Origin of the sequence: Geminocystis sp. CENA526 (assembly GCF_050753365.1) — a bacterium.
GTDB lineage: Bacteria > Cyanobacteriota > Cyanobacteriia > Cyanobacteriales > Cyanobacteriaceae > Geminocystis.
Genome location: NZ_JBLZFY010000017.1, coordinates 1 through 57,671, shown reverse-complemented (window position 1 = coordinate 57,671; position 57,671 = coordinate 1). Strand labels below are relative to the sequence as shown.

Annotated in this window: 48 protein-coding genes and 1 tRNA gene (1 of these 49 running past the window's edge); 25 read left to right on the top strand and 24 right to left on the bottom strand. The window is 34.0% G+C overall.

Annotated elements, in window-relative coordinates; translation table 11 throughout:
- On the top strand, window positions 1-2,237 hold the 3' portion of the coding sequence (locus ACN4EE_RS07220; protein ID WP_431705743.1) for an ATP-binding protein. Its footprint begins 1,054 nt before the window's first position; only the last 2,237 of its 3,291 coding nucleotides appear in the window; the start codon falls outside the window, past its left edge; the stop codon is at window positions 2,235-2,237.
- A gap of 106 nt (window positions 2,238-2,343) precedes the next feature.
- On the opposite strand, the gene ACN4EE_RS07215 is transcribed toward ACN4EE_RS07220, so the two are convergent.
- The 3 genes from ACN4EE_RS07215 to ACN4EE_RS07205 all read right to left on the bottom strand — a co-directional run bounded on the left by ACN4EE_RS07215 (window position 2,344) and on the right by ACN4EE_RS07205 (window position 6,702).
- Window positions 2,344-2,604 carry a hypothetical protein gene (locus ACN4EE_RS07215; protein ID WP_431705742.1) on the bottom strand — a complete coding sequence of 87 codons (261 nt, stop codon included), beginning with the start codon at window positions 2,602-2,604 and terminating at the stop codon, window positions 2,344-2,346.
- Window positions 2,597-3,106 carry a hypothetical protein gene (locus ACN4EE_RS07210; protein ID WP_431705741.1) on the bottom strand — a complete coding sequence of 170 codons (510 nt, stop codon included), beginning with the start codon at window positions 3,104-3,106 and terminating at the stop codon, window positions 2,597-2,599. Before ACN4EE_RS07210 ends, ACN4EE_RS07215 begins: the two co-directional genes overlap by 8 nt.
- A 524-nt stretch (window positions 3,107-3,630) precedes the next feature.
- Window positions 3,631-6,702 (bottom strand): DUF1156 domain-containing protein, encoded by a 3,072-nt coding sequence (locus ACN4EE_RS07205; RefSeq protein ID WP_431705740.1) that lies wholly within the window; start codon window positions 6,700-6,702, stop codon window positions 3,631-3,633.
- A gap of 353 nt (window positions 6,703-7,055) precedes the next feature.
- Between ACN4EE_RS07205 and ACN4EE_RS07200 the strand changes: the two genes are divergently transcribed.
- Window positions 7,056-7,238 carry a hypothetical protein gene (locus tag ACN4EE_RS07200; protein WP_431705739.1) on the top strand — a complete coding sequence of 61 codons (183 nt, stop codon included), beginning with the start codon at window positions 7,056-7,058 and terminating at the stop codon, window positions 7,236-7,238.
- A 19-nt stretch (window positions 7,239-7,257) separates the two neighbouring features.
- Window positions 7,258-7,656 carry a type II toxin-antitoxin system VapC family toxin gene (locus ACN4EE_RS07195; protein WP_431705738.1) on the top strand — a complete coding sequence of 133 codons (399 nt, stop codon included), beginning with the start codon at window positions 7,258-7,260 and terminating at the stop codon, window positions 7,654-7,656.
- Window positions 7,657-7,659: 3 nt separating this feature from the next.
- On the opposite strand, the gene ACN4EE_RS07190 is transcribed toward ACN4EE_RS07195, so the two are convergent.
- The gene (locus ACN4EE_RS07190; RefSeq protein ID WP_431705737.1) at window positions 7,660-8,094 is read right to left on the bottom strand and encodes a DUF7680 family protein; all 435 of its coding nucleotides are present in this window, start codon (window positions 8,092-8,094) and stop codon (window positions 7,660-7,662) included.
- Window positions 8,095-8,186: 92 nt separating this feature from the next.
- Here ACN4EE_RS07190 and ACN4EE_RS07185 point away from each other — a divergent pair, with 92 nt between their 5' ends.
- A complete protein-coding gene (locus tag ACN4EE_RS07185; RefSeq protein WP_431705736.1) occupies window positions 8,187-8,552 on the top strand; it encodes a four helix bundle protein in 366 nt (121 codons plus the stop codon).
- A 44-nt stretch (window positions 8,553-8,596) separates the two neighbouring features.
- Complete coding sequence (locus ACN4EE_RS07180) at window positions 8,597-11,956, top strand: SNF2-related protein (protein WP_431705735.1); 3,360 nt, start codon at window positions 8,597-8,599, stop codon at window positions 11,954-11,956.
- 94 nt (window positions 11,957-12,050) lie between these two features.
- Here the strand turns inward: ACN4EE_RS07180 and ACN4EE_RS07175 are convergent, their stop codons facing one another.
- On the bottom strand, window positions 12,051-13,520 hold the full coding sequence (locus ACN4EE_RS07175; protein WP_431705734.1) for a ring-infected erythrocyte surface antigen domain-containing protein: 1,470 nt from the start codon (window positions 13,518-13,520) through the stop codon (window positions 12,051-12,053).
- Between the two features lie 148 nt (window positions 13,521-13,668).
- Between ACN4EE_RS07175 and ACN4EE_RS07170 the strand changes: the two genes are divergently transcribed.
- The 4 genes from ACN4EE_RS07170 (at window position 13,669) to ACN4EE_RS07155 (ending at window position 17,965) form a co-directional block, all read left to right on the top strand.
- Window positions 13,669-13,929, top strand: coding sequence for a hypothetical protein (locus tag ACN4EE_RS07170; protein ID WP_431705733.1), 261 nt, complete (start codon window positions 13,669-13,671; stop codon window positions 13,927-13,929).
- Between the two features lie 338 nt (window positions 13,930-14,267).
- Entirely contained in the window at window positions 14,268-16,091 is a 1,824-nt protein-coding gene (locus ACN4EE_RS07165; RefSeq protein WP_431705732.1) for a hypothetical protein, read from the top strand.
- A gap of 261 nt (window positions 16,092-16,352) precedes the next feature.
- Window positions 16,353-16,619 carry an HNH endonuclease gene (locus ACN4EE_RS07160; RefSeq protein WP_431705731.1) on the top strand — a complete coding sequence of 89 codons (267 nt, stop codon included), beginning with the start codon at window positions 16,353-16,355 and terminating at the stop codon, window positions 16,617-16,619.
- 170 nt (window positions 16,620-16,789) lie between these two features.
- Entirely contained in the window at window positions 16,790-17,965 is a 1,176-nt protein-coding gene (locus tag ACN4EE_RS07155) for an MmcB family DNA repair protein (protein WP_431705730.1), read from the top strand.
- Window positions 17,966-18,120: 155 nt separating this feature from the next.
- On the opposite strand, the gene ACN4EE_RS07150 is transcribed toward ACN4EE_RS07155, so the two are convergent.
- On the bottom strand, window positions 18,121-18,831 hold the full coding sequence (locus ACN4EE_RS07150; RefSeq protein ID WP_431705729.1) for a hypothetical protein: 711 nt from the start codon (window positions 18,829-18,831) through the stop codon (window positions 18,121-18,123).
- A gap of 263 nt (window positions 18,832-19,094) precedes the next feature.
- Here ACN4EE_RS07150 and ACN4EE_RS07145 point away from each other — a divergent pair, with 263 nt between their 5' ends.
- Together ACN4EE_RS07145 and ACN4EE_RS07140 are read left to right on the top strand one after the other, a co-directional pair.
- Window positions 19,095-19,568, top strand: coding sequence for a hypothetical protein (locus tag ACN4EE_RS07145; RefSeq protein ID WP_431705728.1), 474 nt, complete (start codon window positions 19,095-19,097; stop codon window positions 19,566-19,568).
- A 45-nt stretch (window positions 19,569-19,613) separates the two neighbouring features.
- The gene (locus ACN4EE_RS07140; RefSeq protein ID WP_431705727.1) at window positions 19,614-20,069 is read left to right on the top strand and encodes a hypothetical protein; all 456 of its coding nucleotides are present in this window, start codon (window positions 19,614-19,616) and stop codon (window positions 20,067-20,069) included.
- Window positions 20,070-20,153: 84 nt separating this feature from the next.
- Here ACN4EE_RS07140 and ACN4EE_RS07135 read toward each other — a convergent pair whose 3' ends face one another.
- Entirely contained in the window at window positions 20,154-25,019 is a 4,866-nt protein-coding gene (locus ACN4EE_RS07135; RefSeq protein ID WP_431705726.1) for a plasmid replication protein, CyRepA1 family, read from the bottom strand.
- A 471-nt stretch (window positions 25,020-25,490) separates the two neighbouring features.
- On the opposite strand from ACN4EE_RS07135, the gene ACN4EE_RS07130 reads away from it, so the two are divergent.
- Both ACN4EE_RS07130 and ACN4EE_RS07125 read left to right on the top strand, forming a co-directional pair.
- On the top strand, window positions 25,491-25,721 hold the full coding sequence (locus ACN4EE_RS07130) for a hypothetical protein (protein ID WP_431705725.1): 231 nt from the start codon (window positions 25,491-25,493) through the stop codon (window positions 25,719-25,721).
- A gap of 286 nt (window positions 25,722-26,007) precedes the next feature.
- Window positions 26,008-26,274, top strand: a complete 267-nt coding sequence (locus ACN4EE_RS07125) for a hypothetical protein (protein ID WP_431705724.1) — start codon at window positions 26,008-26,010, stop codon at window positions 26,272-26,274.
- A 220-nt stretch (window positions 26,275-26,494) separates the two neighbouring features.
- Here ACN4EE_RS07125 and ACN4EE_RS07120 read toward each other — a convergent pair whose 3' ends face one another.
- Window positions 26,495-27,883 (bottom strand): SH3 domain-containing protein, encoded by a 1,389-nt coding sequence (locus tag ACN4EE_RS07120; protein ID WP_431705723.1) that lies wholly within the window; start codon window positions 27,881-27,883, stop codon window positions 26,495-26,497.
- 723 nt (window positions 27,884-28,606) lie between these two features.
- Between ACN4EE_RS07120 and ACN4EE_RS07115 the strand changes: the two genes are divergently transcribed.
- Window positions 28,607-29,446 (top strand): tyrosine-type recombinase/integrase, encoded by an 840-nt coding sequence (locus ACN4EE_RS07115; RefSeq protein ID WP_431705722.1) that lies wholly within the window; start codon window positions 28,607-28,609, stop codon window positions 29,444-29,446.
- Window positions 29,447-29,717: 271 nt separating this feature from the next.
- The gene (locus ACN4EE_RS07110) at window positions 29,718-30,179 is read left to right on the top strand and encodes an SH3 domain-containing protein (protein WP_431705721.1); all 462 of its coding nucleotides are present in this window, start codon (window positions 29,718-29,720) and stop codon (window positions 30,177-30,179) included.
- Between the two features lie 17 nt (window positions 30,180-30,196).
- Here ACN4EE_RS07110 and ACN4EE_RS07105 read toward each other — a convergent pair whose 3' ends face one another.
- The 7 genes from ACN4EE_RS07105 to ACN4EE_RS07075 form a co-directional block, all read right to left on the bottom strand.
- Complete coding sequence (locus tag ACN4EE_RS07105; RefSeq protein ID WP_431705720.1) at window positions 30,197-30,895, bottom strand: M48 family metallopeptidase; 699 nt, start codon at window positions 30,893-30,895, stop codon at window positions 30,197-30,199.
- A gap of 50 nt (window positions 30,896-30,945) precedes the next feature.
- Window positions 30,946-34,128 carry a type I restriction endonuclease subunit R gene (locus ACN4EE_RS07100; protein ID WP_431705719.1) on the bottom strand — a complete coding sequence of 1,061 codons (3,183 nt, stop codon included), beginning with the start codon at window positions 34,126-34,128 and terminating at the stop codon, window positions 30,946-30,948.
- An 87-nt stretch (window positions 34,129-34,215) separates the two neighbouring features.
- Window positions 34,216-35,205: a DUF262 domain-containing protein gene (locus ACN4EE_RS07095; protein ID WP_431705718.1), complete on the bottom strand. Its 990-nt coding sequence runs from the start codon at window positions 35,203-35,205 to the stop codon at window positions 34,216-34,218.
- Window positions 35,186-35,818 (bottom strand): hypothetical protein, encoded by a 633-nt coding sequence (locus ACN4EE_RS07090; protein WP_431705717.1) that lies wholly within the window; start codon window positions 35,816-35,818, stop codon window positions 35,186-35,188. The genes ACN4EE_RS07095 and ACN4EE_RS07090 overlap by 20 nt, the downstream gene beginning before the upstream one ends.
- 34 nt (window positions 35,819-35,852) lie before the next feature.
- Window positions 35,853-36,092 carry a hypothetical protein gene (locus tag ACN4EE_RS07085; protein WP_431705716.1) on the bottom strand — a complete coding sequence of 80 codons (240 nt, stop codon included), beginning with the start codon at window positions 36,090-36,092 and terminating at the stop codon, window positions 35,853-35,855.
- Between the two features lie 14 nt (window positions 36,093-36,106).
- Complete coding sequence (locus tag ACN4EE_RS07080) at window positions 36,107-37,432, bottom strand: restriction endonuclease subunit S (RefSeq protein WP_431705715.1); 1,326 nt, start codon at window positions 37,430-37,432, stop codon at window positions 36,107-36,109.
- A complete protein-coding gene (locus ACN4EE_RS07075) occupies window positions 37,425-38,684 on the bottom strand; it encodes a hypothetical protein (RefSeq protein WP_431705714.1) in 1,260 nt (419 codons plus the stop codon). Before ACN4EE_RS07075 ends, ACN4EE_RS07080 begins: the two co-directional genes overlap by 8 nt.
- Window positions 38,685-38,932: 248 nt before the next feature.
- Here ACN4EE_RS07075 and ACN4EE_RS07070 point away from each other — a divergent pair, with 248 nt between their 5' ends.
- Window positions 38,933-39,229: a type II toxin-antitoxin system Phd/YefM family antitoxin gene (locus ACN4EE_RS07070; protein WP_431705713.1), complete on the top strand. Its 297-nt coding sequence runs from the start codon at window positions 38,933-38,935 to the stop codon at window positions 39,227-39,229.
- Window positions 39,219-39,536, top strand: a complete 318-nt coding sequence (locus ACN4EE_RS07065) for a Txe/YoeB family addiction module toxin (RefSeq protein WP_431705712.1) — start codon at window positions 39,219-39,221, stop codon at window positions 39,534-39,536. Before ACN4EE_RS07070 ends, ACN4EE_RS07065 begins: the two co-directional genes overlap by 11 nt.
- 225 nt (window positions 39,537-39,761) lie before the next feature.
- Here ACN4EE_RS07065 and ACN4EE_RS07060 read toward each other — a convergent pair whose 3' ends face one another.
- The 3 genes from ACN4EE_RS07060 to ACN4EE_RS07050 form a co-directional block, all read right to left on the bottom strand.
- A complete protein-coding gene (locus tag ACN4EE_RS07060) occupies window positions 39,762-41,306 on the bottom strand; it encodes a type I restriction-modification system subunit M (RefSeq protein ID WP_431705711.1) in 1,545 nt (514 codons plus the stop codon).
- A 74-nt stretch (window positions 41,307-41,380) separates the two neighbouring features.
- Window positions 41,381-43,243, bottom strand: a complete 1,863-nt coding sequence (locus ACN4EE_RS07055; protein ID WP_431705710.1) for a hypothetical protein — start codon at window positions 43,241-43,243, stop codon at window positions 41,381-41,383.
- Between the two features lie 54 nt (window positions 43,244-43,297).
- The gene (locus ACN4EE_RS07050; protein ID WP_431705709.1) at window positions 43,298-44,899 is read right to left on the bottom strand and encodes an AbiJ-related protein; all 1,602 of its coding nucleotides are present in this window, start codon (window positions 44,897-44,899) and stop codon (window positions 43,298-43,300) included.
- Window positions 44,900-45,263: 364 nt separating this feature from the next.
- Between ACN4EE_RS07050 and ACN4EE_RS07045 the strand changes: the two genes are divergently transcribed.
- A complete protein-coding gene (locus tag ACN4EE_RS07045; protein WP_431705708.1) occupies window positions 45,264-45,812 on the top strand; it encodes a hypothetical protein in 549 nt (182 codons plus the stop codon).
- A 329-nt stretch (window positions 45,813-46,141) separates the two neighbouring features.
- Here the strand turns inward: ACN4EE_RS07045 and glmS are convergent, their stop codons facing one another.
- Window positions 46,142-48,019, bottom strand: coding sequence for a glutamine--fructose-6-phosphate transaminase (isomerizing) (glmS, locus tag ACN4EE_RS07040; protein WP_431705707.1), 1,878 nt, complete (start codon window positions 48,017-48,019; stop codon window positions 46,142-46,144).
- A 191-nt stretch (window positions 48,020-48,210) separates the two neighbouring features.
- On the opposite strand from glmS, the gene rpmH reads away from it, so the two are divergent.
- From rpmH to ACN4EE_RS07010, 6 genes are all read left to right on the top strand, one after another.
- Entirely contained in the window at window positions 48,211-48,348 is a 138-nt protein-coding gene (gene rpmH, locus ACN4EE_RS07035) for a 50S ribosomal protein L34 (protein ID WP_431705706.1), read from the top strand.
- A 90-nt stretch (window positions 48,349-48,438) separates the two neighbouring features.
- Entirely contained in the window at window positions 48,439-48,807 is a 369-nt protein-coding gene (gene rnpA / locus ACN4EE_RS07030; RefSeq protein ID WP_431705705.1) for a ribonuclease P protein component, read from the top strand.
- Window positions 48,797-49,189 carry a PH domain-containing protein gene (locus ACN4EE_RS07025; RefSeq protein WP_431705704.1) on the top strand — a complete coding sequence of 131 codons (393 nt, stop codon included), beginning with the start codon at window positions 48,797-48,799 and terminating at the stop codon, window positions 49,187-49,189. Before rnpA ends, ACN4EE_RS07025 begins: the two co-directional genes overlap by 11 nt.
- 96 nt (window positions 49,190-49,285) lie before the next feature.
- Window positions 49,286-50,431 carry a membrane protein insertase YidC gene (gene yidC, locus ACN4EE_RS07020; RefSeq protein WP_431705703.1) on the top strand — a complete coding sequence of 382 codons (1,146 nt, stop codon included), beginning with the start codon at window positions 49,286-49,288 and terminating at the stop codon, window positions 50,429-50,431.
- A gap of 24 nt (window positions 50,432-50,455) precedes the next feature.
- Window positions 50,456-50,953 carry a Jag family protein gene (locus ACN4EE_RS07015; protein ID WP_431705702.1) on the top strand — a complete coding sequence of 166 codons (498 nt, stop codon included), beginning with the start codon at window positions 50,456-50,458 and terminating at the stop codon, window positions 50,951-50,953.
- Window positions 50,954-51,128: 175 nt separating this feature from the next.
- The gene (locus ACN4EE_RS07010) at window positions 51,129-52,334 is read left to right on the top strand and encodes an ATP-grasp domain-containing protein (protein ID WP_431705701.1); all 1,206 of its coding nucleotides are present in this window, start codon (window positions 51,129-51,131) and stop codon (window positions 52,332-52,334) included.
- Window positions 52,335-52,374: 40 nt separating this feature from the next.
- Here the strand turns inward: ACN4EE_RS07010 and ACN4EE_RS07005 are convergent, their stop codons facing one another.
- A complete protein-coding gene (locus ACN4EE_RS07005; protein ID WP_431705700.1) occupies window positions 52,375-52,998 on the bottom strand; it encodes an exopolysaccharide biosynthesis protein in 624 nt (207 codons plus the stop codon).
- Between the two features lie 74 nt (window positions 52,999-53,072).
- Window positions 53,073-54,284: an ATP phosphoribosyltransferase regulatory subunit gene (locus ACN4EE_RS07000; protein ID WP_431705699.1), complete on the bottom strand. Its 1,212-nt coding sequence runs from the start codon at window positions 54,282-54,284 to the stop codon at window positions 53,073-53,075.
- A gap of 206 nt (window positions 54,285-54,490) precedes the next feature.
- On the opposite strand from ACN4EE_RS07000, the gene ACN4EE_RS06995 reads away from it, so the two are divergent.
- Entirely contained in the window at window positions 54,491-56,281 is a 1,791-nt protein-coding gene (locus tag ACN4EE_RS06995) for a sodium:solute symporter family protein (RefSeq protein ID WP_431705698.1), read from the top strand.
- A gap of 121 nt (window positions 56,282-56,402) precedes the next feature.
- Here ACN4EE_RS06995 and ACN4EE_RS06990 read toward each other — a convergent pair whose 3' ends face one another.
- The 3 genes from ACN4EE_RS06990 to ACN4EE_RS06980 all read right to left on the bottom strand — a co-directional run bounded on the left by ACN4EE_RS06990 (window position 56,403) and on the right by ACN4EE_RS06980 (window position 57,548).
- Window positions 56,403-56,810, bottom strand: a complete 408-nt coding sequence (locus tag ACN4EE_RS06990) for a type II toxin-antitoxin system VapC family toxin (RefSeq protein ID WP_431705697.1) — start codon at window positions 56,808-56,810, stop codon at window positions 56,403-56,405.
- Window positions 56,807-57,157, bottom strand: coding sequence for a hypothetical protein (locus tag ACN4EE_RS06985; protein WP_431705696.1), 351 nt, complete (start codon window positions 57,155-57,157; stop codon window positions 56,807-56,809). Before ACN4EE_RS06985 ends, ACN4EE_RS06990 begins: the two co-directional genes overlap by 4 nt.
- A 317-nt stretch (window positions 57,158-57,474) precedes the next feature.
- Window positions 57,475-57,548, bottom strand: a tRNA-Pro gene (locus ACN4EE_RS06980).
- Window positions 57,549-57,671 lie beyond the last annotated feature (123 nt).

Sequence of the window (57,671 nt, the reverse complement as noted above, 5' to 3'; positions counted from 1 at the left end):
GCACAAGGGGGGCATTAAGATTATTAGCTCAATTAGTACGTTATGTCTGGCAAAATTATAATAATCCCGAAAATCATCTCTCTTTGATTCATACCCACCATTTACCTATTGGCAAAGAAGAAGATATTACTAATGAATTAACATCGAAGATTCAACGCTCCACCATGCGCCCTGCTATTAATGCAGACATTTATAATCCTACTGGTAGAAGGGCTTATGCCCAACAACAGGATGAAGAATGGTTAATCGCTGGTAAACCCCCTTTGACATCCTATTTAGCAAGGACAATTTTTTTACATTCCCTTACTTATGGTATTAGTGCGGGGATTCGTCAAGCAGAGTTAAATTTATCTTTATTAACCCCTAATATCGATATTAATTTTATCGATCGAGCTTTAAATAATTTACAGACAGTAGCATGGTATTTAGATATTGATCCGATTACCACTATAGCCCGATTTAAAGAAGAACCCTCCATTAATAAAATTATCACCGAAGAAAAGGAACAAATTGGACGAGGGGAAGCCAAAGAAGAATTACGCACCCGTCGAGATAGTATTTTTGCCAAAAAGTTTTTTACCGTCATCAGCGCCCCTGATAGCCCTGGGGATGTGGACGATCGAGGGGATGATATTGTACTGTGTTTAATGGATTTTGATGAAGTTACCATCACTCAATCCACTGAATTTGCACCCTCGTTGCTGGTTAGTATCCTTAATAATACGGGGGAGTCTGGACGTTTTCGCCTTTATCGCAACCGTTTATTATTCCTAGTGGCAAATAAAACCGAGATGGAAAGGGCGATCTCAGTTACAAGGGAATATAAAGCCATCCAAAATATTCTCAAATCCCAAACAAGGTTAGAAGACTTATCCGAAACCCAACGGAAACAATTAAAAGAGCGAGGTGGAAAAAGGGAGTTAGATGTCAGAATCGCCCTGACTAATGCTTATCGTCATCTATTTTACCCAGATTTTGACCAAGTAAAAGCCCCAGAAGGATTAAAACATTATGTTTTACCAGCACAGGATTCTAGTGTAGTCAAGGGTAATAGTAATCAACAGGATATTATTTTAAAAGCCCTTAAAGATTGTCAAAAAATCCGTACAGATGAACCATTAAAACCCTACGCCCCTGCCTATATTCAGCAAAAAGTATGGGCGGCAGGATTAGATTCTATTACCACTAAAGCCTTAAAGGAAACCTTTGCCAAGGATTTGAGTTTGAAATTTTTATTAGATCAGGAGGTATCATTATTTAGAGATACCATTCGTCAAGGTTTAATTGATGGTGTCTGGGATTTAGAAGTGTTATCCCCCTCTCCTGTGGGAGAGGGGTTAGGGGTGAGGGCAAATTCTGAAAGAGTAGGAGTAAAAGCAACCTACATTAAAACTGACACCCCTTTAACGAATCTTCCCCAAATTATCGAGTTTTCTGATAAATATATCCTTTACCGTCGGGGTATTTTACAGCCTCCTCAACCAAAAGTTATTCAACTTAGCGCCCAAATTATCAACTCAGACACAAAGGAAGTCAGGGTGCGTTGGAAAGCCAAGGGAGCTTTAACCGTTAGTTTATACCAAGATAATGGTTTAATCAGGGATGATTTTCGCCCTAGTGATGAATATGCCACCACTATTGAGGGGTTAACGGTATTTAAAGTTATGGTTGACTATGGTAGGGGTGAAACTGCTACCCAAGAGACAAAAATTGATTTACTTAGTCAAACTGTTAAGGAAAAATCAGGTAATTATACCGTTAATAATGACGATATTTTTGAAACTATTAAACCTAGTGAAATTATTAAAGACGGCAGTGTTAATATCACTTTTAATTATCTTAAAGACCAATGTTTAGACTATAAAATCACAGCTATTTCTAGTCTTATTTTAACTGTTAATACAGCCATGGATTATCGGAAATTTGGCACGACTTTATCTTTATTAAATCGTCCTCAATTATGGTCAATAAATATTGATCAAACCGTTACTATTCAAACTCAAGGGCAGTTTGTTCGTTTAGAGTCTCAGGGTGATACTAAGAGTTTTCAAAGTTTTTTTAATACCCTTAATAGTTTACTAAATGCTCCTAATACTGAAGCAAATATTTCTTTAACTTTAACGATCGATTTTGTTAATCCTATTAATCCCGATGGAGCAGAATTTAATATGATTTTTGATGCTTTTAAACGCAATCCCGTGGAGCGACTTAATTTAAAAGCGACTTTAATCAATTAACAATGTATAATGTACAATTAACAATTCAAGAGTTCAATTTATTGAACGTGATCTGTTAGCCGTGTAATTCATTACACGGTGATATTATCAATGATAATTTTTCTATTCATAATTGTCCAAATCCTTGAAAATAATCTGGATTAGTGCTTAAATCTGATGGTAAATCTTTTGCGACACCAATAATCCCAGATTCAAGGGCTAAATCATAACAAGTTGGGGTTTTATTTATTTGAGACAAATAGATTTCTAAGGCTTCTCTAATTAAATCTTCTTCTGTTTTATTCGTTAATTTAACAGCATCTTTTAATTGTTTTTCCAATAGTAAATTAACTGATACATTTAAGGTTATTTGTTCTGTGTTATTCATTTTGATTTTCTGTTAATGTTTCTTCTATAACTGTTGATATTTCCTCTGTAGGTTTTATCCATACTGATACTTTTTTACCGTCAATAGTTCTCTTTCCTTTACGATACCCTAAATATCTCAAAGCATTACTTACACTTCCCTCAACTTTCCCATTTATCTGGTTTTCAGTCAATTCAAGAATGTTTTTGGTAACATCTTTCATAGTTGTTATCTCAACACCTTCTAACTTATTTTTAAGGATAGTAAGCCAATCAGGATTAAAACCTAATTTTAGTGCTAATTTCTTTTGTGCTTTGTTGATTGGTGGATATTTATTAAAGCGCTCATTTAGTTCAGCAATGGTTTTAACTGCTATTAAATGCGCTAACAAGTCCAGCTTCTGTTGTGCCGTCATCTTTTGCAGATTATCTACCTCATACCGTTGAAACGCCAAAATGTCTAACAATTGTGGTGCAAGTTCTAATAGTTTGGAATAATGAGCAATAGCATCATCTATAGTCAAAATCTGTTTTGCGGGCAATGATTCCTTTGAGTTACTGGTTATCGATCGTTGTGGAGGTTTTATTATTATTGGTGCATTCATAGTAAGTGAGTAGGCAAAATTAATTGTATGTTTACTTTATGAAAGGCAAAAGGTAAGAGGCAAGAGGCAATAATTAACAGTTGTAGCCATTTTTAAAATTAGTAAAAAATGCAAATTAAATGCGTTTTAGCTTATCGATCTCCGAACTGATATAATTAGGGGTTGCTGAAAAAGTATTTTGATGAGGATAGGTGTTAGGTTTTAGGTGTTAGGTATTAGGTTAAAGAATGAAAAATCAAAGTTTTTAAATTATGAGCAACACATAAAATTGCAAAAAAAAACTTAAAAATCAAGTTAAAAGTGTTGATTTTTTGACTAAAAATACTCAAAACTGCGCACTTTTTTGTTAATGTAGTATGATTAATCCCTTAATTTTTATAGTTTTCTGACTTATTCAGCAAACCCTAATTATTCATTATTCATTGTTAATTATTCATTGTTAATTATTCATTGTTAATTGTTAACTGGAAATACTGCACCTTAGACTTAATCTCATCAATACCCAACCATAGATTAATTAACGTCTGTTTCTCCTTCATACTATCGGGAATCACCTTAAAAGCAATTTCCATCGCCTTAGTGAGTAAATCATTATCGTTTAACCCCGTTTTCTTCAGGAATTGGCGCACCGCCTCCAAGCTACCCTCCTCCTCATAAATGGCGATTAAGGCGTGTAAACCATCGATTAGGTAATCCATCTTAAACTCTTGAGGATTGACGGTGAAAGCCCGTTTTTTCAATCGTTGTTGAGGGGTTAACAGTTTACAAGTGCCACTAGCGGAGTCAATGAGTTTATATTCTCTCCCTAAATCGTTGACGTTAAAACCACCAATAGCTAAGGCTAATTGTCGCGCCTCATCAAAGGGAAATTCACGGGCGGTAAAAGCATCCCACGCTAATAAATACCATTGGGTTAAGGCATCAAAACCAACGGTATCCGTTTGTAATAGTTTACGGAAACGATAACTAGCAATGGCTTTTCTGGCTTCGGCAAAGGCAACCTCTGGGCGCACTTCATTTCCCGTATTGTCGAGGATGGGGTAAGACTTGGAAAAGACGTTTAAGGCTACTCCAAAGGCACTTAAATATAAATCAATGCCCGTTATATCATTATCCTCGAAATAACCCGCCCTTGCTTCCACTTGGTTGGCAACTTCGGGGCGCAAGTCATCCCACCACGCTTGAGGGGCGTTTATATCCCTTTTTCTACACACTAAAATAACGGTGCTAGAAACGCTGTTTTTCTTTGCCTGATGTAAGTTTTGGGGGTTTTCGGTGGAAACTGCCCAACTGGCGGTAATTTCAAATCCTGCATCGATTAAGGCTTTTGCCAATACATCCCAAGCACCCGATTCTTTATGGTTAAATTGTACGGTTAAAACCCCGTCATCTCTCAAAACTCGATAGGCTTCATTCCATGCCGATGCCATCTTTCCTTCATAGTCTCGACTGGCTAAAACATCAGCACTCTCTCCCATATTACGGAAACGGGAAGGATTTGCCACTGCTTCTCTATCTTTATCGGTTAATTCTTGATAGAAAAGATTGGGAAATATATCTCCTAATGTGCGTTTTAACCACACATAAAAAAAATCTGATAATTCGGCATATTGAATTGTACCGTAATAGGGTGGATCTGTGATTATTGCTTCTAAACTTTTGTCGGGAATATGATATAAACTATCGGCGGATTCCATGTTTATCTGTCTAATGTCTATGGAATTATTACTTTTAAATAGGGGTAAATCTATTTTATTTTCTTCTTTTATATAGTCGCAAAGTTTGGAATAATCATCGGCAGCCTCTTTTTGACAAGATTGCCATAAATTTTTAGAGCCATTAAACTCTGGGTAATTCCAAAATAAATTTAATGAGTGTTGTCCTGAACAACCTGCAACTGATATTCTAGCAGGAATCCAATGAGCTAATCGACAATTTTTATCTACACATCGATCGAACACTAAAGCTAAATAAGTTATAATTGCTTCGGCTTTTTCTGGTTCGTATGCTTCTTGAATTTTGCTTTTTGCATCGTTAATTATTTCTACATAAGTCACAAGGGTTAATAATTGACGAGGATTAAAATAATCAGAATTTTTCAACAATCCATAAGCGATACATCTATCAGAATAACCATCAAATCTTTCTTCTTCTGGTATTAATTGATTAGTTCGATATTCGTCATATTTACTTTCTAAAAATTCCTCTGCTTTTTTGACTCCATCTAAGTCAAATTGATTAGGGATTCTAAACTTTAAACTTCCATTTCCTTGTTTAAAAGCAACGGCGTATAATTGATGTCCTAATCCCGTTGTTTGTGCCTGTTGTTTTATATAATCATCTTCAATAACATTGCCACAATTACAACATTTTCCTACCCCTCGCCCAATGGTATTATAATCATTAGGATCAAATTCTATAACTTGAGATTGCTTCGTTTTCCTCGCAATGACATTATCAGAATTATTACTTTTTACTTCTGAATTTTCATTATTAATTATTAATTCTTCATTGTTAATTGTACATTGTTCACTGTTAATTGAACTTTCATTGTTAATTGTACATTGTTCACTGTTAATTGAACTTTCATTGTTAATTGTACATTGTTCACTGTTAATTGTAGTCCCCTTGCCTTTTTTGCCTTTTATTAGTTGAAAATCAACCCGTTTTTCTTGAGGATTAGGAATAGGTTTAACGGCACACCATTTATGTAAATTTTGCTTTTCAGGACGTTTATAAAGCCACCAATTAGGAGAGAGGGGGATGGTAGAATGACAATGAGGGCAGGTGACGGTGTGCGCCCAGAGGTAGTTTTGTACCGTTTCCGTTTCGTTTAAATTGTCATTACGAGAGGTTTTTTTGCGGTTTAAATCTTGTGTTTGATGATTTAATTCCCCCGAAGTAATCTCATCAACATCGGGGATTGCTTCGTGCCTCGCAATGACAGAGGAGGGGAAAAATTCTGCTAGTCTGGTTTCGGCTTCTTTTGCCACATAATTAACCCATTTGTCAATATCTTGTTGCAAATCTTTACCAAATTTGAGGGGATATTCCATCCCTGCTTTCATGGTAATAACAGCCACTGGATTAAGATCAGATGCGAAGACATTTAAGCCATATCTGACACCTTCAAAGGGGATGCTTCCTCCTCCTGCAAAGGCATCCATGATGTTAGGGGTATCATTTCCCCAGATGGTTTGACAATGTTGTTTTAGTCTTGCGATTTGCTTTTGGGTGGGAGGTTGTTTGTAGAGACGAATTTCTTTGATGTTGCGTAGTTTATCTTTTTCTTCTTCGGTTTTGTTGGATTTTTCCCAAAATTCGATTTCTTCTTGGCTATATATCCCCATGATGTATAAAAATTCTTCCATGGTAATATCGGCAGGAAGGAGGGATGCCAATACGGAGGCACGGGAAAAGGATAAGGGTTTGCGAGAATACCATCGATGTAAGCCTTTGAAGGGGTTGCCACCATGTTCATAATATACCTGCTCGTTGAGGAGTTTAACGGGCATTATTTTTTCGATGAACAGTTGAGGGCGCATGATGCAATTAGCAATTAACAATTAACAATGTACAATTAGTGTTTTTATTATTGTAGGGGAGGTTCGATCGAATAATCATTAAGATTATTGTAGGGGAGGTTCGATCGAGTTTAATTAATAATTATTCATTATTATAGGTGAGGTTCGATCGAGTTTAATTAATAATTATTCATTATTATAGGTGAGGTTCGATCGAGTTTAATTAATAATTATTCATTATTATAGGTGAGGTTCGATCGTTCAATGAATTGAACTAAGATAATTATTGATTATCAATAATGGTGTTAAGATGAGATTCACATAGACAAATGCAGGAGTTGAGGATGATAATAAGTCAAAATAACTCAAAATCGATAAAAGATAGTGGCAATGATACACTATTCTCTTTACTCAAAGCCAAAGGCTATAACACACAACTTAAAGAAGGTTTACAGATAACCTCAGCTAGTCAAGGAAGCGGTAGAAATGACATTTCCGTTAACCATGATCAAATTTTAGCGGAATAATCTTAATAATTGTCATTATATGAGAGCTATTATTGCAGATACTGGTCCACTATATGCGGCGGTGGACAAAGATGATCAATATCATCAACAATCTCAACAACAATTAAGCCAAATCAATCAACAAAAATTAGTCGTATTTATTCCTTATCCTATTTATTTGGAAACTCATAAACTGATTTTACAATCTATAGGAATTACTGCGGCTATAAAGTTTAGTCAAGAAATTCAGCTACAAGCCAATTTAATTAATCCTACCCCTGAAGATTATCAATCTGCTACTTCTATAATTGCTAAGTTTCCAGATCAAAAAATAACTCTATTTGATGCGATAATTGCAGTCTTGGCTAATCAATTTAAAGTTGCAGTGTGGACTTATGACTATCATTTTGACATAATGAAAATTCCTGTTTGGCGTTAATAATTAATTTCCCTCTCCTAAAAGAATCCTTAAAGCGCGTAAAGCAACATTACGTTTACCATGATTAATTTTTGCAAACCAATAATGGGCTTCTTCATAACTCATTGCCATGACGGCATCCCGAATATTAACAATTTTATCTTCTTTTTTTAAGGGTTGAATTGTCTGAAATAAAATTGCTAAATTAATGCCTGATTCTTCCGTTAAAATATAAGGAGTGCGTCTTTTATAATTTAAGGTTTGAGGATCATATTTATTCGCTTTTAATACTTGATAAATAGTCTGTCTAATTAAGATTAAACTATTACCTTTAATTCTTCCCATTTTTTGAGGGGAAGGACGTTTTTTCTCTCCTGCTTTTTTATAAGCACATTGATATAATTCAACAGCAAAGTTATTATCTTTTAAAGAACTAATTTTTAACTGAAATTCTTGCACTTTACAATTAACAATGTACAATTAACAATGTACAATTAATAATTAACAACTAATAATGTACAATTAACAGTTTTTATTTTATCATACTTATAATGACAAAAAATATAATTAAAGAAAAATCTTTTAATTTTGCGTTAAGGGTAATAAAATTACATAAGTATTTAATTAATGAAAAAAAAGAGTTTGTTTTATCGAAACAACTTTTAAGAAGTGGTACTGCTATTGGTGCTTTAGTGAGAGAATCAGAATATGCAGAAAGTAAAGCTGATTTTGTTCATAAATTAGCTATTGCTCTTAAAGAAGCCAATGAGTCAGAATACTGGTTAGAGTTACTATATTATGAAGAATATATTGATCAAAAAGGTTATAATTCGATCGTAGCTGATTTAAAAGAAATTTTAAAATTATTAATTTCTATTATTAACTCAACAAAGAATAACCTAAAAACTGAAAAATAATAATATATTAATTGTTAATTGTACATTGTTAATTGTTAATTGAAATGTTGTTAACAGAAAAAGATTGGCTTATTAGTTATTCTAGTAATGAAAATAATCCCATTGCAGATTTTTATATCCCCGCCCTAGAATGTGCCGTAAAATACGATCGTAAATCAGGGTTTTTTAATAGTGCAATCCTTTCTAAAGTTGCCCAAGGATTAGAGGTAATGATTTATAATGAAGGGCAAATGCGTTTAATTATGGGTTGTGAATTTAGTGAGGATGATTTACTAGCCATTAGTAAGGGATATGAATTAAAAGAGCGGTTAAATAATCGTTTAGACATAGAATTAAAAGCCCCAGAAAATCTAATTCAATTAAAACATTTTGAGATATTAAGTTGGCTAATAGCGAACAATTTTTTAGAGATAAAGATAGCTATTCCTTTACAAAAAAATGGCTTACCAGAACAGTTAAATAAACATAAATTATTCCATGAAAAAACAGGTATTTTTATCGATCGAGAAGGGAATAAAATCGCTTTTAGTGGTTCAAATAATGAGTCTTTAGGGGGATGGGAAAATAATGTAGAATCATTCCATGTTTACTGTAGTTGGGAAGGAGAAAGGGATTTACAAAGAGTAAATGAAGAAGAATATCGTTTTGAACAGTTATGGCATAATTTAGCCCCTAATGTCAAAATTTTTGATATTCCTACCGCCGTTAAAAATAAGTTACTTCGATATACTCCTAAATCAATTAACAATGTACAATGTACAATTAACAATGAAGGAGCAATTAACAATGAACAGTTAACAATTAACAATGAAGGAGCAATTAACAGTGTACAATGTACAATTAACAATAAAGAATTAATTAATAATTTACAAGATAAAAGACAAGAAATTAAGGGAAATAATATCTCTAATATTGAGAATAATATAGAAGATAAATTTAATTTAACGGCGGAGGAAATAGAAGCAGAAAAAGCCAAGTTTACATCTTTATTAAATATCCATAATCATGAAGGGTGTTTGGCTTATTGTTTAGAGTCTATCCCCGTTAAGCCTTGGATACATCAACGGAAAATACTGTTAAAGTTTATTGCTGATTTTCCTAATTCTGCTCTGATTTGTGATGAGGTAGGATTAGGTAAAACTATTAGCACGGGTATTATTGTCCGCTATTTACTGATTTCCCGTCAAGTGCAACGGGTATTAATTCTCTCTCCTGCTAGTGTGCAATCTCAATGGCATGAGGAGTTAAAAGAGAAATTTAATCTTCATTTTTGGAGTTATAGCGGTGGTGTCTTTACTAATCCCGATAAGGAAACCATTACCCCCATTGATAATGTTTGGAATGAGGTGGATTTAGTTTTAGCATCCTCCCATTTAGTGCGTCAGGGAAGTCGTAGCCAAGAGTTATTAGAGGCTAAAGATTGGGATTTGATTGTGGTGGATGAGGCACACCATGCCCGTCGCCGTAATCCCCAAAGAAGGGAAAACACCCCTAATCGTCTTCTGGATTTACTGCAACAACTGAGAGAAAAAACTAAGAGTTTATTATTATTAACAGCTACTCCTATGCAGTTAGACACCATTGAAGTTTTTGATTTACTCAATCTGGTGGGGTTGAAGGGATTATGGCAATATCAAGATAATTTTTGTGACTATTTTGATAGTTTACCTCAACCCGTTAATGAATTAAGGCTTAATTTTTGGCAATCTCTGGCAGTTGACTATTTTCAACAAGGGGGAAAATCCTGTGCTATTTTTGAACAATATTTACAACAAAATAACCGTCTTTTACTCTATTCTCTCAAGGATACATGGGAAAGGGGAAGGGCGATCGTTAATCCTCGTAAAGTCTGTCAAGATGATATTTTTATTAATACTTCTAAGCAATTTTTAACGGTTAATACTCCCATTAAGGATTTGATGTTTCGCCATACCAGAGAGACATTAAGGGAATATTATCGCCGAGGCATTTTAGATAAACCTATACCGAATAGAATTGTATTTGATAATGCGATCGCACTCAACCCCATTAATGAAATTCCGTTATATCAAGCGGTGAGTGATTATGTGAGACATTTTTATAATTTAGCACAACAACAGAATAGGAAAGGATTAGGGTTTTTAATGACATTATACCGCCGTCGCCTGACTAGCTCATTTTATGCCATTCAAAAATCCTTGGAAAGACGTTTAGAAGGTATTAGTATCACCGATGATGATTTAATGGATTTAGACGATGCAGACGATAATATTATAGAGGGATTAGAACAATATTATAAAGCAACAGATCCCGCAGAAATTGAATATTTAGAGAATATTTTAAGACAATGTGAACAAATGGGAGAAGATACGAAATTATCCCATTATTTAACTCTTTTAAGACAAGAATTAACCCAAAGAGAAAAGGTAATTACTTTTTTTCAATACACTGACACGATGGATTATGTTAGAGAAACTTTAGTGCAATTATATGGTAATCAAGTGGCTTGTTATTCGGGTAGAGGGGGAGAATTGTACGAAAATGGTAGATGGAAGGTTGTAAAAAAAGAGGTAATTAAAAAACTCTTTACAATTAACAATGAACAGTTAACAATTAACAATGAAAGAGGAATTAATAATGAACAATTAATAATAAATAATGCAAAGACAATTAATAATGAACAATTAATAATAAATAATGAAGAATTAGTTAATAATAAACAATCCTATATTAATAATCAAAAATTGCCTAATATTAAGATTTTATTGTGTACAAAATCAGCGAGTGAGGGCTTAAATTTACAAACTTGTGGAGTATTATTTCAATATTCTTGCCCGTGGAATCCAATGCAAATTGAGCAACAAATCGGGCGTTTAGATAGAATTGGACAAATTCACCCTACTATCCATATTCATAATTTTTACTATGATGGCACTGTCGAAGCTAAAGTATATCAAAAGTTGAGATCGAGAATTAATGCTTTTGAGACGGTAGTGGGCAATTTACAACCCATTTTAGCACAAGTACCCACTTTTATTGAAAAAGCAGTGATGGCGGCAGATCCTGAAGAAGAAGGAGTTTTATTGAGTGAGTTAGAGGATTTATTGGATAATCCCCCCATACGTCCAGATTTTGGTCAAATAGTAACGATGAATGTGGATGCTGATTTACAGTTAGTCAAGCAAAAAATATCTCCCAATCCTTTTCCTCCCGAAAAAGTTGAACAATTTTTTACTCAATCTCGATCGTTACAAAGTCAGAATATCATTTTTGAAGCTCAAGAGGATAAAATATGGGTATTAAAGTGGAATAACTCAACCTATCACGTTACATTTTACCCCCAAGTTTATGAGGAATACCCTTATGTTAAATTAATGTCATTAGGTGAGCCTCTTGTCGAAAAACTACTTTCATTATTTCAATGACACGATCGATCCGATCGATAAATATCATTATTTCCAATAATAATGGGACATTAATACATACTATAGTTTCTTCCTACAACTATCACCATTGCAATTACTTAATCTTAGTCCATACTCTCGCAGCCTTACCTTCTGTATCTTCATTCTTAACAAACTCTAACTTAACATAATCCCATAATTGGGGAAAGAAATCGATATTGTAAGGTTCCCCTTCCTCAATGCTTTTGGCAATACGTCCCAACTTAACATGAGCAATCCCCAATGATTTAGCCAAAGCTGTCACCTTTACAACCCCTAAAGGCAATTGTTGAAAAGCAAGAGGTATTTGTTCCTCAGTCTGGGAGGTATCGTCTATCGCTTCCGCTATACTTTCCTCTGGTTTTACCTCCATAGTAGCTTCTTTTTCAAGGCTTACCTGTTCAGTATAATTAGTCTCCTCAGTCTTCTCAATTATTTGCTCGTCATTTTCTGTGAAAGAGATAGGTTCCACATTGTCTATACTTACCCCCTCATTTTCCGTTGAGGAAATATCTTTTAGATTGTTTATACTTACTTCCTCATTTTCCGTTAAGCAAACATCTTCCTGATTATCTATATTTACCTCCTCAGCAACATTAAGGGAGGGAGAAACTACCGTCTTCAACTTCTCGTCTATCATTTTATCTATCACTTTCAATAGATTATCCTGATTTAAGGTAGAGTCCACTAGACTTTCCACTAAAGTTTGCACTCCCTCCTTGTCGATCGTATTGTGTAGCTTATTATCTATTTGTTTCCCTAAATTAGCTTCAGTTAAAATAGATTCAACTTGACTTTTAACTTGGACTTCCAATTCATTTTTGTCTAGCTTTGCGTCTAGCTTTTCTAATAGGTTATTTAAACTTAAAACCGAATCAATTTTATTTTCTACCAAGACTTCTACTTGCTTCATGTCTAAGTTATTGTCTAGCCGTTGAGATATACTATTCACATCAATAACAGAATTTATTTGACTTTCTATTAGCTTTTCCAATTCATTCTTGTCTAGTTTAGCGTCTAGCCGTTGAGATATACTATTCACATCAATTACGGAATTTATTTGGCTTTCTATTAAGGCTTCCAACTCATTCTTGTCTAGTTTATTATCTATCTTTTCTAATAGACAATCAAGGTTGAAAATTGAATTAATTTTACTTTGTATTAAAGCATCTAAATCCTTTGTGTCTAGTGGATTGTCTATAGGAATTGATGTACCTTGAGCATTGTTGAGGATATGGTTAATTTGCTTTTGTAATCCCTCTATTCTCTCCGTTACTAGCCCCCCTTGTGTTATTGATGTCTGACTAGCAACTTGGCTAGATAATTGTTCAATTTTAGCCTCTAAAGCTATCAGTTTTTGTCTAGCAATTTTATTACTCTTCTCTTTATTATTGCTAGACATTTCATAACTTCCGTTGGCACAATCTTCAATGATATTAGAAAGAAATTCACTAACAGATAACCCTTGCTCATTGCACCATTGATTAAATTTTTCTCGAATCTGTTCGTTTACCCTGATGGTAATTAATTTATCCTTTTTCATCATAAATGTCTATCTATAGTATAGAGATTATTTTAAACTAAAGCGCTAACAAAATTCTATACATTATGTCTAGTCTTTTTCAACTTCATAATTTTTTGTGGAACAAGGCAATATGCGAAAATTAGAGAAGAAAAAATAAATAAAAATTGCCATGAAAACCATCAAGGAATACGCAGAAATGTTGCGACGACGTGCCATTAAATGTAAAAAAGGACAACCCATGCTTAATTTTATCGAAGGAAAAACCAAACGGTGCAACTGGAAGATTTTGCCTACTAATTATCAAACACTATTAGAGGAAGCCCGACAACTGGAGATTAGTGCCTCAAACCTCATCGATTTGATTTTGATGGAAAGGTATGGACATTTTCATCTGCTCCAAATCAAAAAGGACAAACAAATAGACTCGTAGAAATTCAATTTTTTTGTACGACTTTTTTATGTCCATTATCAATAGTCAATCCCAACTAATGTACATTAGCTCTACTTTACGAACTCATACGAGTCTATTTTGAGCTTTTATACGACTTTTTAGCAATACTTTAACGACTTTTAATCAGTAAAGTATTGCTATTAAATAGTTTTAGGATTTTAATGCTTTCAAATTTTCTTAAAAATATAAGCAAGAACCTTACTCTGGTTCTATTTAAAAATAACAAATACATCGTATAAAATAGAAACAATAAATCAAGGTATCTCTCATATAGAAAGGGATACCCAGTTTACGAACACTAACTAGAGGTAAAAATAATGACCATTAATTTTATAAATACGAACCCCAAGACTAACAGTATGCTTTTTGGGTTACAAAAATGCTGTAAGGATAATCCCAAACAAGGGGCGAATATCAAGTCGGTTTTTCTCTCTGAATATACAAGAGGTTTAGAAGGGAAAAAAACGGCACAGAAACGTGCGACAAAGAAGGTTATGGCTAGGATGGAAAACATCCTAGACAAAATCATCGTTGACGAAAATTTTGATTTCGATCGAGCTGTTGAATGTTTTGTTCAAGGTTCAATCTTAGTTAAGGGCAAAGTTGACGGTAAAAGAAAAAGCTATTTTTGTAAAGGTTTAAATTACATAAAAGAACAACATAATACCCCTGCCATTGAACCTAAAGTTTTGTTACAACCATATTCTACTCGTAACCCTGTTATCAAAAAAGGCTATATTCAAGAACAGCTAAAACAAGGGGTTAAAGCCTCTAATCGTAATAAGAAGACTATTCGTATTGATAAAATCAGTCTGGGAGATCGTTTAAAGAAGAAATACCCTGAACGAAATCAAAAGGAAATACAATTTATCATTAATAGTCAATTGGAAAGACTAGAAACGGAATTTAATATTGCCTTTGAGTTTCTGGAAAAAAATAGAAGGGATATAACTATTGAGAGTATAAAAGTCTTATATTATCGGTTATTGGGATGGGAATACTTACAAAACCCGAATTTAACTATTGAAGATATAAGCCTTAGTTTCATTATTCCTATAGTTGATACCAGAGTGAGAGACTGGGAAAACCTAGAGGACAAATATATCCTAGAAGGAAAGAAACGAGAAGAAGCGATGGAGAAAACAGATCTACGTCTTCAATGGCTAGAACAGTTTTTTGAAGACTATAGTATCACTTCCGCAGGAACTGCTCAAAAGTATATTAATAGTCTGATTGCTATGAGCAAGTTTTATTATAAAGGGATTACCAATAAACGTAGATATAGTAATTACGAGGATATTGAATTTATCTGTGCTTTAAGAGTATTGAGCCATCGATGTGCTGAAGAAATGGAGGGAAGGAAGGTTAAACCGATTATGTTGAGTTATGATGAAGTTATCGTAGTCATGAAATCCCTCAAAGCTGATTTTGACCATGAATTTTATGAGAATATAATTACAAGGGAAAACAATAAGCAATATTTACAGAAAACTACCAAAGACGACATTCAAAGAGCGAAAAGTTTACAAAAATTCCTAATGTTGATGTTACTGACTGTTTATCCCCCTGAGCGTCAGAGAACACTGCGTGAGCTTACTTTCGGTAAAACTCTGAAGTTTGGTGTTGTGGATCAACTGGGATTTTTTCAAAAGTTAGATCCCTTTGACTATGAAAATAATGGGGGTATGTATTTTATTGACTTGAATCCCGAAGACCATAAAAACGGTAATGAGCATTACCAAGATGCTTTATTTAACAGACAATTTGATGATGGTACTTGTGTTTATGACTATCTCAATCTCTGGTGGGGTACATACAGACAATATTTAGTCAAAGGTGATACTCAGACTTTCTTTGTCCGAGAGAAAAAAGGCGATCAACATACTCCTTGTTCTGTCAATCAAATGTTCAAAAACTTTTTCAAGAGAAAAGCGGAAGTGGAAGTCAACCCCCATCAATTACGGCACATCTTCGCAACTTACATCAATGAATGTGAAAGTGCAGGAGAAAATGTGAAAGCATCGGCGGCTCACCGTATGCGCCATAGTTTAACTATGTTTAACACTATTTACAATCAACAGAGTCAGGCTAGTAAAAGTAAAAGTATCAATTCTTTCTTACTTACGGCGGTTAATCTTTAATTCTGATTCCCTGACTAAAAGGCAACAGGATGACGAATCTTAATTATTTCTGGTGATGATGATGGTTGCCAAAGCCAGAGAAAACACTTGATGGCGGTGCTATGATTCTGATTCTGTTATCCCTTTGCTATCTCAATACGATCGATCAACTGATAGTTTTTGCCATTTGCCGTAAGTACAATCGATCGATCAGAAAGATAAGAACGAGGAAATAAACTCTGTATAAAAAATCCTAAAATAGAAAGTGAATTAGGGGGATAAATGATGAGCAGATATTCTCAAGATTGGAATGAAATTGCACTCGAAGTCAAGGAAAAAGCGGACTGGAAATGTGCGAAATGCGGTGCAGACTTTAAGGATAAGGAGAAATCAAGAAGGGGAAAGTGTCTGCAAGTACATCACTGGAATCGCATACCCGAAGATAACAGACCAGAAAATTTGGTAGCATTATGCAATAGCTGTCATTTGGAATATCATCGAGGAAGGAAAGGTAATATTACCATCGGTCAATTATCCCTTAATCTCTAAAATAGAACTCTGTCGATCGAGGGAGCTTCTTATTTGAATGTAGGATAAACTAACCTCTGCATTCCTCTCAATTGTATCTTGACCTCAATGGCTTCATCGGAAATAAATTTTATTTTCTTGTATTTTATTGTTAACATGATAATCTAGTTGACTAGACTTATTATAGACCCATGATTAATATTGATAAACTAGAAAAAGCTGAAAAACAGATCGAACAACTATTGATTACTGCCGAATCTAGTTGGCGAGAAGTTGCTAAGATAGCCATTGCCGTTAGAGAGAAGGAATTATTTAAACAGTCTGGACAAACATCTTTTACCGCATGGGTGCATCATATTGCCAAAAAATGTGACCGTCAACCTTCCTTAATTTGGAGATATATTAAAGCAGGTAAATATTATCTCTACACAGTGGGCAGTAAAGAAATTGAAGATATTGATCATGCGGTAGCATCCCCCGAAGCACTTGAAAATTTAGAAAAAGTAGAAAGAAATGCACCGCCTCCCGTCTATGAGAAACTCAAAGAGCAGGTTTTACAAGGTAATATTACCGTTAAGGAAACAAGATCGATCGAGCAACAGTATCGACCTGAAAATCGCCAAACCTTACGAGGAAGACCAACAAAAGGTAACGAGGGAAAATATGAACATTTAGGACAGGTTGCCGTTAAAACGATTGATAATGACAATGATAATGAGAATGAGGATGAGGATGACAATAATAACAATGAAAATGAAAAGGTAAAAATATCCAAAGAACAAATAGCACCAAGTATATCGAGAGCTTTAAAAATAAATCTAGTCAACTGGACTAAAATTTGTACGGGAATGCGTTACCCCCCAAAGCATTATCAAGACCATACAGAGGTAAGGATTAACTTTGAGGGCAAAAGATTAAGAATAGATTTTATGGCGGTAATTCGATGGAGTTATAAACGTCCAAAAGATGTTTTTGTGGTAGAAATAAAGTCTAGTTTGTCGGATTTTAATTCTGACCATAAATGGCAGAAATATTTACATTTCTGTCATTATTTCTGTTTTGCTATTCCATCGAATGATGTTGATTTAATCAAAACGATCGAACAAACAACTGGTAATGAAGTGGGAATATTATTAATTGATTTTAAGGGCGAGGTGGAGGAGAATCTTAGTTATCCTGTGGAAGTATATCGTTATCCCATAAAACTAGAACCATCATCAGTGAGTTTTATTTATGAAACATTGTATGAAAGGGTATTAAATTGGTCTGCTTCTAGTGATGAATCTGAATCCAGATCATCTTATCATTTGAAGAAAAAATATGAAGAAGAAATTTGCATAAATGAAGAAAGTGACATTAATAGTTAAATCAAACTTAATTGTCTTGTCCTCAATCCTCAATCCTCAATCCTCAAGCTCTCAAGCTCTCAAGCTCTCAAGCTCTCAAGCTCTCAAGCTCTCAAGCTCAAAATAAAATCGATCGATCGAACTTCTCCTCCTCCTCCTTCTTCTCAATCTCAATCTCAATCTCCAAGGCGACTAATTTTCCATCCGCCTTGATTACCTATCTTTCCAGCACGAGTAAAAATGAATGCTCCCCTTGTCCATGTTGTACCAGATGGTTTAGTACCCACTAGACTATGTACCTCTTTACTACTGAGTATATATCCCCTTTCCACTGCTAAATCTAATTTCTCCCAATGACTAATCGGGTTAACGGGTATCATTCGCTCCACTACTTCTTCTACTCTCTCCATCAGACTATCAAATAAATTTAATTGTACATATTGAATACTACTGTCTAGGGAGGAATTAGCTTTGTCTAATCCAAAATTTACACTGTCTAGGGAAGAATTAGTCTTGTCTAGTCCAAAATTTACACTGTCTAGGGAAGAATTAGTCTTGTCTAGTCCAGAATTTACACTGTCTAATGAAGAATTAGCTTTGCCTAGTGGAGAATTTACACTGTCTATTGGGGACTCAAAATCTTCATTTTCATTGTCTATTTTGGAATGGACAGTTGTTTTAACAGTGGGAGTAAAGGTTTTGATACTTCCTCCTAAGTTTAAATGCTCTTGCAGTTGGTCTAATTTGTCCAATACAGCTTCCGTTACATAGCTTTTATTCCCTTCTTTCTCTACTCGTACTCCTATGGCTTTTAATCGATCGTACACAGACTGCCTAGTTTTCAGATTATATCTTTCTTGTAAATCATTAATATAATACTTTTTCATCTGTCTAGTTTAAAATATACAGTGTCTAATATCTCCATCTTACTACTTGAATCTCCTATTTTTAGTTTGTGATTAGAAAATAAGACTTAGGCAAGGATAACAGAAGGGATGCACACCAATAGGGAACAAATCGATCGAGCAACGATGATCATAAATTGAAAGAAAAGTTAATCAAATTTATAAAAGAAATTTTCTAAACTATTGCATAAATGAAGAAAACGCCACTGATAAATAAGTAAAAAGTGAAAAAGATTTTATTTTCTATGTTGAAAAAAACCATCATCTGTTTATTACTGATTTTATTCCTTAGCATTGTACCTATTCCTCAAGCCCAAGGGGGTCATTTATCCCTATTTTCTTCTTTAGAATGGAATCAAGAGCAAACCAATTTTACCAAAAATCCTCAGAATTTCTCTCAAGAGATTCAAAACCGACTCAATAGTACCAGAGATAGTGTAGGTCAATTAGCGTTGTTAATATCACATCCCTATGGTACTTATGATTATACCAGACCCATTTTTGTTGCTCCTAGAGATGGGGGAGGGATTATTTTTGAAGTTGATATACATTGGCATCGAAATTTAAAATTAATCTCTCGAAATCATGTTACTAGAATAGCTTGGGAAATAATCAATAATAAACATTATAAGGCTTCAGTTATTTGGGATGACTCTACTTTTAATCCCACTCATAGCGAAGAAATTAATGATTTTTTCCGACAACTTTTGCCTAGTTAAATTTCTTTTTTATTCTTATATACTCAATATATTTAGCTAAAAATTATGTTAATAACAACTACTAATTATCAGAGCTTAAACGCTTTAGACACAGGTAAAAATATGCTTAAAGATTTAGGGGAGAAAGCTATTAATAGTTCTAATAATTTGACTGACTTAATATCTAATAATTTTCGCTCTAGCTTAGAATCACTATGGAATAATTGGGTTGCTAATCACTTTATAATTGGATTTTTTGTTTCTCATCCCTTTATTTCAATTATATTAATAATAACTTTAATTTTAACTATTTGGGGCATTATTCAAATGATACCTTCATTATTAGTAAAACTATGGTTATTTATATTTAAGTCACCTTTTATCTTCGGAAAATCTTTATTACAAAATAATCAACAAGAGGTTATTAATCAAGACTTTTACTCCCTTATTTTAAAAAAGTTAGAAGCCATTGAAACTAAACAAAATCTGTTAGAAAAACAAATATCTGAATGGCAAAAATAAAAAGATAAAAAACTAATAAATCGATCGATTTCTCAAGCCCGACTAATTTTTCAGTATGTAAATTTACTACATAATTACTCAACTTCAGTATTTGTTATCCTCTTGAGTCGCTACAAAATGGACTGGATTATTATATGATATAGAGTCATTTTCGTAGCGGTTATCATCAGGGTTAAAGTCACTATTAATAACAGTTTCTGCCATTTTGTTACCCTCCTTCGACTCCGTTTGAATATTAAAATTTTCCCCTTCTTTTAACTCCTCAGTTGTCACCTTATTGATAGCTACAGAATGGGCTTTATTATTATATGATATAGAGTCATTTTTGTAGCGGTTATTATCGGCATCTAAAGGACTCTTGATAAGAGTTTCTGTCATTTTGTTATCCTCAAAATTTTCACTAATTTTTTTCATTTTTCCTTTGACAGTTTTTAACACCATATTACGCATTTGATAAGATGTTAATACCGATTGTCTTATTTCATCATGCAGGTACGATCGATCGATCACATAAACCCTTGTATTAACCTTGTTGACTTTTCTCACCTTTGACTGCAATTTAATACCAATGGACTTAAGTAACTTCTTCAAGACGATAATGGGATTACTATTTTTAGTAACTTCAATGTTGAAATAATCTTTCAAGTCTTGTTTGTGTTTTAAAGCCCGTTTAAAGAAACTCTTGATACATTTATCCTTTCTAGTAAAACAACCGTCTAAATCGATGAATTTTTGCACTTCCAGCACCTTTAAAAGATGAATTTCCAGCAGTAAATCATCATGGTTATTTTCCAAATAGACAAGGCGGCGGGAATTGTTGAGCCAATTAAGAGCCTTGATGGTTTCCTTCTTCTTGAGTAAACTAAAATTATTCAGCCAGAAATAGCGCTCGATCGATCTGAGCTTTGTTTTATCTTCCAATAAGTATTCCTTAATAAAATCGGCAGTCAACTCTACACTGGGTAATAAATCCTGATAAATGAACTTTTGAGCACCAGCAATTTCTGCCTCCGTATATAGAGGCTGGTGAGTTTTCGGATTTTGGGCATAGCGATTTTTCAAGACATACTGCGCCGACTCCAAATCATGTCCACTACTATCCCCCACAGAAATAGATTCCGCTTGATGAGAGATTACCTTTTGATGGTGAGCTTTAACAATACCCTTGAAGTCTTTATTGCTATGCTCCTGTAAAGATTCTTCCGTAAATCCCACTTCGACAAACTCCAATACAAACTTATCATAACTATAACCATAAATGATAGTGCTACCACTATCCCTTAACTCATGGAAAATATTTTCCTGATAATTAGCCTTACCCCCATTGATAAAGCCAATATATTTCGATTGGGTGATAAGCTCAATATTGTTCCACTTACCCGTTTCTGGATCAATCATACTATGCAATACCTTCATATATTCAAGAGGGAGAATACTTTTGGCAATGAGAGAAGATAGCTTGAGTAAATCCAACTTCGTCTTTTTCTTAGAGATAGCCTTATCAGCGATTTCCTGAAAATCAAAGACATTGGCATAACTCAAGCCGTGACTACTAGCATAAACATAGCGAGGAATATCACTACGGATGCGTCTTAACATTTGGCGACATTGGTTGACAGGTAAAACACCGCAGAAATTACCGATAACCGCATCAAAAAAGTTGCCCTCAATAGAGAAACCACAAACAATGGTAGGGGATACAATTAAACCATCACACCGATTATTTTGTAACCAAACCGTAGGATTACTGAGTAACTCCTTATTTTCGGGCAAATTAGCATTACCCTGATGGATATGTTTGAAGACTTTATCAGGAAAAGTAGCCGATAATTCCTCATAAAGAGAGATAACTTCTTTTTGACTATCGCAACAATAAAAAGGCTTTAAACCTAGTGTTGGCATGGTAAAGAGGAGTTTTTTTGGATCATCGGGATTTAGTAATTGATGAGTTTCATAGTTGTTATTACGGTGATGATTAACGACAATAAAAGGCTCAATACCACCAGCAAAATCCTTCATTAAATCGATGCAAAAGTCCACCAACATTTCATCAAGACAAATAACTAAACCGCCCTTATCAATGCAGTTTTTCACCACATTTCTCACAGCATAGAGTACTTCTTCTCGATTATGTTTTAACTCCGTATCACCTAGTAATAAATGATAGATACTAGACAAAATTTCATCAAAAATAATACAATCAGGAGATTCATCTTTGTATTTAGCAAAGCTGTCATAGGTAGTTTTAATGCCCTGACTTCTCAATTTTTCAATAGGGGTAGTATCATCATGGGTTTTGTAATAAATACCATAACGATTAGCTGATTGTTGGCAGAGGCTTCGGGTACTATCAGGAGACAGTACATATTTACCTTGAGCTTTAAATTCTTTGACAATTTTTTCGGCTAAATAGGTTTTACCTGTACCCATATCCCCCTGAATAAAAACTAATCCTTGACGGGGAATTTGGGCGATTATTTCTTCTGGGAAATAGCCTTTTTTGGGTTTTGACTTAACAAATTCATTATTAGGAGAAATACCAGTCTCAATTTCATTGCTTAAATAATCAGAGTTATGGTGATTAATTGGGCTAGTTATTTCACCAGTACAATTATTATATGGGGAAATTAGAGTGTTAATTTCATCATTCAAATTATTGAGATTATCGGCAGGAATTTGCAGATCGATCGAGCTATTTATTCCATCGTTAAAATCATTATCAGAAGAATTTTTCTTTTTAGTTTGAGCATTCAAATAATCTTGATTATCGGCGAGAATTTGCGGATCGATCGATGTAGTTATTCCATTATCTAAATCATTATGAGAAGAATTGTTCTTGTTAGTTTGATTGTTCAAATCATCAAGATTATCGGCGGTAATTTGCAGATCGATCGATGTAGTTATTCCATTATCTAAATTATTATGAGAAGAATTATTATTCTTAGTTTGACGGTTTAAATCATCAAGATTATCGGCGGTAATTTGTAGATCGATCAACCTATTTATTCCATCGTTAAAATCATTATAAAAAGAATTATTATGCTTAGTCTGACTGTTCAAATAATCAAGAGATTTTCCAGAATTTTGTAGATCGATCGATGTATTTATTCCATCGTTAAAATCATTATGAGAAGAATTTTTCTTCTTAGTTTGAGCATTCAAATAATCTTGATTATGGAAAGATATAGAGATATTTACTCCATTAGTCAAACTATTATCAGGAGAAATACCAGCCTTAATTTCATTGTCTGAATAATCAGAGTTATAGTGATTAATTTCGTGAGTTATTTCACCAGCAAAATTATTATTAGGAGAAATACCAGTCTCAATTTCATTGTCTGAATAATCAGAGTGATGGGGATTAATTTGATTAGTTGTTTCACCAGCAAAATTATTATCAGGAGAAATACCAGCCTCAATTTCATTGTCTGAATAATCAGAGTTATAGTGATTAATTTCGTGAGTTATTTCACCCTTGTTATAATTTTTATGACATTCCAGAGATATGGGATAGGAGAAGGTTTTATACTCCTCAAAATAATGCCGTGCATCCAGCCTTCTTCTAATCTTTCTCGGTGGTTTATACCCTCGATCGATCGCCAACTTAAACACTGTAGCAATGGTGAGGGGTTTATTGGTGCGTGATTTACTAAAGGAGCGCCATTTAGACTCAATCGCCTTTCTACCGTTGTAATTATGGGCTTGAGACGACCAATTGTCGTAGATTTCTAGCCCTTCCTCACTACCATTAAAAGTATGATGTAAAGCAAAGCCTACCTTAGTCCAAGTATCATAATCTTCTGATGATACATAAGACAGTGCGTCAATAATATCTTTAGCGGTGGCACTTTGAGCTAATTTTTTCTGACTTTTAGCGATTTTTTTGGCTAACTTACGCTCTTGTTTTGCCCTTTTTCTCTTAATCTTGTCCACTTCAGGCTGTAATTCGGATAGCCAGTTATAGTCTAGGGCTTGAAAATCATCGGATTTGTATAAAATACCGTTACTATTGCCATAAAAGCCGACACTAGGGTTAGTGGCATTTATATCGATAGCACCCCTTAAAATGCCGTTTAAATGTCTTAGTGCCACCTCATAGGTAGTTTTATCAATATCCATGGGTAAGGGCAGAAAAACACGAAATCTGTGCCATGTTTCTGTATGAGAACAGGTGGTAATGGCAAAAGTATATTTACGACAGAAATCGATCGACTGGTACTCTTCTAAGGTTAATTGGTGTTTATATACCTTCCGTTTAACAATTTGTCGATCGTTATTGCCATTCTCAGGCTTATTGCCGTTATTATCCCCATTTTCATTGTGAAGCTCATTGCCCCAATCATTTTCAGACTCAGTCTCATTTTCACACCCATTATTATTATTCCCGTCAACAATTTCTTGGAGTGGATAGTTTTTAGTGGATAGTGGATAGTTACTTTTTTCCTCATCCTCATTAGTGACATTATTCCCACTGCCCACTTCCCACTGCCCACTTCCCACTTCTTCAACCCATTCTTGGTTATCAATATCGACAATTAATAAACCTGCTACCGTAGCATTTTCAGTATTCCTGTGGTTATCGGTGTAGTGAAAAGGACTAACGGCGAATCCTTTACGATATATGTCAATAATATTATCAACATTTCCTGACATGGAGTGAAAATTAGTTTTTGCCTTGTCAGAATTTTTGACAGGTTTATTAATCAACTCAGCACAGTAGGAGAATGATATATCTGTTCGCAGGGGTCTTTTTTTTGTCAAGATTTCCTGACTAATTGTTAAGTTTTGCGAAGATGAAAAATTTTGACCATTGGGCTGATTTAAACCGCCATGAGCTTTTGACCCTTGCGCCGAGGTGGCAAATTCAGGGGAGACACTGTTTTGTTTGAGGGGGAGGGTGACAATTTTACCTTTTTCTATTAACATCTTATTAACATTATTTGGATCCATTATTTGGATCATTTGGTTTCGTTTACGTTTCGTTTCGTTTACGATTCCTTTGGTTTACAGTGAGTCTTTGATTGCGAGTCTTTGATTCACTTACAAATCATTTTGAATAGAGGATTCTTTTAACTTGAGTTACTCAGTTCTAATGATTTTTATGTGTTACACTTTTAACCTTAGATCGCTTTGGGCGATTTTTCAAGTACTTTTGAAAAAAATTTTTAGAGACAAGGCAGGAGTTCTTAAAACCTATACATTTATGTGGCAAAAGTAACTGAACGCTTGTTTCCTTGAAAACGCTTGAACTATCTAAGTTTTGGAGGCTTAACCGCCTCTTTTTTTTGTCCGTGAAAATAGGATTATTGAAAATTGAGAATTAAAAAATAAATGTTAAGAATTGTGTAGATTATTATGTATTCCATATTTTATGTACTAAAGTTACTAGCAACATAAATTAGTTAAAGGGATATGACAACTATGATGATTTTAAAGCAATTAAGACAAATTTTTGTTGCCTTAAGTCTAGTTATTGCGATGGTATTTACGGCTCCTATTATGGGTCATTCGTTCGTCCAAGTTGGTGTTTTAGATAATCAAATTACTTCTCAATCTCAAGAATTATCAAAAAATACAATACAAGACCATATAGTTTTACAAAAGCTAGTTTGCCGTTATATCGATGGTCATAAAAGATGTTGGCGCGAATAATTTTGGCTTGTCAATTTAATAGTAAAAACCTTGATAATCTTGATATAGACTATAAATTTCTCTAGCAAAATTATCAAGTGTGTTTTGTTAAAGATAAATATTTATAACTTTTTTAAAAGTGATTATTGATATAATATATTCTCTTTTTTTAGTTGTTTATATCTTAAGTAATATCACATTTTTTGTTTAGATATATCATATTATGATTTCTATAATTACTTTTATTTTTTCATTTTTGCTCAAAATATTAACATTTATCTTGACAATAATTGGTGGATTGCTTTTAATGCCTTTTACAGTTGTTGTATTTTTATATGGCTTATTTACTCAACAACCAGCATTATCATCTAATCCACCACCAACAGTAACTCCAAGTACACCTACTGTACAAGTAGAGCAAAAATATACCCCTTCTCATACTCCCATAAGAGAATCTTATCAAGGTTCCTGTGATTGCCCCTATGACTTTGCTAAAAATGGTAGTATTTGTGGAGGGCGTTCTGCTTATTTAAGACCAGGTGGTTATGAACCAATATGTTATCTTGATGATTGAAAGAATCCAATTTCTTACTAAAATATTTTTTTAGCTTAAATGAGAAATTTTCGTAGTTATATCGACTCCTTCTGTATCTACTATGTAGCACTAGCAGGAAAGGAAAAGGATCGATCGAGTCATCAAAAAAATAACGGTTTTCAGAATTTTGGTGTAAGTCTAAACCGTCAATCCGAGAACTAAAACAAAGTAGAAAATTATCGGAATCTTTTATGTTACCCTAATTATTTTGACAATTTAGATAATTAGCATTAACCCATCCTTCCTTTCCATCAACTTGACTATTAGGACCGTTAATAACACGAATATAAAACCAAGGATTTTCACCTTTGAGATATTGTACAACGTTATCATTATCTAATCCTGCTATTGATTCCCCATTGGGATTTTTACGCACAGCTAATTGTCCTGTTTTAATATTAGTAACAGAACATTTATCGGGGGATAAAGAAGACGGCAAAGTAGTTTGACTATTGCTGGATTCCGTAGTTATTTGCTGATTTATTGGTTGATTATTAATTTCATTAATGGGAGAATTTTCCTCTTTATTTTCACTTACTAAGTTTTGATTAGTTTGAGGAGTAGAATTAAGTGTTCCCGTATTCATTACTTCTTCTATTAAAGGATTTAATTGCCAAAATATTGTCCCTGTTTCCTTATCAATTAAACTCAAATTATACCCTGTACCTATTATTTGTTTATTACCAGCACCAGGGTTTTTTATCATTTCATTAATAGGTGGAATAGTATTATAATACTGAATGATTTTATCTAATTCAATATTAAAACTTACCTCTACCATTAGGCGATTTTCAGTTAAAATTTGTTTAGCATCTTCTGGGATTATATTTTTTATATTTATATTTGAACTTTGTGAAATATCATTCCAATTTAATTGTGCTTCAAAATAACGTCTTATTTTTTCAGATAAAAATAGATCATAATATAAAAGGAAACTGGTATTACTATTTTCAATTCCAGTTACTAGAGTATTCATATCTTTATAGGCAGATGTACTTGCTTCGTAACTTATTCTAAAAGAGTTTCTAAGATTTACCTTTAATTCTTGATTTTCGGGTGAATATTCATAGAGTTTTTGTTGATTTGGATCATTTGTGACGTTTACCAGTGTTGGTATTTTTACAGTGAATAAAGTATCAGCAAAAGTAAATCCTAATTTGTTTTCTAGTTGTTTAATTAAATCATTTGTTCTTTGTTGATACTGTTCGGCGGTTTCAAAGTCATCTTTGGCTAAATTTTGAGTACTAAAAAAGATAATAATTTCTTGCCAAAAATTAGCTAAATCTTCCAAAGAATTAAAACTGCATTTATTACTAAAATTAAGAGTGTGTTTTACTTCAAAAATTTCCTCTTGTGTTAATAAAGGAGATACATCTAAACTAAATTCTTCACAGGTATAAAGTTTAGGTTCTTCCGTTACGGCTACATCTGGTGTTTCGGTTTCTGTGGGGTTTATATTTTCCGATTCAGTGGTCGTATTTTCAGTAGTGGCATTTTCATTTAATATATTGCTACAACCTTGTAAATTTAATAATAAAAAACTAAATAACAAGATAGAACTTTTTAAAATGATATTCTTTTTTAACATAGTTTTTGTTGATAATAAACAGTCAACGTAGATGGGGGCTACTTTTTTTATTGTATCGCACTACGCACGATTGTAAATACTAGATAATAAGTTTTTCAATACGATAGATAGATAGATAGATAGGGAAGAAAAACGCTAAATTTCTGGGAAGGTTTGTGAGAGCGCAAATCTGACTGAAAGAAATTGTATATTGAAGGAGATGAGAATTGAGTTAAGAGGGGTTAGTGGAGAGTGAAATATTGAGTGGGGGGATAATAATTAACACAATGGGGTTTAAATGCTTCTTCTAGGTGTGATAAACAGTATCAAGGTATAAATTTACCTGAAAGAAATTTCAAGCCCCTTAAAAGCGAATTATTTGGGGCTAATATTTTTTTAGGGCAACGGCGAAAGAAAAAAAAGATTTGTAGATATTTTAAGTAGTAAAACGTAAATACGTCTCTTTATATAAGAGAGTATATATAGATTTTATTGATGTAATTAGGTAGAGTAAACGAGGTGTTTTTTACGGCATCGGTTAGTCAATTTGAGGCAACTGGATAGGGTGAAAAATGCTAAATGTGAGGGAAGGTTTGTGAGATTTAGATTATGTAAAAATTTATAAATATTTAGTGAGGGGATGGTCAACAGAGGGTTATAGTTAAAACTAAACAGTAGGTTAGTTCTATATTGGAGGTATGGCGTATGTCAAGATTGGGGGGCGAAACAATCTCTAATACCTCGGTGGCTACGAATATACATCGGGCTACTAATGCTACCACTGACACTCAAGTTATTGCTATGTGGCTTTCCGATAAGAGTAAAACTAGCATTAAAACTTATGCGATCAATGTCAAGCAGTTCTTGGATTTTGTCAACTTACCTCTGCAAGAGTTGACTATTGATGATATTTTTCTTTATCGTTCTAGTTTAATACAACGAGGCTATAAGCCCCAAACCATTTGTAGTAAAATTATGGGGGTCAAAAGTCTGCTTACTTTTGCTCATAAGATTGGCTACATTAATTTTAATGTCGGCGCCATCGTTAAGGGTATGAAGGATAAAGATAATCTCAATGAAAAGATTATTACTTTTGAGGATGTGAAGCGCTTATTTTCTGTCATTGATAATCCTCAGCATCGTATTTTATTTCGTACCATCATTAATACAGGGTTGCGTATCACTGAGTTATGTCGTCTTAAATGGACTGATTTACGGGATAATCTTTTGACCGTACAAGGCAAGGGGGAGCGGACGAGGGTACTAACTTTGCATGAGGATTTACTTCGAGACATTCTCTGGTTATACCGCCCTTATAATATCTATATTTTTACCAGTCTTAGAGGTAATAGTTTATCTCGCAGTAATGTCCACGGCTATTTGAAAAGGTATCTGAAAAAGGCGGGATTAAATGAGGATATATCATGCCATTGGCTCAGACATACTTTTGCTTCTACTGCTTTGGCTAATGGTGCGGATTTACTTTTAGTATCTAAAAGTTTAGGGCATAGTAATATTTCCACTACTAGCCGTTATCTTCATACTATTAAAACTGAATGTGCTACTGACTACGTTGATTTTTAGGAGGATAGAGTCTCGATACCATCTCGATGAAATCCTCTCCTCCTTCCTCAGATTCTGTTTTCTCTGGGAAGTTTGGCTTTTAATAGCAAGGGGTAAAAAATGTTTGCCAATTTTGCATAAATCTTGCTTTAGTCACTGATAGATATATGAGTAAATGAAATTTATGAAGCTCTATTCATCTTGTAATAAAGTAATGTACAGCTAGAATATATCAATTATGAAGAAAAATCTGAAAACTTTATTAAATTCGACTGTTTTAATGGGATCAATCTTGACGAGTTCTTTCGTTACTATTAGTGCCTCTGCTCAAACTACAAGTGCAGTTATTTTTGACCCTCCCTCTAATGTTCGATCGACTCCTAACGGGCAAATTCTTTGTAGTGTTAAATCTGTTACTTCTATTAATACTTATGGCTCGACTAATGGTTGGTATATAACGGATGTGTGTGGAAGAAGGGGTTACATTCATCATAGTCAAATCCGTTTTGAAACTTATTCTGAATCTGTTAAAAATCCAGGTTGTTTAGTAACTAATATAAGAACAGGACAATTAGCCCTGCGTAAAAGTCCAGGGGGAGAATCGATCGCTGGGTTAAATAACGATAACTCGGTTCAGTATATTCGAGGTGATTTTCCTTGGTTTTATGTTAGGGTGACTCAAGGACCTAATCGGGCAGTCACTGGTAGAACTGGATGGGTAAATGCTAATTACTTAGAATGTTTTTGGGATTAGAAAATAGATTAGAAGATTTAGAGATTAAACCTTACACCGTTGTAAGCCAACCATTGTTTCTTCTCTAAATAATCTGGGATGACTTGTTCTAGCTTTTGCCAAAATAATTGATTATGGGATGGTTCTAATAAATGGATCATCTCATGTACTAATAAATACTTGATTATTTCAGGAGGAAGCATTGCTACTCGCCAATGAAAACAAAGGTTTTTATTATCCGTACACGATCCCCATCTCGCCCCTAATTCTCTGACTTTTATTGATTTAGGTTCGACACCTATACGGTGATTGAAAAAACTAATTTTATTGTTTAAATAAGTAAGTAGATGTGTTCTATACCATGCAATAAAATGTTCTCTAGCTGATGGTAAGGCTGTATTTAATAAATAAAATTTTCCTTGATATAAATTCAGAGGATTATGATTGATCTCATAGTTAATAATTTTTAGTCTATAGCTACGTCCTAAATAATAGAAGCCCTCCCCTGATACATATTCTTTTGTCGGTTGATTTTGGTTTAAATTTTCTTTTCTGATTAAATGACGATAAATCCATAAACGACGTTTTTCTACAGTTTTTGCGATCGCATCTTCGGAAGCATCTGGAGGCACAACTAAAATTAAATTTCCGTCTCTTTCAACTGTGATTCCTATGGTTTTACGTTTTTTACTCAGGCGTAATTCAAATTCTAATTCACCGAATGTAATCGTGTTCATTGTCGAAAAGGGCAAAGGAGATTATAACAAAACAAATGATTTGAGAATATCTAATTAGTTAAATATATATGTTTATGACGAGCTAATTGTACTAATTCATCGGCTAATTTTTCTTGTTGTTCAAAAGGCACTAAATCACGATCGTCAATATATTTTATCAGGGTTAGCCGTAAATCTCTTTGTTTAATTTGATTTCGCCAAAAATGAACTATTCTAATTTCATCCTTAATTAATTTGACTATTTCTTTTGTAGCTTGAATTTGTTGGTTTAATTCTACGATCGAATATTGTTCAATTAAACTTAAAAATGGTCTTTCTGTGACAGGGTTTAAGCCTGTATTGTCTTCTTGACGACCTTTTTTTATATCTTGAACTAAATCCTGTAAAGCTATTACTTGATTTTCCCAATTTTCTTTTAATTGTTCTACTATTTCCTCTAGTTTTTCACTGAGTTTTTTATAGTAACTAGGATCATCATTATAATTATCGCTGATATAGGCGCGAGCGGCGTGTTCCATTGCGGCGGCTTGAGTTTTCGGGTTTTGATATTCTTCTACTTTTCGATCGAACTCTGGGGATAATATATCAATGGGGGGTATATGAGGATTAATACCTTGAATGGTTATATATTGATCAATTAAAGCGTTTACTTTTTCTTTAGCATCCACTAAGTTTAATTGTTCATCTCGATATAAGTCCGCTACAGATTTACGAATTAAGCCGAACTGTTTAGCATCTTTCAGGTAAGGTTTTGCTTCTGGGCGAGGTAAAATTTCATCCAAGCTATTGAGAAAATCCTTTAAATATTCAGCAAATATTACCCTAAACTTTTCCCCTTGATCGATAAATAAATTTAAAGTTTCTTGCAGATTGTTATAGTCACAATTATGCTCTTTAAATAAATTGATTACCCGTTGGTGTTTATCTTGTAGCTTTGGTAATTCGTCTCTTATATCCTTTAGTGCTAATTCTAAATCATTAATGTCGTACATTGCCAAGGCTGAAGCTATATCAACGCCATAATAGTCAACCACTAAACCATAACCTTTTTTTGCATGGGTGCGATTCACACGGGCAATCGCCTGTAGCAATTCATGCTCTTTAATAGTACGATCCAAATATAAAACTTGTTCTAAGGGTGCATTAAACCCTGTTAAGAGCATACTTTTAACAATCAGGAAGGCTAAACCATCTTGATCAAGAGGCTTTTTAAAACGGTTTCTATGAGTCTCTTGGTTACTTTCATTTGTCCATTTCTGCCAACTAGGGGGATCATCTTTACTGCCTGAAATCACAGGGGCAAATTCTAAACGCTTAATAGTATCAAGATGTTGGTAAGCAAGGGCTAAAAATTGGGTTGTCTCGTCTAAAGTTTCGATACTTGACATATCTATTTCTTTTAGAATAGTGGCTCGTTTTTCTAATTCCTCTATTAATTGTTGTTGGGCTTTGTTCAATGCTTCATAATATTTAATGGAAGCACTACGGCTACTGACGGCAATTTGAGCTTTAAACCCATTGGGCAAGATATGGCTAATATAATGCTTTAGCATATCTTTGGCTTTGGCTTCAATAATTTCTGTGGCTTCTAAAACTTGATTTTTGTTGGCATATTTTTGTTTAATAACGGCTTTTTCTGCTTCGCTTTTATCTTGAAAAATTAAGTCAAATATCTGATCTAAATCATCCCCTTGTTTAACTTTTGCCCTTGCTTCAATGCCTTCGTAATAAATTGGTAATGTCACCCCGTCTTCTTGAGAATCTTTAATAGTATATTGATCAATGTAACTCCCAAAAATTTGAGAGCTAGTCTTCTTGGCACTTTTAACAATGGGTGTACCTGTAAAGCCAATTTTGGCACAGTTGGGCAAGGCTTGAGAAAGGTTGAGATGTAGGGTATTTGTATGGGAGCGATGGGCTTCATCGATAAAGACTAAAATATCTTCTGAGGGATTAAGATTGTTACTAATACTAATTTGGTTATTGTTGCTATTTTCTTCTTCTGTATCTGTATCGCCTCTAAATTTTTGAATCATGCCGAAAACTAACCCCGATCCCTCTTGAGCTAGTAATCGCTCTAATTGTCTCACGTTTTTGGCTTTTTGCATCGGTTCACCTGTTAATACGGCTGATTCTGCTAGTTGTTTTTCTAAGTCGGTGCGATCGGTAATTACTACTATTTTAAATCTTCTTAGGGCTGGAGTGGTTCTAATTTTCTTGACTAAATAAACCATTGTGAGGCTTTTTCCAGCCCCTTGGGTATGCCAAATTATTCCTCCTCTTTGATCGGTGTCACCGTGTTGGCTACGGGTGGGATTCTTTTCTAGGCGATCGATCGTTTTATGTACGGCTCGATATTGTTGATAATAGGGGATAATTTTGGTAATTTTAGTTTGTTCTCTAGTAAAGAGGGTAAAGTTTTGCAGTATGTTTAGTAAATGAGAAGGTTTTAACATCCCTGCGATTAACTTTTGACGATTATTAAGCCCCGTTACGCCTAATTGATTAGCTATTTCTGTTTCTGGGGTGGGATAAGTATCTTTCCAAGGGGTATAATCGCTATGAGTACCACCCACAGCGCCCACCACCGCTTGATGTTGAGAGACGGCAACCATCAAAAGATTATAGTAAAATAATTTTTCTGCGCCTTCTGGGGTATTGCTATGACGTTGATTAGAATATTTTAATAAGTCGGTAATTGCTTGTTCGAGGGGATTGTTGAGTTTTGGGCTTTTACATTCAATGACGACTAGGGGAATACCATTAACGAATAGCACTATATCAGGCACAATATAGCCTTTATCTCCTGTTAGCCAAGGGGGATCAACTCGAAATTGATTTATGGCTAAAAAATCGTTATTTTCGGGGTTTTCAAAGTCTATATAATGAATAGTGGTGTTTTTGCCGTCTTTTCCTTCGGTTACTGTACCTTCCCAGAATAATCCGCTTACTTGCTGATTAATTTCTAATAGACTATTACCTGTAACTCTTGTTAAGATTGTAACGGCGGTATCGATTTGACTATCTTCTAACCATTGTTGACCATTTTCGTCTAAATTAATTCTTTTTATGGCTTTTTTCAGTCTATCTGTTAAGATTACTTCTTTAAAGCTCTCTCGATCGGTCATTTCAGGAATAAAACGATCGCCCTCTAAATGTTGCCAGTTTAGTAGTTTTAAATGTTCAATGGTGGGCAATTCTGAAAGTAAATATTCTGGTGTCTGTTGGGGCATTTTTCAAAAAAGGCAAGGGTTAAACGAGAAATATAAACTATGATTAGTGTTTAGTTATAATATCTTAGTCAATTTTATTTGCCACGGCTATGAATAAATATATTTATTAAAAATTTCTCCCCTTGTTACTCTAGCAGTTCTATTATTCGTTCCTCCATACATATACTTGTAATAATTGCCAAACTCGTTATTTTGATGTTTATTGTTCATAATATTTTCTTCTAATTGTGCTAATTTATCAGCTAAGTTTTCTGGGATATTTCCTTGATGTTTAGCTATTTCAACCACCAAAGTAAAAAAGTTGGATTTGCGATACCAAATTGAATCATTAGGTAATTTTAAATCTTGAATAATAGCAAAGGTTTTGATCAATAGAGCTTTAATATGATTTTTATTTTTATATTCATCATTAAATTGCACAATATAAGTTTCGATTTCTTTATCTTGGGAAAAATAACCCCCTTCTTCTATAGTTGACATCACTAGCAAAATAAAATGTAAATCCGCCATGCGGGTAAATTCTGATTCATAAAAAACAGGAAATTCACTTAAATTAATGTTATGTAAAATATCTTTAGCAGTTTGGATAAATTCACCGTTATAAATAGCGTTATGAATTTCTACATCTTCTAGTTTAAATTTAGTTAAATTAATTCTTCTAAATACTTCTCTAATATCTTGTTCACTTACTTCTCCTATATCTCTGACTACCATTTGATACGATAAAAATTTACGCTTTTCCTCTTCTATTAAATCTTGATATTTAGAGATTTTTTTTAAAGGTTTTTCATGTTCCCCATCAATATATTTTTTAATAGTTGTTAATCTTTGTTGTCCATCGATTACATATTCAATAGTCCGCAACTTTTGAGTATCAATTTCTCCTTGACAAACATAAATCTCAGGAAAAGGATAACCTTTTAAGATAGTATCAATAAATTCCTCTTGATGATCATGAGTCCACACAAATTTACGTTGAAAGTCTGGTTTAAGAATCAATTTACCACTTTCTATATTTTGGTAAATATCGGCGATAGTTGGGTTCGTTACTGAAGGCTTAATTTGTTGTGCTAACATTTTTATTCCTAATTTTTTGGGTGTTAATAATTTGTTTTAATGAACTTATTGTATATTTTTCAAAGTGAGAATAACTTTTAAATACTCCTGCTGAAACTTTATAATTTCCTATCTCTGATTTACCGTAAGAAATTGATTTGAAAAAGTCAAACCATTCTTGTTTTAATATATCAACTCCAAAGGATAAGGGTAGTTTATCGGGGCGAATCCAACCGATGGCAGTATATTCAAGGAAGGAGTGATATTGATTTAATTCTGTCACGGTTATACTTTTTCTCGCTTTTCTTAATTCCATCTGATAGTCATAAATTGGTTCTAACATTTTTTCGTAGAGTTGAGATGAAACAATGGCTACATCTATATCAGAATCATAGTCAAATGGTTTTTGTTTAAAAAGACTAAATCCTAATTTTGCCGAACCTGTAATATAGATTTCATAAAAGGCAATGTTAAATTGATTGGCGATTTTTTTTCTAAATTCATAATATTCATTTTCTCTATTATTAAATATATGGGGTGTGCCATGAATTAAATATTTGCGACAAAAATCTGTTATTTCTTCTTCATTTTTTAGCTCAGTTAATCTGTTTAAAAAGGCTTCTAATTTATCCATTTTGAGGAGGAGCAGTAAATCTTATTTCTTTCATTTATAAGTCTATCCCCTCCCAAAGTTCTTCAAGGGGGTAGGTTTTTCCTTCTTTAGCATCTATTAAACTTTGTTTTAAGTCGGTTATGAGTTGCTCTTTACTGTCATTTTCTTCGGTAATTTTAAGGTTAAGTTTTTCGATGATAGTCTCCCAAATGCTTAGGGGAATTAAAACATCGGTGGGTTTTCGTTCTTGATTTGTTAGATAGCGAATTTGATTGTTTAATGTGTCTATATTCATATTGTTTATTAATTTTACAAATGATTTACTCTTACTTTTCCTGTTAATAAATCCTGCATTAATCCTTGTTTTTTCTGTTTTAATTTCTTTAAATATTGCTCTTCTTTTTCGATCGCCCTCTCTTGGGTATCTAAAATTTTAGCTATTTTTTCCTGTTCATTGAAAGGAGGTATAGGAATTAAAATATTTCGTAAATTTTTTAAACTAATAGCAGGTTGTGCTGTTTCTGTTTTTAATAAGTCCACTTTGCCTATATCATAATAATAATGAAGAAGTTTTAAAATATATTCAGTTTTAGCTTTATTTGGATGAATAGAAATTTTCAAGGAATTACCAGCTAATATTCCTACTGAATGATCTTTTGGTAAAATAGCAGAAGTACCGCATTGCGCCCCTATTTTAGCCATAACAATATCACCAGCTTCGACTGCACTTCTTTTCTGAGTATTAAACAAAAATTGATCTACATAAACGTAAGATTCAGCAAAAAACTTTCCTGATGTTACAAAGCCACTTTGAATAACTGGGATTCCTTGTTCTCGATAATGTTCAGTCTTTAAATTACTTCCAAAAGGTCCATCAACAATAGCATAAGGTTTATCTGTACTAATTGATTCAAGAGTAGCAACTTCCCAAGTAATAGGAATTTTACCTAAAGGAGAATCTTTAAATTGTTCGGGGTGGGTGTCAGGGTTTCTTAATTCGCCCTTTTCGTCTAATCCTCTGGTTAATAAGTCTTGTAATAATCCTGCTTTGATTTGTTTTAGCTTCTTGATTAATGCCTCCGTAAGTTCGATCGAACTATCCACTTTATCCAATATCTCCGCTATCTTTTCCTGTTCTTTTCGAGGAGGTTTTACAACAAAAATAGAAGAAAAATCACGTCTTGAAATTTCATCAAATGTACTTCCACTAGCTAATCTAATCATTTCAGAAGCAATAAACTTGAGAAAGTGATAATAGAAATTTGGGTTACAAGATTGATTAGTTACGATACTTTTAAATCCTTGATTTGTGGTTATAGGAATTTGAGATATAGCAACATAACCAATAGTTGCTCTTGTGGTTATAAGCAAAGTATCTTTAGGCATTAAATTAGCTGAACTACCTATTAATCCAGCCTTTGTAATATATTCTCTAGTTTCTGTTAAATATTTTCCTTTTAGACTTGTAATTTCTGTTGGAGTAACCCATGCTATATCACCTCCCCAAAAACTAGGATTATCTCTACTTGGTGTACCACCTGAATAAATAGTTCCGATGTCTTCTATTGTCACAATTTCCCAATCATCAGGAATTAAACCTAGTGGCGAATCCTTAAAACCCATATTTTTAGACATAACCCAACCCCTCAAAAAAAGAATTTAACTCATTAACAACCTGACTTCTTTCCTCCTCAAGACAACGAAAAGTAACCCGATATTTATCCCACCAATTCTCAACCACAGCAATAACCTGTTGACGGTGTGCCGTTACATAACGCTCTAATTCTTGCTCTAAACCTTCAAAAAAGATAGCTAACACCAGCTTTTGACATTCATCATCCCTTAAAGCCCTTCTAGCCTCGTCTAAACGCTCAATTAAGTTATTTTTTAACTCTTTCAGTTCATTTTTAGCCTCCTTTAGCCTTTCCTTTAACTCATTATAGGGCTGTAACTGTTCCTCAATTTCCGTTATTTCCCCAGTAATAGGAATAACAAAAGCCTCTAATTCCGCCAATTCTTGCTCTAATGCCCTAGTATCTTCCCCTAGCTTCTTCTTAGCTGCGATCGAACCCTTATCCTTCACATTAGCACTGCGATTTAACCACTTAATTCTTTTTTCCGCATCCTTAATACTAGCTTTCAACTCCTTAACCCGATTATCCAACTCCTTCGCCACATTAACCACCTCTTCCCCTTCTTCCGTATCCTCTCCCCCTTCTCCTTGCTCAAAACTCTCCTTTTCCTGCTCTAATTCCGCAATTTTTCCCTCTACCGTTTCAATTTCTGCCAAATAATCCGCCAATAACACTTTAACTAACTTATGATTAAGGGGATCAAACTTAGCTTTATTGCTACTGTCATCATTATCCCCTAAACCATCCTTAATAGTATCCACCCAACTATCAACCAAACCATTAAAACCCGACTCCGATAAAGTGCGCAACTCATAACGCACCTCATCCCACCAACTAGCGATAACACCAGCCACCTTAAACCTATCCAATAACCCCACAGGTTGCAGAGACTCCACAAAGGAAGCCATAAAATCGGTTCTTAACTGCATTACTGCCTTATTTTCGGGCAATTTAGCCAAATTAGGGGCGTTCAACTCCCACCACCCCTTAAAAGCCTTATTTAACTCTTGTTCTTTGGCAATCACACCTTTATCCTGTTCAATAAAAGGCTTAATCTGGTTTCTTTCGGTGATATGGGGGATAAAATCAAAATATTCCACGATGTTTAAGTAGATAGATAAATTAGGTTTTAATTCAATTTCCCCCTTCTTAAGAGAAAAACTGTCATTCCGAGCTTGTCGAGGAATCTCAGAGATACTTCGCTCCACTGCGTTACACTCAGTATGACATATAGGTGCATTAGGGGGGATCATTTTTTTTATTAAAAGGGGGGTTTATTACAATACAATTTATTTCTGTAAATCATTATCTCACAATGAAATAAATTTCATTGCTAATAGCTTAACTCTACGGGCATTGAGTTAATTTTTTTGTAAAAATTATGTTTCTTGACTAACCTGCATAATTGCTCATTTTGATAATCATTGAATTATTCATTATATTTTAAGCTAAACTAGGAACATCCATAAACGTACAGAAAAACTGGACAGGTTATCATAATATGTTTTCGATCGAAACCACTTACACTCAAGCTAGAGAAAATTTAGCCAATCTTTTAAACGACATAGAAAATGACAACACTATTGCCGTAGTTAAAAGACGGGGGCATAAAGATATTGCCCTTTTGTGTGCCGATGAATTATCTAGCATTTTAGAAACTATATATTTATTGCGATCGCCTGTCAATGCACAACGTTTATTAGAAGCATTAGAAGATTCAAAAAAATGGGATAGTCAAACACCTCCATCTCCTAACAGTCTTGATGAATTATGTGAGGAGTTAAAGATTGAAAGATAAAAAGAAAAAAACCGAGAAAAATCAATCTTTAAGTATCAATTCAAGATTTCCCGTATTTCACCCTCGTTTTAGGGAAGATTTAGCATGGTGGTATCGCACCGATAAAACCAAAGCTAATAAAATTCTGGATTTAATAGAAGCTATTATAAAATCTCCCTTAGAAGGTATAGGTAAACCTGAACCACTAAAATTTTTAGATTCTGATACATGGTCTCGTAGAATTGATTTAGAACATAGATTAGTTTATCGTGTCACTGCCGAAAGAATCGACTTTTTACAAGCACGTTACCACTATCAAAAACAATAAAATTCCCCAATTATTAAGAGAGGTTAGGGGAATCATTATCAAGGTAAAATTGTATGTTGTTTAGTCGCTTTAGCTGACTTTTGCTATTAGCTTTGTCAATTTATTGCAAAGCGGTTTATTACAAGACAATTTATTTCTGTAAATCATTATCCCACAATGAAATAAATTTCATTGCTAACAGCGAAACTCTACTAAAGTGAGTTTGATCGCCTATTGAGACAGGAGTTAGGGGTGAGGGTTTCTAGGGACTAAAATTTCGATCGAGTTAAAACCATGAGCTTGAAGTAAAGATAATTGGGCATTCACTTCTCTTTTAGGAATACCGCCTAAAATATGGGCAGTAACATCATGATTTTCAGGAGGGGGAGCATTATCAGCATAACGGCGAATATTGCAATTATAATCATTCTGGGCTAACTCCTCCTTACTAACCACCGTGCCATAGCCTGAAATAGACTTAAACTCCGTAAAAGTTGAGATAATCTTCTCGATATGCTCAGGTTTGAGATAATTTTGCGCTCTACCAGCATAATATTCAGCATCAGCATTAATAAATAATACCTTACCCAGACGCTCTGGGGATTTTGCCCCCGAATGACGCATTACTAAAATACAAGCAGGGATACCAGTACCATAAAATAAATTAGGAGGTAAACCGATGACAGCTTCTAAACAATCCTTTTCAATCAAACTTTTACGAATTTTTTGCTCATCACCTCCACGAAATAACACCCCATGGGGCATTACTGTCGCCATAATTCCATTTGGTTTTAACATAGATAACATATGTTGAGCGAACATTAAATCGGCTTTTTTGCCCGTTTCTGGACACCAACCATGACTAAAACGCTCTTTAAATTTAATCTCTTTTTTCGTGTAATTCTGAGAAAAAGGGGGATTACTCAAAACTCGATCGAACCGCATTAATTCATTACCATCTAAATGTAGAGGATTAGCGAGAGTATCATCATTGTGAATATTAGCATCCCTAATTCCATGCAAGAGCATATTAATTTTACAGATAGCCCACACACCGCCATTATTATCCTGCCCTGCTAAAGCCAAATTACGAGAATCACCACCGCATTCTTCTACATATTGCTTGGCTTGAATCAACATACCTCCCGAACCAATACAGGGATCATATATTGACATACCTTCTTCGGGTTTTACCAAACGCACCATTAACTGCACCACATCACGGGGAGTATAAAATTCACCGCCTTTTTTACCCGCCGAATCGGCAAATTCAGCGATTAAATATTCATAAGCCGCCCCCAACAAATCAGGAAAGACAAAATCATCATTGCGTAAACGATACTTACTAAAATGCTGAATTAAATCCCTTAACTTACTATCTGACATCCGATTACTACCCACCTGACGGTTAAAATCAATATGTCCTAGTACACCATTTAAAGCCTCATTATTTTCTTCTAATGCTCCCAGTGCTTTGTTTAAACCATCGGCAACATTTTTGTGTAACTCATCTCGAATATATTGCCACCGTGCCTTTTCTGGGATAAAAAAAGTTTTTATGTAACTATTCGGTGATTCTGCTCGTTTTTTTGCTTCTTCTTCACTTCTTCCTCTCGCTATATTATCCTTAATAATATTTTCATACCTTTGCTCAAATATATCTGAAGCCCTCTTTAAGAAAAGCATCCCGAAAATATATTCTTTAAATTCCGAAGCGTCCATTTTCCCCCGTAAAATATCCGCCGCCGTAAATAAATGTCTTTCTAGTTGAGGTAAAGTTAATTTTGCCATCCTTAATAATTTTTTTATTGTTTGATTATAGTATGTTCTCTACTCTTATTTATCAATACTTCTTAAGTTCTTATTTAATAAGTACTATAATTTTCAGCAAGTAATAAGAAATTGACTTTATTTAACTCAATATAATCATCAAGAAAAACTTGATCTTTCATAACTAAGTTTGAATCATCAGGACGATAATCAGGAATCCAAAAACTACTTTTAATATTAGGAATAAGGTTATTATCAAAATGTTGTTTTAATCTTTTTTGCAATAAATATTCATAAACAAATTGCTTTCTCACATTTTTTTCTTTATTTTCTTTTTGATTATCGGTATTAAAAAAATATTCAGAATCATAGTATTTTATATCAATTACGTTAATTGAAGTATTCTTATTATTCAATATTTTATTTATAAATTTTTCAAATTGATTTTTAATATCTTCTTCTGATTTATCTCTTAAAAGCGATCGAGTAAAAACATTAAAATCATTAAATTTACCACGATTATCAAAAGTAATATCTAATGGTTTAAATATCCTTTCACAAAATCTATCCCAAGTAAATATATTGTTTTTTAGAGCTAAATAAAAAAAGTGATTAAAATAATTCATTAGGTTAAGACATTTGTTATCTATGATTTCGGAAATTTCCCAAAATGAAAAATAATTTGTAGGTAAAGAATAATTGATAATTAAATATTGATTGTCTCGATTTTTATATATTTTTCCCAACTCTTTAGCTGTATAAATGTTTTGTTCTTGACCAATATAAACAATGTTAATAAATATTGATTTACCTTCTTGATAAGTTTTAAAACCATTATCATATCTAAATTGTGTTTTATAACCATAGTTATCCCAATCAGTAATCAATATTTCATAAGTTTTTTGTTGAATAAAATCACTATTTTTTGAACTAAACAAAACAGCATCGGGATTTAAAGAAACACCATTTATTCTAAAAACATTGTCAATGTCAATTACTTTTTCTGATGCTTTAAGTTTATCTATAATTCTCGGACTTAAATATTGAGTATCACAATGTAATAAATAAGATAAATTATTATTTTGTGCTAAGTAAGTTAAACACATTGATTCCCACACTGTATGAAAATTATTTATACCCCAAATTTCCCCTTCTTCGACTTGATTTAAGTCGCCATATAAAAATAGTTCGATCGCATCATAATATTCCCAATAATCAGCATCTTTTATCGGTGTATAATTATCGATCGTTTCTAAAGCATCTTTGAGTAAATTTAAAACAGATTCGTAAGTATTCTCATCAAAAAGGCTATCTTGAGAGTTTAAATAACGTTCTCTAAAATCTTCACCTAAAGATATAATTTGCGGATTTATTATTTCTTTTAATTGCTGTTTTATTTCACAAAATAAGTGGCAATACATTCTAACTACATCAGTAGATTCAAATTGAACTACTTTTTTCGGTAGAAGCATTTGATCCACATAAATAGCATTATTAGGCAAATAAACCCCTTGATGTAAATATTTATGAATTTTGCTTAAATCAAATTTATCACTCTTACCTAATCGAGAGGCTAAACTTAAAATTTTTGGCTCATTATAAGCATCTAATAATTTACCAAGAATATCAATTTTAGAATAAAAAATATTTTCGTTATCTTCTCCATCGTCTTGGATATTAGAACCAATTTTAGTTTTTACAACTCCATCTCGATTGTTCGTTAACTGCTTACTATTATTATCTAAATAACCCCTCTCTAAGCAAATATTTTTAAAAGTTGTAAAAATTTTATAAAAAAGAAAAAATAAATCTTTTTTAGTATTAAAATTATCTAATTTAGATTTTTGTGAATTAAAACCTTTTGGTAAACAAAAACGCAAATTATCTTCCTGTTTATCAATACCAACAAAAGAATACTTATTATTGATAACTAATTGTAAAGAGTTAAAGTTAATCATTATATACAAACATATTTTTACTTATTGATAATAATTAGGTTGTTATAAGCATTTTTAAAAAGGATATTTTTCTAGATGCTGTTTTTCTCCCAACTGATAAACTTTTGCTAAAAATCTTTCTGTAAAAGCTAATAAATCTGAATAAAGGGCTAGTTTTACTGACGAATTTTCATCATCACTTAGAAAACTCTCTAAAGGTTTTTTATCTCTAGCAAATACACTATCCCATAAATAAAACATTAACTTATCTTTCACTTGTTGAAGCTCAATATTATCATTTTCTGGCTTGATAAACCACCATCCAATCATTTTATCTTCAATACGTCTAATAGTTTGATAATTAGATTTAATTAACTCATTAATGCCTACTATATAATAGTACCAAGATTCTTGAAATTGATCATTAATAATTAATTTAACATCTAATAATTCTGGAGGAATATCATCGTAAAAAAATGCTCCCACTGGTGCTTTAACAAATTCCCAATCCCAACGTCTTTTAAAAGCAGTATCAAGATAATAAATTGATTCATCTGAGGTGTTGATTGTGGCAATAATTGATAAATTAGGAGGTAATTTTATTTGACATTGTTGTAAAAGATTGCAAATTAAAAAACCTTCATAATTATTTTGATCCCTAAACTTTTCTGATTCTTTAGTTAATACTTTATCATAACTATCTTTTCCAATATCTGAAAATTGTACGTTAATTTCATTATGTGTAGAAATCTCAACTTTTATATTCATAGCTTGAAATAAACCGACTAATTCCATTTCAGAAATATCGATTTCATAGCTTGACCATCCATCACTTTCTCGGTCTAATAATTGAAAAATATTACCAAAAATAGCGGCACTATTTCCTCTATTTAACTCATCAATTACTAATAAATAATTCTCATTTTTACCCTCAATTAGAGATTTATAAGCCTTTCCTAAAATCTTCAAAAAATGTCCGGGATAAAATTTATAAATTACTGAGCTTCCCTGAGTAAAAGGTAATAATTTACCCATAAAATCAGCATAACTATATTCAGGATGAAAAACAGCTTTCACGATATTGGAAGAAGTTTTAGTAAATTCATCAATCTGAATATTTAATTGTTGTTGAGCAATGTCACGAATTTGATAACTTTTACCTGTACCCGGACTTCCGAACAAAATTTTTTGAATTGGTTTCATTAATATATTACTTGAAAAATTTATTTGATTATTTATTTCACGAAATCCGTAAACTGGACGATTTGATAATTTATTTATTTGTATAATTTTATAACCATCCCCTGACAAAATATTATTATATCTTTTAAGTAATTCCTGTACATTTTCCAATTCTCTAACAGCAGGATGTAATGTTTCACAGAGAAATTTTAATAGATACTCGTCATCATTACCATCATTCAGGTTAAATCGATCTTCTTCATCTTTAAAAATCCAGTTATTATTTGGCAAATCCCAGTTATTGATTCGATGTTGCCAAATATCACCTTTAGCATCTTTGAATCTACCATCAGTTGATGGTAATTTTTCTAAATCATACAGTCTTTCTAAAAATTTAATTTCCTCATCATCTTCTCCATAATCCCCCCAATAATTGAATTCTTTGTAAAATAAATTAGCAATTTGTCTTCTAGTAACCTCTGTAATTTTCTTCATCTTGTCATTTATTTAAACTTGTTATAATATATAATTGAGATGTACAACTTTATTTTTAAATCTACGACTTTATTTAAAATAATACAACTTTATTCCCTTATCACAAAAGGCAATCGCACCACCCCTAAAATTATTCTACAGTAACTGTTTAACTTTCAATCGCCATTAGGCGTTTATCACGAATACCTACGGGAACTTATCATGAAAATTTTAAATCTATTTAACCATGTAGCCATAGTCGAGAAACAAGGACATTGTGACGCCCTCTGCCCTACTCACATTCAAAAATCTAAATAATCAAAAGGAGAGTTACCGCCCCTGTTAACCACAAAAACTATAAACTTATTAAAGTATTCCTACAATTATGGCACACTTAGATTTATATAATCAGCAAACAACTGACACCCTTATAAAAACTCACGAATCTATTTACAAGTCTATTTCAGAGATTCGAGAACAATTAGCAAATACTAATAATAAAACATCTATTTTAGAGCTTCAAAAACAATTAGAAAAGCTTAATGATGAACTTGACGATAACCTTAACGTCATTTTTGGGCAACAACTGCTAACCAGAGATTGGAATAAAGCTACTGACCCTCTCGTAGATTTATTTAAGGCAGCTTGTGGAGTTTATAAAGACCCCGAAGTTTTGGATGCTATGGTAGCAGAGATTCAAGCAATAGCAAGCGCAATCAAAAAAAACTTTGAAGAATTAAAAACTGCTCCTACCGAATACATTGAGGGACTAAAAGAATATAGAGAGGGAGTAAAAAAGAAAGAGTCTGAAACTGAAGAGGATCCATTGGCCTTCTTATACGAAGATGTACCACCAGACTATGCAGGTATGTATCTGGATACTGCGCAGTGTGGTATGAAAAAATATTGGCAAGGCTATAGAGGTGAACTGTGATTTAAGGCTATATAAAGAGTCGATTCCCCTTTTGTGGTGAGAAATACTCAACATATCCAATCCAATTAAAGCAAAGGGGAGTTAACTCCCCTGTCCACAATCAAACAAACTTGCAACTAACACCATCCAAATTATGACACAATTACAATCTCGCAATAATAACATTGCTTCTCACTGTTTAACCTTCGATCGCCATTAAGCGTTGATTACGAAAAAACTAGAGAAATTTTGGTGGCTCAGTTTCCAACTTTATTCTCTAGTTTCCAAGTTTATTATTTAGTTTCCAACTTTATTGTTCTTTTACACTTCGATCGCACCGCCCATAAAAATTATTCTACCGTAACGGATTTTGCGAGGTTACGAGGTTGATCCACGTCTAAACCGCGCATGGATGCAATGTAATAAGATAACAACTGCAAGGGTATCACCGCCAAGATGGGAGACAAGATTTCCTCCACTTCAGGCACAATTAAAGTATCCTGAAACATATCCTCATGATGATTTTGGGGTAAAACGCCGATTAAACGGGCATCTCTTGCCTTCGCTTCCTGTGCGTTGGAAATAACCTTCTCATATATACTGCCATTCATGGCGATCGAAACTACGGGTACATGAGCATCTAAAAGCGCGATCGGACCGTGTTTCATTTCTCCTGCGGGGTAGCCTTCAGCGTGAATATAACTGATTTCCTTCAGTTTTAAAGCACCCTCTAAAGCAATGGGGAAATTGATACCTCTACCTAAGAAAATAAAATCTCTGGTATCAGGGAATTGATGGGCTAAATCCCGAATTTTTGACTCCTCACTGTGGATAATTTGCTCAATTTGGGTAGGTAACTGTAATAAACCTGTTAATATCTCCTCCATGCGTGAGGGGGTGACGGTTTTTCTTCTCCAAGCTAAATCAAGGGCTAACACATAAAAACCAATCACTTGAGCCACAAAAGTTTTCGTGGCGGCAACTCCAATTTCGATACCTGCATAGGTATTAATTACTTGATCAACCATACTTCCTAATGTACTCTCAGGACGGTTTGTAATACCTAGAATACGAGGTTGATAGGGGGTTGTGAGGTTCGATCGACGTTGACGCTCCATCTCAAGTGCGGCAAGGGTATCCGCCGTTTCCCCTGATTGAGTAACGCCAATTGTAATTGTATTACGCATTATTGGGGTGGGAGAATAACGAAATTCGGAAGCATATTGTACAAATGTTGGTATTTCTGCGATTTGTTCTAGTAAATATTTACCAACTAAACTTGCGTGCCAAGACGTACCACAGGCTACTATCTGAATATGTTCTAAGTCTTGATATAATTCGGGTTTGAGGTTAAGGGTAATAGGGTTTTCATCGGGGTTGGTTTCACTATGCCAATCGGGATTAAGGTAGGCTTCTAAACAGGTACGCACCACAGAAGGTTGCTCATGAATTTCTTTGAGCATGAAGTGACGAAAGCCTTGTTTTTCAACGGTGACAGGACTCCAATCGAGGGTACGAGGAATTTTACGGAGGCGTTTCCCTGAGAAATCATAAACTTCCACTCCTAAAGGGGTTAAACGAGCAATTTCCCCATTTTCTAAGGTTAAAACGGTATTTGTATGATGCACAAGGGCGGTGACATCGGAAGCACAGAAAAACTCCCCTTGTCCAAATCCGATGGTCAGGGGAGCGCTTTGACGGGCTACAATTAATTCATCGGGATAGTCAGCACATAAAACAGCGATGGCAAAGGCACCATCTAAATAAGTAATGGCTTTATTGACAGCATCTATGAAAGGATCGTCACTGTCACGGTTATAATATTCGGCGATAAGGTGAGGGATGACTTCGGTATCGGTTTCGGAGATAAATTGATGCCCTTTGCTAATTAATTCTTTTTTTAAGTCTTGGTAATTCTCAATGATTCCATTTTGCACTACGGCAATTTTACCGCTATTATCTTGATGAGGGTGGGCGTTATATTCTTCTGGTTTACCGTGGGTTGCCCATCGAGTATGCCCAATGCCGATGTTACTGTTATTGCTTTCTTTCTCTAATTTCGATCGAAGGTTGTATAATTTGCCCTTTGCTCTGGTAGAATGAATTTTATTATCCACGATCGTGGCTACTCCTGCGGAGTCATAACCCCTATATTCTAATTTTTCTAAACCACTGACTAAGATTTCGATCACCGTTTGAGTTCCAATATAACCTACAATACCACACATAATTTTTAGAATAAATAATTTTAATTAGGGTACATTATAGTCTTAAATTCAAAAATCGGTTTTGACGATATTCAGTGATTTTCCAATAATTTTTGAGAGAACTGACATTAAAGATAGACGAGGTTAGTTAATCTAGCATATAATGTATATTGCTGTTTTTTTTATTAACCAAATTTTAGGAGGAAAAACCGTTGAGTAAACATACATTAAATGGCACAAGACGCAAACAAAGAAGAACCTCTGGTTTCCGTGCACGCATGAGAACCGAAAATGGTCGTAAAGTGATTCAAGCTCGTCGTAATAAAGGCAGAAAGAGATTAACTGTATAAATTAACTGTATTACTTAATTGTTAAGTATTTATTTATTATTTCTTTTGAATCTCGATCGATCAATTTTATTGTAATTAATATAAATTTAGGTGGGACTACCATCACGACATAGACTGAAACGGCGGTGGGATTTTCAATCTGTTTATCAACAGGGTATTCGCCGCTCTAGTCTTAATCTCATTATTCGAGCATTGCCGATGACTGAAAATACTGCTAATTTAACGATGGATACCAAAATTGGCATCTCTATTAGTCGTAAAGTTAGCAAAAAAGCAGTAGTTCGTAACCGTATCAAAAGACAAATTAGGTCTGCATTTCGGGAATTATTACCGAAAATTTCTTCTGGTTGGCTTATTGTGGTTATTGTCAAACCATCAGCTCAAGAATGCAATTATGAACATTTTTTGAGAGAATTAGAACAGTTATTCATTAGAGCAGAAATAATTCATGGGCATTAGAGAAGATGTTTTTTATGAAGGAGGACCCCATATCGGGGATCTCATTTTCAATATTCTATTAGCTTTTACTGTTATCTGTCTTCCTTTGACAGTCGGTGCGATCGTTCGTGCTATTTGGTTAAGATTTCGTATTACCGATCGACGAATTTCCATTACTGGCGGTTGGCAAGGAAAAGATCGTACCGATATTATTTACTCAGAAATTGTTAAAGTAGTCAAAGTTCCCAGAGGTTTGGGTTTTTGGGGCGATATTGTTGTCACCCTCAAAGACAAAAGCCGTTTAGAAATGCGTGCTGTACCTCGTTTTCGGGAAATTTATGATTACATTACCGATCGAGCTGCCGACAAAACAGGTCGTCCCAAAGATGCCATCGCTCAGTAATAATCTGTAAAACAGGCATCTTGCCTGTAATTATATCGATCAAAATTAATTAGCATCCACTTAAAATTTAAAATATAGTAAATTAAAGAAATTACAATGGATTTTGGTATAGGTTTTATATCAACGAATATAATGTTGCCAATCCTAGACTTTTTCTATGGGATTGTGCCAAGTTACGGATTCGGAATTATTGCCCTAACCTTAGTGGTAAGATTCGCCGTTTATCCCCTCAGCGCAGGGCAAATTCGCAACATGAGAAAAATGCGGATTACTCAGCCTTTAATGAAACAAAGACAGGAAGAAATACAAAAAAAATATAAAGATAACCCTCAAAAACAACAAGAGGAAATGGCAAAAATAATGCAAGAATTTGGCAATCCCCTCGCAGGATGCCTTCCCTTGTTATTACAAATGCCCATTTTATTCGCCTTATTCGCTACCCTTAGAGGTTCACCATTTTCTGACATTAACTACACTGTGGACGTGCAGATTTTTCCCCAAGAACAAATTGAAAGGATTGCACCTCAACCCTATAGCACCAAACCTCAAAATGTTTTTGTTACTGACGGTTTACATAATAAAATTACTGCTATTTTACCCACAGGAAATAAATTAACTGTAGGGGAAACTGAAAAAATTGAATTACAAACTATTGAAGGTAAATCATTACAAGACTTAAACGATCAATATCCTGAAAATAACATACAACCCCGTTGGGTAGTAACTAAAGGAGAAGAAAGAGTCAGCGTTAATGAAAATGGAGAAATCACCGCTTATGGAGTAGGAGACGCAACCATTCAAATTACCATACCCGGTATCGCCGCCGATAAAGGATTTTTATTCATTAAGGCATTAGGCAGAGTGGGGGCAACTAATCCCGATGGTTCGATTAACTGGGATATTGTCGGTATGATTATCTTCTTTGGTGTTAGTATTTATCTTAACCAAGAATTATCAGGGGGTACTCAAAAACCTGCGGGAAATGAGCAACAACAAACCGTTAATAAAATTACCCCCATTATTTTTTCAGGGATGTTTTTATTCTTCCCCCTTCCTGCGGGAGTTTTAATGTATATCGTTCTCGCTAACGTATTTCAAACCATTCAAACTATCATCTTAACCCGTGAGCCGTTACCTGAGAATATTCAAAAAATCTTAGACGAGCAAGAAAAAGCCGCTAGGGGTAGAGAAGTGATACCTTTTGAAAAAAAATCAGGAAAAAAGAAAGAAAAAACATCATAATCAATTAGCAATTTAATATCAATTATGGATGAACAAATCCAACGAGGTCAAAAATGGTTGGAAACCCTGTTAAAATTAATGGGAGTACCAGCCAACGTCAACTTAAATAGAATCGAGCAAGACAGAAATCAAGTCATTTCTTGTTGGCTTACCATCGATGAAACCCCTTTCGATTTAACTCAAATTGAAGCCTTAACAGGCAAAAAAGGGGAAACCATAGACGCTATTCAATACTTAGCCAATGCTTTACTGAATATCGGTGTTGATGAATATTCTCATCGTTTCTTCACTGTGGAGTTAAATGGTTATCGCCTCCGTCGTCAAGCTGAATTAATGGCGATCGCACAGAGAGCCGCTGAGAAAGTGCGTATCACTGGAGTTCCCGAAGAAATACGATATCTTTCATCGGTAGAACGCCGTCAAATTCATAGTATGTTGGAGAAATCTCCTGATTTATTAACTGAAAGTCAGGGGAGTGAACCTGATCGACGTTTAGTGGTTAAATTAAGACACCCCATATAATGAGTAATGAGTAATGAGTAATGAGTATTTTTAAACTAATATCTAATTCTGTTATTGCGAGGCAACGAAGCAATCCTCTCTGTCATTGCAAGAAAACAGAGTAATCTCTTTCTATTGTTTCAGTTACTATCACTATAAATCATCATATTTTCAATTCTACATTCTGCACTGCATCATGGATTTATTAGAATATCAGGCGAAACAATTATTTCAACAGGTGGACATTCCCGTCTTACCTTCTCAGTCGATTTCCCATCCTAAAGAGTTAAAAAACCTTTTAATTCCATATCCCATAGTCTTAAAGTCTCAAGTGTTAGCTAGTGGTAGAGCAAAATTTGGAGGAGTGAAATTTGTCGAAAATACCATTGATGCCATTGCCGCCGCTCAATATATTTTCAATTTGCAGATAGAAGGAGAGTATCCTGAAGTTATTTTAGCTGAGGCTCGTTATGATGCGGAAAATGAGCTTTTCCTCGCTATTATGCTTGATTATACTCTCAAAAAGCCCGTTTTATTGGGTTCTAGTTGCGGTGGTATTCACATCGATACTTTATTGGAAAATCTACAGACTTGCGTGATTGAGGATACTTTTTCGCCTTTTTATGCTCGTCGTTTAGTGAAACAAATGGGATTATCTGGTAATTCGATCGCTTCTGTGAGTAAAATTTTTGAAAAAATGTATCATCTTTTTATTGAGTATGATTTGGATGCGATCGAAATCAATCCTTTAGGAGTCAATAATAATGGGGAAGTGATGGCATTAGACGGAAAAATTAGGATAAATGATTATGCTTTGAATCGTCATCCGAAATTATTGGCTTCTTTTACGCAGGAAAATATTAATAATTCCTCTCCTAGTTTTAAATTATTAAAGATAGATGAAAGTAGCAATTTAGCGGTTATTTCTGATAGTGTGGACGTAGGAATTTTTACCCTTAATGGATTACTAAATAAAGGACAAAAAACTAATAGTTATTATGTTATTTCTTCCGAAAATAAAGAGAATCAAGAAGAAAGTTTAAACAATATTTTTGCTGATATTTTTAATAATGAACAAATAAAAGTAGTCTTAATTAATATTATTAATCAATGGAATTTAGCCGAATTTTTTGTAGAGAAAATAAAGCAATTTTATCCCCTAGAAATCATCACAAAACTTCCTCGTAGTGAAGACAGAGCCGATCGAGCGACAGGGTTAAGATTATTTGATAACAAGAATCAAGTCAAACGTCAATCATTCCCTACCGTGAGAAAAGTTCATTGGATTTTAAGAAGTATATCAGCAAAGGATTCGATCGATCCCACTCAATTAACTGGATTACCCTGTGAATTAATCAATGATTTTGAAAGTTCGATAGAAATTATATCAAGTATTAATTGACAGCTTTAATTTTTAATTCCTAATTCCTAATTCCTAATTCCTAATTCTTCAAATAATCTTTGATTAAATCAATAATACTTGAGCCTCCCCAAATCGCCGCAATAATAATCGAAGTGGAAAGAATACCTGCTAACAAGCAAATAGTTAACCCCCCAAGGGTGATAAAACCATCATCTTCTTGTAAACCAAAAGCAGTAACAAAAATGCCCATAGCTGGGGCTGTATTTGTACCCGGAATTGGTATCATCATAGAAATAGCCATAAGTGCGATCGCACTACCAATCACGATGCGCCCGGCTAAACTGGTACAAATATAAGTTAAACGAGGCTTAGTAATAGCTTCAATACGTTTTAGCCAAGGCAACCCCATTTTGACAAATTTTCGAGCGGTTTCCACATTCATCGAGCCTTTCATCATTTTTTCAGGCAACCATGGCGTTTTTGCACCGCCAATTAATTGTATCGCTAACAAAAACATTAAGATACCGAAGGGAATAGAGTATCCTGGGGCGGGGATTGGTAATGCCGAAGGTAATGATAAAATCAGTAATAAAAAACCAAAAATTCGCTCTCCTGCTAAGGTTAAAATCTCTGATAAAGTAACTTTTTCTCCTCTTTCTTCTTCAAAAAAATAACGATTTAATTCGATCGATAATTTTGCCATAAATTTAGGTAATTAAACATGGATAAAATAATTTTTTTGGTGAGCATTGCCCACCCTACTATTAAAGATAATTTTTATATTTGTTCGATCGAAACTTGACCATTTTCATCCACCCAAGCTAAATTTAAAATACCCTCATTATTGGCATATTTTCTAATATCGTCAGGGGTACGAAATTCTATGTCAATTTCTACTCTAATCAGGTTTTCACCGCTTCTTAATTGTTGGGCATAATCCAAAGCCTGTTTCGTAGAAGCGGAATTTTTAGGAATCACTAACCAATCACTCGGAGGAGTTGTTTTCGGTAAATTAGCAGTGTTTAATAAACAACTGTGCAAATCTTCTATATTGAAAGAAAAACCGATACCGGGGGATGATTTTTTCTGAGGATGATATAACTTCAAAAGCTCATTATAACGTCCACCTTGTGCCAAAATATGAGGCTTATTGTCTTTAAAACTAACAGCAGAAAATGTTATTCCCGTATAATAATCAAAGGTTTGAATTAAACTTAAATCTAAAGTTATAGTAAGTTTTTGCCCCTCATTATAGTTAATTAAATCCATTAACTCTTTTAAATGATTAACCGCAGAAATGCCCTGCTCATCTAAATCTAATTTAGTGACTTTTTCTAACACTTCTAACGGATTTCCTCGTAAATCAAAAATCTGTAAAGCCTTTGTTTTTAAGTCTGATTCTAAAGGTAAATTTTCAAGGGAAACTCGATCGAGATTAGCGATACATTTTAAGATTTCGGGTTGCAAATCAACGGGAAAACCCTGTAATAAACTTCTAGTTAAACCAGCATCACCTAAGAGTAATTGCCAAGATTCTATACCCAAAGATTGCAAAGAATTAGCTAATAATAAAAGAATTTCAGCATCCGCTAAAACACCATCGGTGAATAATAATTCTACCCCAGCTTGATAAAATTCTAACTGTCGCCCATGATGCCCTTTGGGGGGATTGCGAAACACGTTGGCACGATAACAAAGTCTTTGAATCGTTTGATTGGTAAGGCGATTTACCGCCGCCCTAGCAATCGACACTGTTAACTCTGGGCGTAATCCAAGTCGCCCTTGGGATGTGTTTTGCAACTGTATTACAGTAGAAGGATCGATCGCCCCTCCAGCCATAAGAGTATCCACCCATTCAATGGTGGAGGTGACAATTCTTTTATATCCCCAACGTTGAAATACGTCTTGAAGACGATCGTTTATCCAACTTTTTTGAGCGACTTCTAAAGGTAATAAATCTCTTGCGCCTGCTGGTGCTTGATGAATCATACTGGGATGGTGATTTGCTTTATCGATGACGGATCATGGTTAATCCTATCATAAAGGAATACCAAAAATTGTTTAAAATGAATTTTATCACTGTATCAATGACGGGAGAGTTATAGAGCGAAGTATAATGAATAAAGTTTTCCCAAAATCAAAATTGTGCATTTGCTAATGTACCATGATTCTAGCTATATAAAGAATTGATTATTATGCAAACGATCGACTGGATTATTATTCTCTTATATTTAATTATCACTATGGCTATCGGTATTTACCTATCAGGTAAAGCATCTAAAAGCCTAGAAGATTTCTTTGTATCTGGACGTAGTTTGTCATGGTGGTTAGCAGGTACAAGTATGGCGGCAACCACCTTTTCTATTGACACTCCTTTATATATCTGCGGTGTGGTAGCCACAAGAGGCATCGCAGGTAACTGGGAATGGTGGAGTTTCGGTATTTCTCATGTTGTCTTAATCTATATCTTTGCTCGGTTATGGCGACGCTCAGAGGTTGTAACTGATGCAGAGTTAACTGAATTACGATATAGTGGCAAAATGGCGGCAATTCTCCGCGCTACGAAGGGATTTTTATTTGCTGTACCTATTAATTGTATTGGTATCGGTTATGCCATGTTAGCCATGGTGAAAGTGGTTTCTGCGTTGGAATTGTGGGAAAGTCTCGGTTTCAATTTAGGAGAAAGTGGCAAGTTATGGAGTGTTATCGCTGTTAGTATTTTTGTCTTGATATACTCTGGTTTTTCGGGATTATGGGGGGTGGTAGTAACAGACTTTTTCCAATTTTTTCTCGGTTTATTTGGGGCGTTTGTGGTTGCCATCGTGGCGGTTAATCATGTGGGAGGTATCCATGAGTTAATTCCTGCGGTGCAAAAAGCTACAGATATTGATGTATTATCGGTGATTCCTCTCACCCAAGGAGAAGGATTGTTTAATTGGCGTTGGAGTGACGTGGCAGGAATTAGTTTAAGTACTTTTTCCGCTTATTTATTAGTGCAATGGTGGAGTTTTCGCCGTAGTGATGGAGGAGGGGAGTTTATTCAAAGGTTAGTATCTGCTAAAGATGAAGCGGAAGCAGAAAAATCAGCATGGTTTTTCAATATCCTTCACTATATTATCCGTACTTGGCCTTGGGTTTTAGTGGCTTTAGTTGCCATTGTCATCTATCCTGATTTGGACGATCGAGAATTGGGTTATCCTAAATTAATGTTAGATTTCCTTCCTCCTGCTATGTTGGGTTTAGTGGTAGCCTCTCTTATTGCCGCCTTTATGAGTACCGTTTCCACTTCCATTAACTGGGGTGCGTCCTACCTCACTAACGACTTATATCGCCGTTTTTTTGCCCCTGATGCGTCTCAAGCTCAATTAGTTTTAGTGGGGAGAATTGCCTCTGTGGTAGTAACCGTTATTGGTGCCATCGCCGCTTTTTATGCTAAGGATATTAGTACCGTCTTTCGTCTAGTAATTTCGATCGGCACAGGACCGGGGTTAGTGTTAATATTAAGATGGTATTGGTGGCGCATCAACGCAACGGCGGAATTATCAGCGATGGTGGCAGGTTTCATTATCGGCTTAACTAGCGTAATTCCTAACCTCAATCTTTTTCCTGCGGATTTTGGTTTAAGACTTATGGTTATCTCTGGTTTAACAGCTATTATCTGGATTAGTGCCATGTATTTAACCCCTCCAGAATCAGAGGAAACCTTAACGAAATTTTATCTAAAAGTGCGTCCTGCGGGGCTTGGTTGGCAAAAACAACAAGAAGATACTGGAGTAGCACCTTTACAAAACTTAAAATTAGACAGTCTTAAAGTAGTGGCTTCTATCTTTTTATTGTTTGGCTTGATGTTTTCGATCGGCGGTTTTTTACTGTTACAATCTTTTACAGGTTGGGTATCCCTCATTTTTGCCGTCATTGGTGGTTTTTGGTTGCGATACCTCAACAAACAAAAAATATTCCCTATGCCACGCCCCGGATTACGCTGAAAATTAATTTAGCCCAATAAATCGGAAAACTATTATAATTAATGCTTTAGACACACTACATTAACTTAAAAGTGCGGAGTTTGACAAAAGAGGGATATATTGACAATTTATTGATTTACTCCTATATATTTTGATTATCTTGATTAAAAACTTTGATATTTGGATACTGTAAAATTACATTATCTTCAGTGATAAAAGTTAAATTATGTTGTAAAGATTGAGAGATTAAAAGACGATCGAAAGGATATTTATGTAACAAAGGCAAATCAATCAAATTTTTAATACTTCCTTCATCAATAATTAAACTTTCTATGAGATATTCTTCTCGTTTCTTCGGTAAATAAAGTTCGGGAGATTCAGGAAAATTGAGCTTACTTATTTGATATTTAATAACACATTCCCAGATAGAAACAACACTTAAAAATATTTCATTTTTAGGATTATTGATTAGCTCAATAACCTCCTTACTTAACAGTTTATTTTTATGAATTAACCACAGAAAAATATGAGTATCTAAAAGTATTTTCATGAGTAAAATAAGTTAATAATATCATCTGGTAAAGGAGCGTTAAAATCATCAGCGATAAAAAAGTTATCTTGCGGTAAATCAAGAGGTAAATTTTTACCCTGATGACTTAAAAGGCGACGAATTAACTTAATTTCTTCATTCGATAAAGGATCATTATTATTAATTTCTTGATTTTTATTTAATAAATATTCCCATTTTGCCATCGCCTTTTCTTCTTTTTCTGTCATTTTCTCTGAATTAAAATCTTCTTCAAATTGACTAACTAGATTAGCGACTAACTGTAATTGTTCAGCAGAAAGAGTATTTATTTTTTCAATTAGTTGATTTTTAACCGTAGCAGTATTCATTTTTTACTCCATTTAAGTACTCATGCAAAATTAATTGTATAGAGGCAATGGGTTTAAACCCATTGTTAATATAGCTTTTAGAAAAATAAAATGTACAATTAATTTTACTTACTCACTTAATTAACGGTACAGTATAATTCACCTAGGATAGATTGAAAGGCACACTTTGTTGTTCGGGATAAAAATATTCTTACTCGAAGACGACATTCATTTGTCACTGCCACATCAACGACAAGAATTTGTTATTACGACACCTAAATTGCCACAATGACAGTAATTTGTCACAGACGACAATTAATTTAACACTGTTTAAAAAATCGGGATGACAGGATTTGAACCTGCGGCTTCTTCGTCCCGAACGAAGTGCGCTACCAAGCTGCGCTACATCCCGTTAAATACCATCACATTATAACTTATTTTATCTGATTAAGCCATTAGGAATTGACCTGAATTCGATATAAAATGATGAAGATAAGAGGGGGAAGAGGGGGAAGAGGGGGAAGAGGAGGAAGAG

Excerpts from the sequence above, each read along its gene's own strand:
- ACN4EE_RS06995 (WP_431705698.1), top strand. The coding sequence starts at position 54,491 with ATGCAAACGATCGACTGGATTATTATTCTCTTATATTTAATTATCACT.
- ACN4EE_RS07050 (WP_431705709.1), bottom strand. The coding sequence starts at position 44,899 with ATGAAGAAAATTACAGAGGTTACTAGAAGACAAATTGCTAATTTATTT.
- ACN4EE_RS07070 (WP_431705713.1), top strand. The coding sequence starts at position 38,933 with ATGTTTTCGATCGAAACCACTTACACTCAAGCTAGAGAAAATTTAGCC.
- ACN4EE_RS07015 (WP_431705702.1), top strand. The coding sequence starts at position 50,456 with ATGGATGAACAAATCCAACGAGGTCAAAAATGGTTGGAAACCCTGTTA.
- ACN4EE_RS07155 (WP_431705730.1), top strand. The coding sequence starts at position 16,790 with ATGATTAATATTGATAAACTAGAAAAAGCTGAAAAACAGATCGAACAA.
- ACN4EE_RS07195 (WP_431705738.1), top strand. The coding sequence starts at position 7,258 with ATGAGAGCTATTATTGCAGATACTGGTCCACTATATGCGGCGGTGGAC.
- ACN4EE_RS07075 (WP_431705714.1), bottom strand. The coding sequence starts at position 38,684 with ATGATCCCCCCTAATGCACCTATATGTCATACTGAGTGTAACGCAGTG.
- ACN4EE_RS07170 (WP_431705733.1), top strand. The coding sequence starts at position 13,669 with ATGAAAACCATCAAGGAATACGCAGAAATGTTGCGACGACGTGCCATT.
- ACN4EE_RS06985 (WP_431705696.1), bottom strand. The coding sequence starts at position 57,157 with ATGAATACTGCTACGGTTAAAAATCAACTAATTGAAAAAATAAATACT.
- ACN4EE_RS07080 (WP_431705715.1), bottom strand. The coding sequence starts at position 37,432 with ATGTCTAAAAATATGGGTTTTAAGGATTCGCCACTAGGTTTAATTCCT.
- ACN4EE_RS07175 (WP_431705734.1), bottom strand. The coding sequence starts at position 13,520 with ATGATGAAAAAGGATAAATTAATTACCATCAGGGTAAACGAACAGATT.
- ACN4EE_RS07055 (WP_431705710.1), bottom strand. The coding sequence starts at position 43,243 with ATGATTAACTTTAACTCTTTACAATTAGTTATCAATAATAAGTATTCT.
- ACN4EE_RS07095 (WP_431705718.1), bottom strand. The coding sequence starts at position 35,205 with ATGTTAGCACAACAAATTAAGCCTTCAGTAACGAACCCAACTATCGCC.
- ACN4EE_RS07165 (WP_431705732.1), top strand. The coding sequence starts at position 14,268 with ATGACCATTAATTTTATAAATACGAACCCCAAGACTAACAGTATGCTT.
- ACN4EE_RS07010 (WP_431705701.1), top strand. The coding sequence starts at position 51,129 with ATGGATTTATTAGAATATCAGGCGAAACAATTATTTCAACAGGTGGAC.
- ACN4EE_RS07205 (WP_431705740.1), bottom strand. The coding sequence starts at position 6,702 with ATGCCCGTTAAACTCCTCAACGAGCAGGTATATTATGAACATGGTGGC.
- ACN4EE_RS07100 (WP_431705719.1), bottom strand. The coding sequence starts at position 34,128 with ATGCCCCAACAGACACCAGAATATTTACTTTCAGAATTGCCCACCATT.
- ACN4EE_RS07000 (WP_431705699.1), bottom strand. The coding sequence starts at position 54,284 with ATGATTCATCAAGCACCAGCAGGCGCAAGAGATTTATTACCTTTAGAA.
- ACN4EE_RS07005 (WP_431705700.1), bottom strand. The coding sequence starts at position 52,998 with ATGGCAAAATTATCGATCGAATTAAATCGTTATTTTTTTGAAGAAGAA.
- ACN4EE_RS07185 (WP_431705736.1), top strand. The coding sequence starts at position 8,187 with ATGACAAAAAATATAATTAAAGAAAAATCTTTTAATTTTGCGTTAAGG.
- ACN4EE_RS07130 (WP_431705725.1), top strand. The coding sequence starts at position 25,491 with ATGATGATTTTAAAGCAATTAAGACAAATTTTTGTTGCCTTAAGTCTA.
- ACN4EE_RS07025 (WP_431705704.1), top strand. The coding sequence starts at position 48,797 with ATGGGCATTAGAGAAGATGTTTTTTATGAAGGAGGACCCCATATCGGG.
- ACN4EE_RS07160 (WP_431705731.1), top strand. The coding sequence starts at position 16,353 with ATGATGAGCAGATATTCTCAAGATTGGAATGAAATTGCACTCGAAGTC.
- ACN4EE_RS07150 (WP_431705729.1), bottom strand. The coding sequence starts at position 18,831 with ATGAAAAAGTATTATATTAATGATTTACAAGAAAGATATAATCTGAAA.
- ACN4EE_RS07120 (WP_431705723.1), bottom strand. The coding sequence starts at position 27,883 with ATGTTAAAAAAGAATATCATTTTAAAAAGTTCTATCTTGTTATTTAGT.
- ACN4EE_RS07060 (WP_431705711.1), bottom strand. The coding sequence starts at position 41,306 with ATGGCAAAATTAACTTTACCTCAACTAGAAAGACATTTATTTACGGCG.
- ACN4EE_RS07215 (WP_431705742.1), bottom strand. The coding sequence starts at position 2,604 with ATGAATAACACAGAACAAATAACCTTAAATGTATCAGTTAATTTACTA.
- ACN4EE_RS07085 (WP_431705716.1), bottom strand. The coding sequence starts at position 36,092 with ATGAATATAGACACATTAAACAATCAAATTCGCTATCTAACAAATCAA.
- ACN4EE_RS07135 (WP_431705726.1), bottom strand. The coding sequence starts at position 25,019 with ATGGATCCAAATAATGTTAATAAGATGTTAATAGAAAAAGGTAAAATT.
- ACN4EE_RS06990 (WP_431705697.1), bottom strand. The coding sequence starts at position 56,810 with ATGAAAATACTTTTAGATACTCATATTTTTCTGTGGTTAATTCATAAA.
- ACN4EE_RS07105 (WP_431705720.1), bottom strand. The coding sequence starts at position 30,895 with ATGAACACGATTACATTCGGTGAATTAGAATTTGAATTACGCCTGAGT.
- glmS (WP_431705707.1), bottom strand. The coding sequence starts at position 48,019 with ATGTGTGGTATTGTAGGTTATATTGGAACTCAAACGGTGATCGAAATC.
- ACN4EE_RS07125 (WP_431705724.1), top strand. The coding sequence starts at position 26,008 with ATGCCTTTTACAGTTGTTGTATTTTTATATGGCTTATTTACTCAACAA.
- ACN4EE_RS07200 (WP_431705739.1), top strand. The coding sequence starts at position 7,056 with ATGATAATAAGTCAAAATAACTCAAAATCGATAAAAGATAGTGGCAAT.
- ACN4EE_RS07140 (WP_431705727.1), top strand. The coding sequence starts at position 19,614 with ATGTTAATAACAACTACTAATTATCAGAGCTTAAACGCTTTAGACACA.
- ACN4EE_RS07090 (WP_431705717.1), bottom strand. The coding sequence starts at position 35,818 with ATGGATAAATTAGAAGCCTTTTTAAACAGATTAACTGAGCTAAAAAAT.
- yidC (WP_431705703.1), top strand. The coding sequence starts at position 49,286 with ATGGATTTTGGTATAGGTTTTATATCAACGAATATAATGTTGCCAATC.
- ACN4EE_RS07145 (WP_431705728.1), top strand. The coding sequence starts at position 19,095 with ATGTTGAAAAAAACCATCATCTGTTTATTACTGATTTTATTCCTTAGC.
- ACN4EE_RS07180 (WP_431705735.1), top strand. The coding sequence starts at position 8,597 with ATGTTGTTAACAGAAAAAGATTGGCTTATTAGTTATTCTAGTAATGAA.
- ACN4EE_RS07045 (WP_431705708.1), top strand. The coding sequence starts at position 45,264 with ATGGCACACTTAGATTTATATAATCAGCAAACAACTGACACCCTTATA.